This window comes from Microbispora sp. ATCC PTA-5024 (assembly GCF_000511135.2).
Lineage (GTDB): Bacteria > Actinomycetota > Actinomycetes > Streptosporangiales > Streptosporangiaceae > Microbispora > Microbispora corallina.
The window spans coordinates 1,151,852-1,209,522 of the sequence record NZ_KI866523.1; the positions used below are offsets into that span (position 1 = coordinate 1,151,852).

Consider the following 57,671-nt stretch of genomic DNA (forward strand, 5'->3'; position numbering starts at 1 on the left):
ATCAACACCTTTCGCACCTTCGGGCGGAGCACTGGGAATCGCCTCGACGGCCAGAACGTCGAGTTGCAGAAGGTCCCGTCGCAGAAGGATGGCGGCTTGGGCGACCTCTTCCGGCAACCCCCACGGCCCTAGACCGATCTCAACCCGAAGTGAAACAGACCCGTTGGAGCGAGCCCCACGTTCTTCCACCGAGCAAGACTCCTCAACAGGGATGTCCTAAATAGCAAATAACTTCGTCTGCGAGCATATCCGTCGGCATGCCCGAGTGCCAGACGGTGACGAGCGATGTCGGCTTTCCTTACATAACCAGGTGGATGTGACCGGTGCTGTTCGCGACTAGAGACTGCCTGGTGAGCTGCTGAGTGCGGAACCTCCAGCAGCGTGGTCAGGCTAATGTGCAGGAGGCAGGCCAGTCGGCGTGCGGGACAGGTCGACGGATTGCTTGCGAAGGCGGGGCGGATAGCGTCGAAGACGGTCAGGCCGTTTCAGGGGGAGTAATAATCACGTCGAGCCGGGCGGTCTATCAGCGCGGATCGGAGGGCAGCATCGGAATCATTCCCAGTAACGAATCCCGTATCAGCGTCAACACCCACAACACACCTGCGGTCAGTGCAATGCTCACCACGAGTGTCACCACGACCAGCGTCACCAAAGTTCGCCCAGAGAGCCGGGGCCGACGCTGAATCATGCCACCAGCAAAGCAAGCGGACGGCAGGTGTACCAGCCTTGGTGGCGTTCGCTGCGAATTCGGTACAAGCCGTCAACCGGCATAGTCATCGAGTAACGCGGAAGGCCGGCTCCGAAGATCGGAACCGGCCTCTCAGCTGGTACTACATGGTCGGGGTGGCGGGATTTGAACCCACGGCCTCTTCGTCCCGAACGGGGATGACACGTTCATTCGAGCCCCTGGTCAGATCGCTTTCGGCGCGTAAAATCCCAGGTAGAAGCCACTTTTGCAGTACCCAGTGGTGACCACGAGTGCCCATGGATGACGGAGGGTCTCACGGTCAAATGACGGTCAAACGATCAAGGAGGTGATCGACAGGTTGGGATACTCCCGGAAGCGGGTCGGCGGGGACGGCAAGCCCCGGTACACGGCCTACTACATGGACCTCAAGGGGATGGAGAAGTCCGCCGGTACGTTCTCCAGCAAGAAAGAGGCCGACAGGGCGTGGCGGGACGCCGAGAGCCTGGTCGCGCAGGGGCGAGTGGGCGACCCACGGCGGGGCCGGCAGACCTTCGAGCGGTACGTGCTGGATACCTGGTTGCCGAACCACGAGATCGAGGCCACCACACGGCAGAGCTACACCTACACGATCCACCGGCATCTGATTCCCGAATTTGGCGCGATGCGGATGATCGACATCCTTCCCGAGCACGTCCGCGCCTGGGTCGCGAGCATGAAGAAGAACGGCGTCAGCCCGGCGACCATCAAGTACGCCAAGGTCCTGCTGAGCGCGATTTTCACGACCGCCCTCAACGACCAGGTGACCTATCTGCATCCCTGCCGCGGGGTGAAGACGCCCACCGTTCCGCGGAAGCCGCGCACGATCATCACGCCGGAGCAGTTCGACGTGCTCTATCGGGCGCTTCCCGATGCCGATTCGCAGCTGCTCGTGGAGACGGCGATCGAGACCGGCCTGAGGTGGGGAGAACTGACCGAGTTGCGGGTCAAGGATCTGGCGCCGAGGTCGAGAATCCTGACCGTTTCCCGTGCGGTCGTCGAGGTGAACCCCAAGTTCCACCCCGACGGTGAGCGGTTCATCGTGAAGGAGTATCCGAAGGACGGGGAGTTCCGGCGCTTCAAGCTCACGGCACAGATCGCGGCGAAGATCGAGGCGCACATCGAGGCAGAGAAGCTCGGGTCGAACGACCTCTTCTTCGTCTGGCGGCACGAACCCAAGGGCAAGCCGAAGCTCCGGCTCGCTCCCGATCCTGTCGAACTGGGCCTCACCGAGCCGAACGAGAAGGGGCGAAGCTACCGGCACGGGACGCTCAGCGCCTACACCGCCGGCAAGTGTCGCTGCGAGCACTGCCGCGCCGCGTTCGCCATCTACCGCGCCGGTCGGCGCTCCTCAGGTAAGGACAGCCCCCGCGAGTCGCGGCAGCGGGAGACCGACGGCCACATCCCAGCTGACTGGTTTCGGCGCCAGGTCTGGAAGCCCGCACTGAGGGAAGCCGACCTAGGGATCCACGTGCGCATTCACGACATGCGGCACGCACACGCCTCATGGTTGCTGGCCGGCGGCGCGGACCTCCAGATCGTGAAGGAACGACTCGGCCACGCCTCCATCGCCACCACCGAGAAGTACCTGCACACCCTCGATGACGCGGACGAGACGGCTCTGGACGCCTTCTCGAAGATCCGGAATCGATCCGCACGGTGAGCAGGTCTGTTTGAGGACGCGTGCTTGGCCTACCCCAACTCGGCCCATTGAAAGGAGAGCCCGATCAGAAGGAGAACAGCAAGCGAGATCTGGACGAAAGGATGGGCGCTCGCCCAGCTACCGGACCGCGACCAGCGTCACGCCGTGTTCTTTGTCGGTTCGCTGTTCCTGCGAGTCAGTGCTGGGCTGTGGACTTCCCGTTCCGGTGCCCATGGGGGTTCATGACTGTGGGGGGACTTGAAGCAAATCACTATGCGCGGACCGCTGCTGCTGACCTCCTCTTGGACGAGGAGGTCTGAGTAGCGATGGTCGGCGACCTGGTTACTGTGCGCCGAATCCAGGGGACGACGATCACTAGTGTGTTTCTGCTGGCGCTGATCGCGGCGGTGGTCTCGTTCAGGCACATGCACGAGCTGTGTCTGCGTCACGGTGAGGACCGCTTGGCGGCGGTGCTCATCCCGCTCGCCGTCGACGGCCTGATCGTCGTCGCCTCGATGTCCATCTTCCTGGCCAACCGAAACGGCTCCCGCGGCGGTTTCCTGGCGTGGACCCTGCTCGTAGTCGGCAGCCTCGCCAGCCTCGGGGCGAACGTCGCCGTCGCCGAGCCCAGCCTAATCGGCCGAATCATCGCCGCCTGGCCGTCCTTGGCCTTGATCGGCAGCTATGAACTCCTGATGTCTCAGATCCGGCGTTTCTCGGGAGGACGAGCAGCGGCTCAAGAGCCGCCTGGTCTCAGACCTGATTCTGACGCCGACACGGAAACTGACCCTGTCGAGCAACAAGATGACCAGGAGGAAGTCGCCGACTTGTCCGCTAAGCCCGAGAACATTCGGCTGCTGCAGCGAGAGGCATGGCGGTGGGCACAGCGGAACCGTCAGGAAGACGGAAACCTACCCACCGGTGTCGCTATCGCTGGGGCCTTCGCCCGCAGCCCCCGCTGGGGCCGCCTGGTAAAGAAGGCCGGCCTCGCTGGCGAGTTGGGCTGAGCCCATATGCATGGTGGCCAAGGCCGCCGCAAAGGATGATCGCAGGTGGGATGCTGTGAGTGCTGAGACATGAGGGATGTCAGTGTCATCCTGTAGAACATGTGAGCGAGAGGTCCTTGCCAGGGCCTCGACCGGAACTGAGTCGGTCAGTTGCGTGAGCTAGGAGAGGGTGTCATATGGTCACTGCCGTGACTCTTGCGCCGGAGCGTGCGGTCCAACCGCAGCCAATCACCGATCTTGAACCCACCGTGGCCGAGTTCTTCGCTGGGATCGGCCTGGTCAGGATGGGGTTAGAGCGCGCCGGGTTCCGGTGCGTCTGGGCGAACGACTTCGATCCTAACAAGAAGGAGATGTACCAGACCCACTTCGAAGATCTTGAAGATCACTATTTCCCGGGCGATATCGCAAATGTGAACATCGCCAAAATGCCTCAGCGTATCTCACTTGCGTGGGCGTCCTTCCCCTGCATTGATGTTTCGCTCGCCGGGTGGCGCCGAGGTCTCAACGGAGAGCACACAGGAACGTTCTGGCACTTCATCCGAGTGATGCAGGACCTCAAGGAGCAACACAGGTTGCCAGCGGTTGTGGCCCTTGAGAATGTGAGCGGACTCGCCACGAGTCATGGCGGGAAAGATCTGGTAGATGCAATCACAGCGCTCAATAAGCTTGGCTACTCCGTCGACGTTCTAGCCCTGGACGCCAGGCATTTTGTGCCCCAGTCGCGGCCCAGGCTCTTTTTGGTTGGAGCCATCACCAAGCCGGAAGAGACACACGAAGATGACATGGTCCTTCGGCCTGCCAGACTTCAGGTAGTATTCGACAACCCGTCTCTTGTTACGCATAAGGCAGTGCTCCCACGACTCCCGGCGCCTCTCACCGCTGGCCTGGCTAGCGTTGTGGAGCCCCTACCTGAGCATGATGAGCGCTGGTGGGACTCTAAGCGAACAACCGCCTTCCTGGAATCACTGTCACCGATACAGAAGAAGCGGTTGGAACAGCTAATGGCCTCTAACCGGCTGGCCTACCGGACTGCCTATCGGCGGACTAGAGGTGGGAAACCGATGTGGGAGATGCGCGCCGATGAGATCGCTGGATGTCTCCGCACAGCACGCGGTGGATCTTCGAAGCAAGCTCTTGTCCAAGTGAACGGCGATCAAGTCAACGTCCGCTGGATGACTGAACGTGAGTACGCCAAGCTGATGGGTGCCGGGAAATACAAGCTCGATGGGCTTCGCCGGAACCAAGCCTTGTTTGGCTTCGGCGACGCAGTCTGTGTCGATGTGGTTGAGTGGCTTGCCAAGCACTACCTGCGTCCCCTCGTCGATGTGGCCGAGTTGAAGAGGGCGAGCTCTGGGGCTCAGATGCCCAGTGAGCATCGCGTCTGCTCTGCCGGGTGAGGATGTTGTCTAGACTCTGAAGATCCACCAGAGTCGATGATCTCACCCGAGGAGGTCGGCGGGTGCTCAGCGGGCAGGGTAAGGCTGGCAAGGGTAAGAAACCGTCACGGCGGGGCCTTCCCGCGCCGATCGTGCGAGATTTTCGTAAATCGCTCGATTATGCGCTGTCGAGGACTGATGAAGCAGGACGAGCCTGGGGCAAGGCGCAGTGGGGCGTCTATGCCTTCTATGACTATGATGGTGAGCCGATCTATATTGGCCAGACCAATGAGAAGCTCAGGGTTCGTGTACGGCGCCATCTGACGAACCAGCGAACCGATGCAGTCGCGATGCGCATCCTCGACGTTTTCGAGGTTGCGGAGATCGAAATCTGGCCGCTTTGGGACCTGGAAGGCACAAAGAAGACGGACAAGAGCGCTCGTCGTCTCCTCGACTCTGTTGAATACTCCGCCTACCTTCAGGCAATCGAACGATCGCGGTTCGGTGCCATTCTTAACGAGAAGATTCCCCCTGTAAGCGCCCGTGTGCCTTTACCTGAGTCGATGCGGGTCGATCTCATTGGGGTCGAAGCGCGTCAGGAACGAGGCCATGCGGACACACGGATCGCTCGACGTGCGGAAACGCTTGCCAGGCTTGCGGCTGTGGCTCATGAGCGAGGAGAAGTGTCGCCTGGCCTCCGGCGAGTGATCGTGATCCAGGCTGTTCGTCTCGCATACCTTGCCGCTACCCGTCTAGCCTTCGTCGAAGGTCGGCCCGAGCCTGATCCGAATGCGATCCATGTGGAGGCGCTCGTGGGTTCCCTGTTGTCCGAGCTGACTGACCCGACTGGTCCTACGGACACGGATCCTATGCTGCGCAGCGACGAGGACCTTGAGTCATAGGTAGCCAACGGACTTGTATGAGGCGCGTACGATCCTGTTGTGACCGACTCTTGGGCAAGCACGCCTGCAACCCGCAAATCGATGCAGGCTAATCGCAGTCGGGACACTGCGCCGGAGCTTGCTCTTCGTCGAGCCGTCCACGCTCTTGGTCTCCGATATCGGGTATGCGCGCGACCAATCCCACAAGTCAGGCGGACCGCCGACCTGGTCTTCACCCGGGCGAAGGTTTGTGTGGAGCTTCGGGGATGTTACTGGCACGGCTGTGAGCAGCATCATCGCTTACCCAAGGCGAATCGAGGCTATTGGCAGGAGAAGATTGAGAGGAACCGAAGACGCGACGCAGCTCTTGAGGACATACTTGCTGCCGCTGGCTGGACACTGATCGTCGTTTGGGAGCACGAGGATCCGCATGAGGCAGCTCTCCGTGTTGAGGAAGTCGTCCGCAGGAAGGGGGCGGGAGACGATAAGGGCCCGCGTGGGCTATGAGTACGGACGCACGTAACGTCGGGGGACAGCAGCGGGGAACCGGCTGAGCGTGTGAACGCGGCTCCGCAGGGAGCCGACCTCTAGCTGGCTGGCGGGTTCTGAGGCAGGGTGTGACTTCAGCCCGCCGCACTTCTGATTCCTGGGCACTTGAAATCGGGGTCCAGGACGAGTCCCGGTGAGCACCATGCAGTGTCCGGTGGGGACAGCAGCGCAGATCCCTCCCAGGCGAACTGCGGAGTGTCCGGCGGGACGACTTTCTGGAGAGTGCCGGCGGCGAGTTGGAAGACGCCCTCGACATGGGAGGTGTTTAGTTCGTCGGCCACGAATGCCGCGCTGCTGAACACGACCTGGACGAGACGCCACTGCTGGCCGTGCTGCAGGCTCTTCGCGTACTCGTTACGGGTGAGATGAAAGGTTCCTCGTGTCGTGGGGCCGGCCGCCTTCACCTCTATACGGTCAATGCTCGTTCCACGGACCTCGATGTCGTAGCCGTATGAGTCAGAGATCTGGGAGACTCGGGCTGGCCTGTGCCCCGCGCGCTGGAGTGCCGCAAGTACGACGAGCTCTGCGGCGTCTCCAACGCGCTTACGGATCTCTTCCTGGTCCTGCTGATCGAGTTGAGCGTAGGCGTCAAGAAGGATGCGATCTAACTCAGGTTCGAGCCACAGCAGAGCCCGGAGGTCTTCGGCGGGGATGTACGCGCGCGTGACACTGCCGGCGGAGACGGCAAGGCGGAGCCAGGGCGGCGGGGCGGCGGCCAGCAGGATGCGCGCGACGTCCTGCAGAGTCACCGTGTCTCCGAGGTCAGCGATTCCGGCGAGTTGGGGACCCAGCGAAATGGGATCCGTAAGACTGACGAGACCGCAATCGGCCAGAGATACGGCCGAGGCCTCAAGGTCAATGGCTGAGGCAAGGTAGGAGCCATGGCCACGGGCCGCGTCCGCCCACTCATCGATGCTCCTCCTGGGGGCCAGACTGGCTACCCGGACGAGCAGCAGGACGCTGTATGTCAGTCCGTGCCGTGGAAGCACGTCATCCGCCGCCTTGCAGGTGCGAGACCAGGGCCGCCACGTCGTCACTCGCGACGGGTCGATCAGAGGCGTCCTCATCTGGTTCTGGCAACGCGACCTGGACCAGGTCGGGGTCGTCCATCAGCTGGGACAGTGCAACGATCTTCTCGCGCAACCTTCCTTCGACGCTCTGATCGATCGTTCCTTCGCTGAGCAGGATCGTGAAGCGAGTGACCGTGCCCTCTTCCAGGCCAAGGCGGTGAATGCGATCTTGGCTCTGGAGGTAGTGCCCTGCGTTGAACGTGCGATCGAGGTAGACCGCGTGATGACACCAGTGGTGAAGGCTCACACCTTCACCGCAGGCCGCCGGATTGGCCAGAAGGACGCTGCAGTTGGGATCGTGACGGAACCTGTCGAGCTCGGCGTCCCGTGTCAGAACTCCAGGTGGAGCACCGTCCTCAGGCGGAACTCCGCCATGAACGATCGCCGGCTGGAACTCCTTGAGATGGCCGCTCAAGATCTTCAGGTTGCGCACGAAGGTTGACCAGACGAGCACCTTTTCGCGCCTCGCCGCAGCCTCGCGGACGATCTCCGCGACTCTCTGGTACTTCCAGGGCACCTCGTGTTCGCGATATCGCTGGAGCAGATCGGCAATCGCCTCGTTGCCGCGGAGTTCGAGGGGGGGATGTTCGAATCCCTCCTGGTCAGACTCATCGGATCCCGCTATCAACAGCATGGGGTTTGTGGCGGCCTCGAGCAGGTACATCATGATCCGCCCAAGCCGGTCGAACCGGCGTCGCTCGTCTCGATCGAGCCGGAACTCCCCTCGGTACCTCCCCAGAAGAGCCTCGTAGATCGCCTGCTGAATGGAGCCCATGGGGCGAGCGTCTACGACGAACTTCGTGGCGGGTAGATTTAGCCGCGACTTCGGTGTCCGCACGAAGTAGCGCGCGATTGCTTTACTCGTCGCGCCGAGTACTTCCGGGTTTCTTCCGTCCCGCTCGAAGTAGGCGCTGGCTGGAAGGATCTGCTGGTCCTGCCCCGGGTAGAGGAACCGGATCGGTGCAATGAGGTCATAGGCCCCTTGCGGTGCGGGAGTTCCGGTAAGCACGTCTCTGCGCTCCGCGGCGTAAGCGAGGTCGAGGACCGCCCTACCGTGAACCCCTTGCTCGCCCTTCTTGATCCGGTGCGCTTCGTCCAGCACGACCTGCGTCGGCCGGAGCGCCACGAACTGCCTGATCCGGTCGTAGTCGGCAGCGACCCGGTTGTAGTTGGTGAGGAGGATGTCGACATCCTCGGGAATCAGCGATCCTGGCCCGGTGTGGATGACGACCGACGGTGCCGGGCTCAGGCACGCAGCAGAGTCCTCCTTCCAAGCTTGGAAGGCCGCGATCGGGCCGATGACCAGCAACTGTTCGACCCTGCCGCGCACCCGATTGAGAGTGAAGTTGGCCAATGCGACGGTCGTCTTGCCGGCGCCGGGCACGGAGAAGTCCGCCCCGTGCGGCAGGCGCATGATCGTAGCCAAGTTTTCAAGCTGGAACGGCTTGAGGCTCCTGCGAAACCCGGCTCTGTCGAGTTCTGCCTCAAGATCCTCCAGCGGGACCTCTGCGGGTCCCGAGACCGCGGTCTCGCGGGCCTTGCGGTCGCGGGCCAGCGATCTCAGCTGCTCTGTGAGCGTCGGCCCGAAGCCGAAGGTCTGGCCGAAGAGCGAACGGACCTCTCTGACTGCGCCCAGCTCTGCAAGGAAGACGTCCGCTCGTATATCCGCGCGCTTGGCCGAGCCGCCAATCACACCGCGAGACATCGCCTCCTGAAGCCGCGCCCAGGCTCCGTCATTGGAGCCGTCCCGGCGTTCGAGGATGACGACGGGACGGCCGCCGCGATAGAGCTCAGCGAAGATCAACGATCCCCCTTGATCTTCGCGAGGAGCTTCTCCATCTGGCTGACCTTTTCCAACAGGCTCGCCTCATCCCACTCGTCAAAGGCACGGGCCTTGGGGAGGGTGGACAGCACGCGCTTCAACTCCTCGATAGCCCTGCCGGCCCTGACCAGTGGGGCACTGACCGCACTCTGGTCGCGCTGCTCCTCGGCTGCCTCCTCTGCTGCTGCGGTGATGGCGCTTTTCAGGCTCGTGAGCAGATCCTGCACCGCTACCTTGTCTCCGCTGGAGAGCGTGACGTTCGCCTCCGGGCGCTTGGTCGCGACGAAGCTGAGCAAGTTGTGAAGCGGAGACTGTGGCTCGCTTTCGCCCAGCACGTCATCGAGCAAGTCGTCCTCGGCTTCCCCAGGAGCGGATGCCTCGGTAATGTCGAGCACCGGCTTGAGCGCAGGGTCGTCCTCGATGATCCGCCGTACCAGCTCCGCAGCGTCAGCTCGCCTCAGATGGCGAAGATTCCGGTACTCGGTTCCGGCAAGTGTGCCGAGGAAGTACACGGCTTTGACCGCGGCGGCCTCCTGGGCGGGCTTGTTCTTGATGTGCCTGGCCAGTTCGTCGAAGGCTGATTCGTTTTCGGTGAAGTCAACATGGAGACGAGCGCCCTGCGACAGCTCAACCAGCTGATGAACCTGCTGCAGCTTGTCGTAGAGATCACGAACATCGCTAACCTTGCGGTGCATTCGCGCGGCCACTTGCTTCCAATCCTTGTCCGCGCGGTTAAACAGATCCTCGATCAGCATCGCCTCGTTGACCCAGGAGTAGTCCTGCTTGAAGTCGCGGGCGACCTGGAGCTCGGCCTCGAGGTAGATCAGCTCCTCGACTGTCGCGTCCTTCGGCAGGACAAGGCACTTGACGTACTGGAATCTGAGATTGTGGTCCTCCTCATAGAGCGACCGCATCGCCGCACAGCGCCGGTTGCCGTTGATCAGGACCCCCTCGGCAGTCAGGATCGCCGGCTCCTGCTGACCTCTTTCTTCGAGATCGGCCTTCAGAGCTTCGAAGCCCTCCTGACCGCGAAGGATGTCGTACTGAGCTTGCTGCGCCTCCGGGCCCAGCGGGTCTGTCTTGAAGAGATCCTCACGGCCGGTCCGGTGGATCTCCCGAAGCTGCTCGGCCTTGGTCCGATGGTTCAGCGTCGAGAACCGGACCCAGGTGACGTCGACTTCGACCTGAGGAAGATCATTGTTGCTCCGGGGCCAGGCGGGCACCGTGACCGGAGACTTCTTCTCCCGGGCATCAAGAAAGGCGGTACGGTCTGGATCGAGGTTGGGGATGGGCATTATCAGTTCCTAAAGGTGACAACGCGGCCAGGACCGAAGCGAGAGGTGATGGTGGTGCGAACAGCGCCCGGCCGCTTCTGGAACCCGATGTAGCCGGTGAAGGAGGGGGCCTGCTCTAGTGAGATGCCGAACGCGCTGAGCAGGACTGCTGGAAAGAAGCGCTGTTGGCCGCCGTCCCAGTTCCATTCGGTCGCGTTATCCGCGCGGTCCGGCATCACATATACGCAGGGTGGGGGGACGTCGATATCGCCGATGCGCACCGCATTGCCGATCTTGGGGCAGGGCCGCTGTCCCGTTCCGCAGAGATGATTGTGGAAGATCACGCCGTCAAGCGTGTCCGGGTAGTCGTCGAAGAATCTCTGGCGGAGACGGTTGATGCCCTTCGAGAGGTGCTCGCCGGGTTGATAACGCATGCTGTCGCACAGCCACCACAGGTAAGTTTCCCGCGCCCACGAGGGCGCGGACCACTGCACACTGCTGTGCTTGCCGTCCGGACAACCCTTCTGGATGACGGCTATGTCTCCGAAGCCGCCGAGCGTGAGGCGGTAGACCGTGTTGTCACCGTAGTTAGGCTTCTCAAGATCATTGATCAGGCCCTTAGCCAGCATGTCCTGAAAGAGGTTGGCGAGAAAGGCCTTCCGGTCCGCGACGCTGGCGCTCATGCTGCCCCGAAGGCCTTCGATGGCAGCGGGCAGGGCTGTTGTGTACTCCTGCGTCGTCAACCCGTACCGGTTGAGAAGCGTGCTCTCAGCCCCCAAGTCCCTGATGAGAGCGGAGACCGAATCGATGATCGCTTGCGGAGGTGCGCCGGCATGCCTGCACGGCATCGAGTCCTCAGCGTCCACGTTCAATCTCCTCATCTACACCTGCGGGTAGCGCCCTGGAGGGGGCTGCCCGGATCCGCGTCTTCGTTGTTCCTTGCACCGGCCTTGCCCAAGAATATGCACTGTCCGCGTTCTGTCCGTAGATTCTTGGCCTCCCAACGTACAGGTCATGGGGGACAAAACCGGCCGGACGAGAGGGCTTCCGTGGAGTGCCGAGTAGTGGTGATGTGATCCACCTACTAAGACCTCGGGTCGCGCTTGGTAGTACTTGCGTGCAAGCGTGCTGCCTCTTGTGGTAGCGGGAAACTGTCGACCCAGGCTGAACTGGCAGGTGTAGCAGTCAGTCCGCTTCCTCGCGCGATGGAGCAGACGGCCGACGTGTGGAACTGGGGGTGCGCAGTGGGTCATCGGCCGTCGCCCTTCTTCTCCTGCTCTGCCAGCTGGAATTTGAGCAGGCCAATGAGATCACCGCTGGGCAGTCGGGGGAGAAGCCGTGGCGAGTAGCGCATGGTGAGCTCTTCGCCCCGCCGCGACAGCAGGCGTCCTTAGCGGGTGCCACCCCCTGCATCTTGACGCAGACCCGCAGATCATGGCCGACCACGCCACCAGGCGGTCGCCGTCGTGGTCCATGGCCGGCGGCCGGGTTAGGCCCGCTTGCAACGGCATGGCGATCGGCCCGTCCGCGGTCAGTTGCTCCCGTCGGGTTAGCAAGATGTCGCATGCCCCGACGGTGGCGATGATCAGGTCGTGCGGTGCGAACTCCGGCCCCGGTCTCGGTGTCGGCCAGCAAGACGTTCAGACCCGTGAGCATCCGGCCGCTGACAGGGCCGGACGGCCCGATCGGTGACGTCAGGGTCGACGCCCACGGTGGTGACTGGCCTGTTGAGTACGATCAGCTTACTGATCAGGCTGACGTTGAAGCCCCGGAGCCGATCTCTAGCACCCGCGTAACCGAGGAGACGGCCGCCTGATCCAGCATGAACACCCCTCAATTTCTGGTGGCGACACCGTGCCGATCAGGGTAGCCGTGTTGGTTCCGTTCGACGACCATTCTGGGCGTACGTGTCCTCCGCCGCGGAGGTGAACATATGCCACGAAGCCGTACGAAACGCCGCCTCGACCTCGACGGAGGTGATGTGCCCGGTGGTAACGGGCTCATTCACGAGCCGACCACGCAGTTTGACGGTGCGCGGGGCGTCAGCGGCATCGTTTGTTTGTCTGGATCAGCCTAGGAAGACCTTGGTGCGATGCCACGCGTAGTGCTTCTCCCGGGCCTCGTTCCACCAGGAGGTTCGGCGTCCGACCAATCGCATGCGAAGGAACTCCGTCATTGGGTCCGGGAGACCGAGGGCTTCGGAGCTGACCAGAAGCGCTCCTCCGTGGGCGACACCAATGTAGCCGTGCTCGTAGAGAGCGTCGCAGCCGAGTAGGCATGCCGCCATGCAGATTTCGGAAAGCTGGCGACGTTCGTAGTCGGAACACTCGCTTCGGCGCTTGATGTGCGCGGCCACGAGCAAGCGGCGGGGAAGCTCCATCCCACACAGGGCACACAGGCCGACCTGTGCCTTGGGGGGTAGGAGGTAGTTCCTCAGGTCCTCCTGCTCGCCACGATGGAGGTCACTCCCGCGGCGATTCAAAGTTCCCTCAAACAGATCGCCTACATTGTCCGAAGGCCCAATCTGTGCTTCGTCAGTTGCTGACGCGTCGCAGGGCTGGGCGAGCAGATCCTCGAGGCGCTGTCCGTCCTTAGGCCCGAAACCGGGCACTTCGAGCACCAGGCGAATGCGCTTTCTCCGGTTGCCGTCTGCCGACTTGCCGACCTTGCTCTGATTCCTGGTCATCTCGTCCGCAAGTGTGGCTACGTCCGCGAGGTTCCCGAGACGGACAGCTTCCGAGAGTAACTTCCTGTCGGCCTCAGGGAAGTCTTGCAGCGCCGTCTTGGAGAACACCTGTGCATCCACGATCGTGGCTCCGAGCGAGCGGAGTCTGCCAAGCAGCAGGACGAGTACGGGTTCGTAGTCTGAGTTCCTGGGAAGATCTTGCCGTGGCTGGCTGAGCGGTGGCTGGCCTCCAGCGCTTTCCAGGAACAAGGCAAGCCCGGATCCCGAGCGCTCTACGGAGAACACGGCATTCAGCTGGATGCCGTCATCGTCATTCGGACGCACGTGTCAAATGTTCCATAAGGTTCGACCCTTAGCGAATCGATTCAGTGGGACCGGGTTGAGCTGCGATATTCAGGCTCCTCTCGCTGCTGGGGTAGCCATATCGTGATCGGTGGAGGCGGTCGCGATGGGCTCGTTGCGGGAGAAGCTGCCTCTGCGGAGTCGACGGCCCGGGACGTCATCGCCGAGAGACTGCGGCAAGCGAGGTCATGCTCCGGCAATGGGGAGAGCGTCGCCACGTATACGTGAACCGCGTGGCCGGAGTCGGGGGTACGTCCCGGGGGTGGACGATTCTCCGGCCACGCGGCGGTCTATGCGCCGCTCTGCTCCAGGGCGGCGATTCGGCGCGCGAGGTCGTGCGCGGACGAAGCGGAGATCAGAAGCGGCTTGGCCATCCGGGGCATGGCCCACCACTGACGTGTCTGGTTGCCGAACCAGCAGACCCAGGCGCCGAACTTGGTGCCCAGTTCAACGAGTGCGCGGGAGGGCTCGACCTCCGGTGACGTCCGAGCGACGGACTGCTGCTCTGGCCAGCGGAACTCGGCCCAGACGGTCCGGCCTCGCGCGTCCCCGTCGACACCCATCTGCTCGCTGAGAGCCGCCACGATCGCGAGGCCTCGGCCGCCTTCGAGAAGGTTCTCGGTCTGGGCGACCCGGATGGCCGGCTGCGTCGCGGCTCCTGCGTCCGCAACAGCGATGCGCAGCTCGTTGGTGCTGCGCTGCACGTGGACGACGAAGGTGCCGCCGTTTCCGGAGCGGGTGTGCATGATGGCGTTCGAGGCGAGCTCGGCCACACAGGTGATGACGGCGTCGCGATCGGGGCAGTCTGCCACCAGGTCGCCGACATACCGGCGTACCTCCTGGAGTTGGCGCGCCTCGCCGCGAAAGGCGCGCTGGCACCAGCCAGGGGTCATTGCTGTCTCCTCGGAATGAAGGGCCAACCGCAGTCCCACTCGGTTGCCGAGGCCCCAGAAAATCTCATCCGCAGCGCCCTGACCAGGCGTTTCGCGTCCGCTGCAGGTTCAGGAAGTTCGCCATGTTCATCGGTGAACATGACAGTGATGGGACGATTGCAGAATGTTATCCTGCGGGCCCCGTTGTCCTCCTCCTGACGAAGGAAAGGACGAAATGATCGGACTCGCGCGCCTATACGCGGAGGCCGGCTTCGGCAAGCACGAAAGCTTCGCTGCGGCGGTCAACGCCCACCCGCTCGCCCGGGAATCCGGCGTGAGCGTGAGCCGAGTGAGCATCGGGCGCTACCTGTCCGGGACGACAGTGCCAGACCTGGCGGTGGCCCGCGTCATCGTCGCCGTGCTCGCGGCCCGCCTCGGCCGACCGCTCACGCTGAACGACGTATGGCCAGTGACCTTCGCCCCGGCGGTCTCCGATCTCGCCCTGCGGTACGAGCGATCCCTGCCCGTCACCGTCGAATGCGTCGCCGAACTGCTGGCATGCGAGGTGGACCATGCACGCGCCCGGGCCTTGGCCGCGTTGGACTTCGCCCCTCCCGCTGTTTCCGAGGCCATCACGGGCTGGCGGTACGGGTTGGTCGACTCGGCGACCGGCAGGCAGACGGAAGGCCGGGATGTGACACACCGCCAGGTCGCCCAGATTCGGGAGACCTGCGCGTGGTTCTCCGGGCTCGACCATGCCCGAGGCGGCGGGCTGGTACGCAGCGCGGTGACGACCTACCTGCACGATCACGTTGCCCCTCTGCTGCGCGGCAGCTACACCGATGCCGTGGGCCGCAGCCTGTTCGCTGTAGCGGCCGAGATGCTGCAGCTTGCGGGATGGATGGCCTACGACCTCGAACGGCACGGCCTGGCCCAGCGCTACTACATCCAGGCGTTGCGTCTGGCCAAGGCTTCCGGCACCGCGTCCCGCGGCTTCGACGCCTTCGTGCTGGTACGGCTCAGCCAGCAGGCGCTCAACCGCGACCATGCCGACGAGGCCCTCTACCTCGCGCGTGCCGCCCACGACGACGTCGCCCTGTCCGCCACCACACCGGCCGTACGCGCACTCGCCCACGCCGCAGAGGCTCGCGCGTGCGCCCGGCTGTACGAGAAAGGCGACGCTCACGCGGCCACGGCCTGCCGCCAGGCCCTCCTCGCCGCCGAACGTGAACTCGATGCCGGCGATCCCGGCGGTGAGCCTGCCTGGATCGGCTACTTCGACCCGCCCGAACTCGCTGCGGAGGTAGCGCACTCGCTCGTGGTGATCGGCGACACCACCGCCGCGCTGCCCCACCTCGACGCAGCACTCATTGGCAAGAGCAGCGACCGCGCTCGCGACAGGCTGTTCTGCCAGCTCAACCTGGCTGCAGCCCATCTCAAGACGGGCGACCTCGACGCCGCCCTGGCCGTCGCGGAGCAGGCTCTCCCCACCGCCGGAACCATTGCCTCCACCCGGGTCCGCAGCCGGTTTCGGAGCTTCCGCCGGGCGCTGCCGGCCAAGGAGCCTCGCGTTGTCGCGTTCAATGAACGCGTGCATGATGAATTGGCCGGAGTTGCGTAGAGCTCCGGGGATCAGACGACAAAGTGCCGTCTGGTGAGCCCGGCAACACGGGGAGCGCCAACTCTCACGATGAGTACGCAGCCGGTCGACGCCCCCTACAGGACAGCCCTGGTAGACGCCTGTCGACAGGCCGGGCTCGACTGTGACGGTGCTCGGCTGCTGCGCGTTCACGCCAACGCGATCTACTACTTGCCCCGGGAGAACGCCGTCGCGCGCGTCCGCAACGCCTCGGCATTGGAACGCATGCGCATCGCCGTTCAGACCGCCGCCTGGCTCGCCGAGCAGGGCTTTCCCACGCTAAGGCCGCTCGACGTGACCCAGCCCGTGGTCGTCGGCGCCCACCTGGCGACCTTCTGGGAGTATCTGCCGCCCCTCGACGGACGGTCGGCCGACATCACCCACCTCGCCGGCCTGCTGCGCGTGCTGCACCGTCATCCGCTGCCTCCTCTACCGCTTCCCTCTATTCGCCCGGTGGGGAGCACCGCAGCCGAGGCGAGGGCGTCCACCGTCCTGTCGGAGAGCGAGCGGGACTGGCTGGTCGAGCGTTGCGTGGAGTTGGAGGAGGGCTTCGCGCGGCTCGCGGCCACGCTGCCGTGGGGAATCGTGCACGGCGACGCCCACACCAACAACCTTCTCCCTCATCACGAAGGCGGCTGGGTGCTCATCGACTGGGACTCCGTCGGCGTCGGCCCGCCCGCCTATGACTTCATGCCCATCTACCTGCGCCCCCGCCGCTTCGGCTACCCGCACTCCCTATGGCACGACTTCTGTACGGCTTACGGAATCGAACCAGTGAAGGACGGCGACCTGAACCTGCTGGCACAGATCCGTGAGGTTCGCAGCCTCAGCGCCTTCATCCGCGGCGCTGAACACAACCCCGCCGCCCGCACGGAGCTGCTCAACCGGCTGTCCTCCCTCATGACAGAAGACAGCACGCGCAGGTGGCACGCCCTCTGACCCAGCGCGACCGACAGCGAGCTCTAAGATGGCGGCTATCTGGTCAGCAACCTTTCACCCTCCATCGCGAACCTATCCACCACTAGGAATGCCTTGCCTAGCTCGTTGAGCGTCAGCTCAAGCCGGTAGAAGTCGACCTCGCCGCCACCATTGCGGTACGGCCGGATCCGGTCTGTATCCAGACCCCGCTTCCACTCCTCGAACGGCACTTCCGCGAAGGGCTCGTACTCATCGTCCCAAATACAGCAGTCTGCTCTGTACTGGTCATATTCCGTCCCGTCGTACGTCTCCGGGTGCACTTGGGCGTCGGCCCACGCGAACAGCTTCGGCACCGCCTCGGCGTAGCTGGCGAGGCCAAGGAATACGCCCCAACTGGCCAGCTTCTCGGGCTTCTCGCCGTCCTCGTTATCTACGCCTAGACGAATGTCACCTCGCCCTGAGGTCTTGTTGACCCACTCCTCCATGTCCACCACCAGCCGCTTGCCGCTGGCCAGCAGCTCCATCCACGGCTTGGCAAGCCGCAGCTCGCGCAGGCGCAGCTCGTAGGGATCGCCCTCGGCCGCTTTCCGCAGCGGCTCCCGGGCGCTCGCATCCAGCACCTGGCTCTCAGGTACCAGGAGCTTCCAGCCGCCGGTCGACATCTTGACCAGCGTCTCCCGGTTGACCAGCTGCCAGTGGCAGCGTTTCGTCTCCGGGTGGTACAGCACCACGGCCACCGGCAGGGAGTGGTTCGTCCAGTACTGCACATGCTGCTCGTCGGGCCGGAACCACCAGCCGCCTGGCCCGGTTTCCTCGAACCAGCTCGTGCCGCTCTTGATCTGCAGCGCCAGCAGCCGTCCGCGCACGTCCTCGCCGTCGACGACCTCGGTCTGCGCGTCGATGCCGTAGTCCTCGGTCGGCTGGTCGCGAAACACCCAGTCCAGCTCGTCTTGTATGGCCTGCCGGGTGTGGGTAACACCCTCTTCGGCTACTTTCGCGGAGGCTTTGCGGCGCGTCACGGGGACATCTTCTCGCTTCTTCACGCGAAACGCGGAGGAGTCTGCTCACCTCGTTCGCTGACCAGGCGGGCAGACATGTGGACAAACCAACCGGCGGCGCCAGGTCGCCCATGTCGTCTCGTCCGCTGATCTTGGCTACATGGGGTGCCGGGCAGGAAAGCGACAGCCCCGCGTCTCGTCAGCCAGGCCCTCCAAACCGAAACCACCGACGTCGGTCGGTGGTTGTTCCTGCTCCCGTGTCGACGCTTGGCCCTTTATCGTCCGTACGGATTCGACCCGTAGCCCCCTCCAGAGGGTGGTGCCCTCTCCGCTTGCAGCAGTGCCGCCATTAAGCCCGTGGAGACTGAAGGCTGATCGGCCGCTCTGAAGCCGAGTTCATCCGGTCCAGAAGGGCTTGGGTTTCGGAGGAACACGTAACCCCGAGGGCATCGAGGCGGGCCTTCAGATGGCGAGCGCGCATGCGGGCTTCGTCAGTGCGGCCGAGGTCGATCAGGAGCCGGATGGCCGACCTGGCTGCGCTCTCCATGTCCGGGTCGAGAGCGCACGCCTGGTCGTAAACCTCCAGCGCACGCTCGTTCCGCCCTGAGCGTTCGTGGAGCACTCCGAGCTGAAGGAGGGCCTTCACGCTGGCCACGGTCAGCGGCCAGCGGTGGTCCTGATCGAGCCAGTCGTACTTGAGGCCCTGGCACAGGCGTCCCCGGCACAGGCTCTCTACCGCTTCCAGCGCGGCTTTCCTGGCCTCGTCAGTCCCGGCGGTACGCGCGTCGGCGAGCGCGCGGTGGAAGGCCCACAGGTCCACGTCGACGCGCTGCGCCTCGATGCGGTAGGTTTTACCGCTTCGTTCGATGAAGCTGGCTTCCTTCTCGCCCAGGCCGGAGGCTCCGCGCAGCGCGGCGCGCAGGTCCTTGAGGGCGGCGTGGAAGCGGTACCCGGCCAGCGTCTCCTCCAGATCCGGCCAGAGATGCTCGCAGATTTCCTCGCGATCCAGGCCCTTGGGGTGGACGGCCAGGAGGACGAACAGCTCCAGAGCTTTGGCGCGGCCGGAGATGTCCAGCGGCGTGCCGTTCACCTCGATGACCGGTGCGCCGAGGATGGCGAACCGGACCGGCTGGGGTGCGGTGCTGGGTGGCGGGACCTCGAGTTCTGTCGGCTTCTCGGTTAGCTCGGCCGGCATGCCGTTCCCCAGGGCGAGTGTGTGGAGCACTGTCGCCGCCGCATCGGTCGGCATATGGAACAGCGTGACATCGCGGAGTTCCTTCGCCAGAGGGCCGATCGTCTCGGCCACTCGGTGGTCCTGGTCGATCTCACAGGTGGTTCCGGACGACGATCGCCCTATCAGGACGGACCCGACGCCGAAGGTGGACCCCAAGCTCATGAGGGTGTCCAGGTACGCGTGGCCGTCCGCAGCGCAGGCGGTCAGCAGCAGCGCGGGCAGCGGCTCGCCAGGCTCCGCCTCGCGGAGCTGGGGGATGTCGTCAGTGTCGTGGTCGCGGAGTATGCGGCGGCGGGCGACGAACTGTTCCTCCAGGTGGTCGATGGCCTCGTCCAGGGTGGCGACCAGCCGGAGGCCCGGCAGGTGGCCGGTCAGGGCGGTGATGGTTTCGCCGAACCACCGTACGGCGTCCTGGGAGGGGATGACGATCTCGGCGCGGTGCTGGTCGGCCTGAGTGAGGAGGTCGAGCACGATCGCTCGTGCGCAGTCTTCGGCTCCTGGGCCGGTCAACGCCAGATTCAGCCCGGACAGCTCCAGGGAGACGGGCTCCTCGCCGCGGATCCCGGCTTTGAGCATGAGCGGCGGGTCGATGGAGAACGCGGAGGTGACCAGCTCGAAATCGTCCGGCGGACCATCTTCCGATTCGGCGAAGCTGCGCCGGTGTGACTGCTCCAGCGCTCGTACGGCGGTCGGTTGCGGTTCGGGTGCAGGCACGCTGAGCGGCTCGTTGACGGCCGGGACGGGTAGGCGTCGCCGATGGCGGAGCCGGACGGAGGCGAGCGCGACGGCCACGCCGGCGGCCAAGGAGATCGCCATAATCCCGCCTTCGGGCAGCACAACCACGCTGGAGCAGACGGCCGATCTCCTTGGCTGCGGCGAGAAGTCCGCCGCGGGACGTGGCGAGACGTCTTCGTGGTGACCGGGTTGCCGCGTTGCCGATGTAGCCGTGGGAAGAGGCGAAGGGGCTCGATGGCGGGTCGGATCGGCCTTCCTGGTCTCCTGCTCGCGTTCGGGTAGGACGAGGTGCCAGCCGGATTCCAGCACGTCAGGATCGGTCAGTCGGGCGCCGCCCGGCTGCGGCCGATCCTTGTTCAGCCTGAAGATCTCTTTGAATCGCTTGCCGTCTCCGAGGCGCTGTTCGGCGATCTCCCACAGACTCTCGCCCGGCCTGACAGTATGGGTGCGTTGGGATGAGCGAGGTTCCTTCCTGGCGGCGTCACCGGGCAGACGTAGGGTCCATCCGGGCCTCAGCCAGTCTCCTCGGGTGAAGGTCTGCCCGTCGTCCATGGTGCGTCCCTGGTTCAGCGCGACGATCTCCCGGTAGCGCATCGGGTCTCCGAGCTGCTTGTCGGCGATCGTCCAGAGGGTGTCTCTCGGCTGGACCACGTAGGTCGCGTACGGCTTGGCCGGCTCAGAGGTCTTCGGCCCGGCCGCCATGAGGTGGTGCGAGGGCAAGGCCACTGGTGCGACTGCCACCGCTGCTGCTGGGATGGTTCCGCGGGATGCGGCAACCGGAGCTGTGGTCGCCACGGTGATCGTGGTGATCAGGTAAGCCGCCAGTCGCTGGAACGGCATACGCACCCTTCCACGCCGGGCGCGGGCCGTTGCCACCAACTCGACGATCACCGCCCCGGCGAACAGGGCCCAGCACGTCCATACGGTCGCGAGCATGAGCGTCTTGATCACAACGGGTTCGGCGGGCGTGGCCAGGTCGTCGAGAGTGGGTAGGTCCACCGGCCAGAAGAAGGTCAGCAGGATGGCTGGGATTCCGGCGAGTAGCCCAGTAAGCACCGCGATCGCCGCCGCCTTGGCGAGGATGGGGTGACGCAGCCCGTACATCGTCATGATCGTCCTTGCTCGATGCCCTGGAACATGCGCGCTGAGGCGCTGGCTGTGGCGGTCACGCTGCCGATCCCGATCAGAGAAATCAGCACGGTCGGCCGGGACACCGTGACGGTCACCTGGACCGTGCGGTTGCCGGATAGGGAGGCGTTGCCCGAGTGCCCGCTGGAGGACAGGTAGGCCCGAGCGGCGGCCAACGCCCTGGAAGCGTCGATTTCGAATCGGCCGCCGGCGTAGGCATGGTCGATGTCCACCTGTCCAGCTCCGGCGCGGGCGGCCTCCTCGGCCACGGCGTACGCCTCTCGGTATGCCTGGATCTTGGCTCCGCCGTCCACGACGAGTCCGGCGCAGATCAGCAGCGCCAGGCCGAGCACCGCGGTGAACGCGGTGACGGAGCCTCGCTCCTCGGTCCGGGTCACGGCTGTCCGCTCCTTGCGCGGTGCGGGTCGATCGGGCTGCTGAAGCTGCTGGTCAGGCGCTTGGATCCGGGAACTCCGGGCACGGCGAGGTCGGCCAGGTCCACGTCACAAGTGACACGAGCGACCACGACGGCAGGCCTCCCCAGCGGAGTGGAGAACCCTGTCGTGTCGACGGTCACCGACGGCGAGCACGCCAGTCCTTCACGGTCGAGCGCCGCCCGCGCGCTGGACAGGGCGGCAGATCGTGCCGCGGCTGGATCGCGGGCGATGGAAGCCTGGCGGGCCGCGTCCCGCGCCGCGGCGTCGATGGCGCCATGGGCGAGTGTGACGCGGCCCAGCCCGACCACCATCAGCAGCACAGCAACCAGAGCAGGCGCGATGAGCGCCGTCTCCAAGGCCATCGAGCCGCGCTCACGCAGGTCCGTCATTCGGATGTCCACTTCTCCACCGGGGCCCGGGCGACCTGCTCGACATCGAGGGGCAGCAGCGGAATCAGGCTGATCGCCTGCCCGCTGACCGCCACGCTGAGGCTGTCTGCGGTGCGCTCGACGCTGACCTTGCCGGAGGTGAGGAACGACCCGCCGACCTGCCGGATGAAGCGTTCGGCTGTCGCCTGCCCGGCGGAAGGGCTGGAGCCGTACGCGCGCCCGGCTCGCAGTCCTTCCTGAGCCGCCGCCAACGCGAGGTTCCGGGCGTGGAACCACAACGCGGCGTTGATTGCGAGCAGGACCAGCAGGAGGAGCGCGGGATAGACCAGCGCGGCCTCCAGCGTCGCCGATCCTCGCTCACGCCGATTCATTTGATCTTGGCGAGCTGTTCGTTGACGACGGAGGTGATCTTCGCGCCCACGGCGATGGCCAGCAGGAACACCACGGCTGCGATGATCACCCATTCGACCGTCGAACCACCGCGTTCAGAGTTCGCGCCGCGCCGCTGTGCGTACCGATTGACAACCAGCGACATCCGCTCCAGCTGTACGGCCAGAGCGAGCATGGCTCTGTAGATCATCGGTGGGTACCTCCGAAAGGGTCAGCCGCCGGTCATCCGCGCGAAGGCGGGATAGCCGAGCAGCAGCAGGAACCCGAGGACCGACAGGGCCATCGGGACGGTCATGGTCTCGGTACGGGACTTGGCCTTGGACACCTCGGCCGACAGTTCGACCTCGCGCAGGGATTGGGCCTTGGCCATGAGGGTGTCGAGGATGCCGGCGCCGTGGGTTCCGGCGAGCCGGGCGATGGCGGCCAGGTCGGCGAGCTCAGGAACGCGGATCTCCTCGGACAGCCGGATGAGCTCATCCCATGCGCTCGCGGTGGCCCGCCGTGCGGGGTCCAGCGCGAGGCACAACCGCTGGAAGGTCCACCCTCCACCGACCTTGGCGGGCGACTCCAGTGCCTCAGCCGGCCCCGATCCGGCTGCACGTGCGAGCGCCACCAGATCCAGGTACGCCACGATGGCCTGCCGGAACGCCGCCCGCGCCTCAGCGGCGTGGCCGCGTATCGAGGCGTCGGGGGCGAAGAACGCGGCGACGGCGAAGGCCAGGCATGCTCCCCATGAGACCGGCCAGGGAAGGGCGACGCCGAGCAGTGCGCACCACGCCCAGAAGACGACCGGACCAGCCGCCCCGAGCCCGATCACCACGCCCTTCTGGGTGAGGTAGTCATCGGCCGTCCTGCCGAGCACCGCCAAATCCGCCTGCGGGATACGCGCGCCGATTACTGTTCCGGACAGTTTCCGCGCCATGCGCGACCGCCAGTCCCCATCCGGCTCGCTGCGGCTCCCACCCGGCCTGAGCCGTTCCATAGCCGGTGCGAGCGCGGGCGGAGCGGGGAAGACCGCCAGGATGGCGAGGGCTCCGCCGAGGCCGATCAATGCCCCGCAGGTCAGAACCAGCGCTATCACGATGGATCACCTGCGGGGTTGAGGAAGCGATGTCCCTTCGGTGCCCTGGTCAGGCGGTGCAGCCACATGAAGGCACCCGCGTACAACGCGATCACGATGCCGAGAACAAGCTGGCCGCCCACCGTTCCGAACGGGGCGACATAGGCCCGGTTGACCAGCGCGAAGGTGGTGTATCCGAGCAGCGCGCCGATGACCCATCGGGCGGTCGTGCGATGGGTCGCGCGCTCGGCGTCGATCTCCCGCCGTGCGGCCACGTCCTTGGCCACCGTACGGGCAAGGCCCTGGAGTACCTCTCGCAGTCCCTTGCCGCGGGCGCGGCAGGCCAGGATCAGCGCTGCGGCGATCACATCCCCGGTCGGGTCGTTCAGGTCATCGGCGAACGCTCGCAAGGCCTGCTCGGTCGGGGTGCGATAGGCGAGCCGCCGCGCGAGCGCCCGCACCTCGGCTGCGATCGCCGGCGGCGGGTTGTCCGCGCTGGACTGCAACGCCTCCTCAATGCCCGCACTGCCGCCCAGGACGTCGGCCAGATGGCGGGTCCACGTCTGAAGCGCCTCCAGGCGCTCGATCCGCCGCCCGCTGTCGCGGGCGCTGAGCATCCGCGGCAGCGTCACAGCACCCACCGCAGCCCCGAGGGCGGCGACCGGCCAGCCCGTAAGCCACCACGTCAGCACGAGAACTCCCGCAGCCACGGTCGTAGGAACCGCCGGTATCCGCGGCAGCCGCCGTGCCGGGTGCGGAGGCCGTACCAGGGCTCGGCGCATTCCCGTGATGGCGAGCAGAGGTCCCGCGATGAGCGCCGCGCCGGCCAGCGCGGCGAGCCAGCCGGTCATGCGTACCCTCGATCCCAGCCCCGAGGCGCGAACAGGTCCGGGTCGAACCCCGCCACCACCAGTTCCTCCATGCACTGCGGGATCGTGTTCGGTACGGCCCGCCCGTCCGGCCCCGGGACATAGACATGGTTGACCGCCGGTTCCAGCCCGTCTCCCGGAGGCAGCACCTCGTTCACCTCCGCGACGTAGCGGCGGTTGACCAAGCCGTCGATGTCGTGGCGGAGTTCGTGCCGCAGGTGGACGACGAAGTCCACGGCCATGCCGATCGTGCGGAACAGCGTGTCCGGCGCGATGGAAAGGCCGCCCGATCCGGCGAGGATCAGCATCCGGGCGAACACCTGGTCGGCCGAGTCGGCGTGCATGGTGCAGATGGAGCCGGAGCCGCCGGTGTTCATCGCCTCCAGCATCGGCACCAGCTCGTCGCCGCGGACCTCGCCGACGATGATCCGGCGTGCGTTGAACCGAAGCGCGTCCTCGATGAGCTGGCGCATCGTGATCGCGCCCAAGCCTTCGGTGTTGCCCTCCCGGGCCTCCATCGCGAGCACGTCACGGTGCCGGTCGGTCTGCAGGTGAAGGAAGAGCTCGTACTCCTTCTCCACGGTGGCGATCCGCTCGTCCGGGTCGATTTCGGCGGCCAGTGCCCGGGCGAATGTGGTCTTGCCGTCGCCCATCCCACCCGTGATCACGATGTCCTTGTGGGCGCGTACGGCGGCGGCGAGGAACGCGCGGAGCCCCTTGTCCACGGTGCCGTTCACCATCAGGTCGTCCAGGTCGGCCTCGAGCAAACCGTGTCTGCGGATGGACAGGCACGGCCGTGGCGTGACTCCCATCAGCGCGGCGATGCGGGTCCGGTGCCCGACCGACAGATGAAGACGCGGCCGAGCGATCGAGAAATCCCGGGCGGTCTGTCCCTGATAGGCGGCCCACCGGCGGACGTTGCCCACCAGCTCCTCATCACTGTCGGCGATCGGTGGTCCGAGCGCCTTGTGGCCGTCCCGGTAGGTGATCCACACCTGGTCACAGCCGTTGACGTCGATGTTCTCCACCTCGGGGTCGTCGACGAACGGCTGCAGACGCCCCAGCGCGAAGATCTCGTTGTAGACCGCTTCCGCGAGCCGGCGCTCCTCCTGCAGCGTCGGCGCATCCCTGCCGGCTAGCGCCCTGCTGTCCACGTGCTCGCGGACCAAGTCGGTGATGACGGCTCTCGCGTACTCGCGCACGGCCTCGTCCCCGGTGACCGCTGCGGCGTCAAGCGCTTGCGTGACCGTGGGTAGGACCTCGCGCACCGCCTGCTGGACGTCGAAGCTCACGAGACTGTCACCTCGGTACGTGCTGGCTCCTCGCAGAGGTGATCGGCCAGCGAACGAGCGGCCCGAATCAGTGGAGAACGGGGGACGTATCGCTCGTTGCCGATGCCATGCGACAGCACCGCCGCGGCCCGAGGATCGTGGGGAAGGTGGTCGACCACCTCCACACCGAGCGTCTTCGCCACCTCCCTGCGGCCGTACGGCCCGGCTCCGATCAGCAGAACCCGCGGACCGGACCGACGACCGCGCATGGCTCGGATTTCAGTGAGGCGAGGAGCCAGCGCGGACAGATCCACGAGTGTGGGACGCACGACGGCGAGCACCTGATCCGCATCGGTCAGCAGCGGAGTAGGCATGTCCCAGCCGCCGACGCGTCCGACGTCGGCGATCACATCCCCGGGCGTCGCGGTGAAGGTCTTGGTGATGTCCACCCAGAGCTGCCGGACCGAGGCCATCTGAGCAGGGTCGGCGAGGCCTGGCAGGATCCGGCGGGACCCGGCACCGGCCAGATGCAGGACCTGCTCGTCAAGCGTGGTGGCGGGGTCGGCGCCGCGGCGGAGTTGGACCGCCCACTCGCCCAGGCCGCGTTCCTGCGGCTGGCCGACGAGGTATCCGGACAGGACGCTGCCACCGGCGGGATCGCACTCGGCGAACAGAACCTCACGCGGCCAGGCCAGCGTGAGAGCGAGTCCGGTCGTCGTGACGCCCGGACTGTGGCCGCCCGAGCACAAGACGGTCAGCATCTATGTTCACCTCGCCCGCGACTGGAGGATGAGCGCGATCTTCCCGTCCGCGGCCTGACGTGCCAGCGCACTGCCCTCGCCGGCCGGGACGACGAGGTCGACCACGATGAGCCCGTCAGTGTCTGGCTCGCCGACGCGGTCGACCCGAGCCTGGTGATCGGCCGGGGCGCCCTGCCCGTTCGAGATGGCGGGCGCCACGGCGGCGGCCACGACGCGATCACCGGGCTGGATTCCCCTGGCCGGTAGTTGGCTCGGCTTGAGCGCCACCGGCACGACGACCTGCCCCGGTGCCGGAACGAGTGTCCCGGTCAGGTGCGCGGGTGCCAACAGGGTGCCGACCTTCAGGTCCACAGCGGCGCGTCTGCCGATGACCGCGCTCTTGTCCGTGGCCTCCACGGCCCGTACTCCTGAGTCCAGGCCGAGCGCGACCGTCCGAAGGTCCTGTGCTTGCAACTGCTGGCCGATGGGAACGTCGCGCGCCATGACGAGAACCGGCGTTCGGTGCCCGGCGATGCCGTACACCTGCCAGGCGATCAGTGCGCCGAGAGCGGTCAGTGCGACGCTCACCGCAAGCATCACCGGACTGCGCCTGCTCGGTAGCGGGCGCACGTGTGTATTGACCCGGCCCGCTTCCCTGCTCAGCATGAAGCTCTGGGGCATATGGCTATCCCTTCGTGACGAGCGCCTGGGCTTCGATGACGCGGATCGGGAAGGTGACCGACTTCGTGATGGTCGGCAGCGTGCCGCCGGTGCCACCCGAGCCGCGCCAGGTGCCGCTCCAGGTCACTGACACGGTCACCCGATAGGCGCTTGCCGGATGCTGATACGCGTGCGAACAGGTGGAGCTCTGCTGGTCGGCGGGCCGAGTGGTGTCGTACGCGGCTCCGGGCCCGTCGCAGGTGAGCGTCTGGCCGTCGCCGGTACTGATGGTCATCCGCTCGGGAGTGGCGGTGGCCGCGGCCCAAACGGTGCCCATGTGCAGCCTCTTTGACTTGGGCGCCCACTGCCCGTCGGCTAGGAAGAACCACTGCGGGAGCCCGACCAGCCCGTTCTGTCCGCGTGGCGGAGCAGTGAGCACTGTCGGCGGCGCGATCGGGATCAGTTTGTACGCTCGACGAGCGAGTTGCTCAGGGGTTACCGCATCACGCCGTTTCTTGATCCAGACGACGTCTCGGTAGCCATCGGAGCACTCGACCAGGTAGTAGGCGCCCTTGCCGGTCGGCTCGCTGCTCAGGTTGCTGCCGGGATCGACGAACTCCAGACCACCGTTTTCCCGCCCGTCAGCGAACCACGGCTGGTAAGTACATCTGACCTTCGATCCCTTGCCCGTCGGAGTCGCTGACCCGGGACGGGGCAGGCGCTTGGCCGAAATGATGTAGCCCGTGTAGTCACTCGACACGCCGACGCCATCTCCGTCCCCGTCTCCGAGTGGGGCAATGGCAAGTCCGGCGACAAGGACATAAGTCATGCCGTAGGCGAACAAGGCTCTTCCACCTGCTCTACCTTCGACACTCGCCAGGCGCCATCCGTCCCCTTCGCGAGGGTGGCGACAAGATGAATCCGACTCGTTCCATGCGTGAGGCGCTTGCCTGTCCGATCGTCTGCCTGACCGCCTTTCCGGGCGTCTTGGCAGTCGTGGAGGGTGGCGCGATCTCTCTCGATCCGTACGTCGAACGGGTGATGTTCGGGATTTCCCCATGTCACCCGATGAGTGGCGCGGAGCGCGGCGATTCCTCGCAACATCCGGCTCAGGAGAGGCTGGGTGGCCACCTGTTCAAGGATCGCCTTGCGCTCTGCTGGGTAAGCCCGCTCGGCGCGTTGGCCGGCGGGGTAGAGGTCGCGGTATACGGAAAGGACGGCATCCTCGCTCGTGGTGGCCGTCGGCGTGGGCGAGGGCGGCGTCATGGTGAGGGTTGGTTCCGGAGCGGTGCCGCTGGACTGGCAGGCAGTCACAGCGCTTGCCGTGACGACGAACATCGCCACCAAGGGCAAGGCCCGTTTTGGGCACCGCAAAACAACCCTCACCGGCCAGCACCTTCACCATAGAAATTGATCCACTACAAGCAGTCGTCAGATTAGAGTAGTGGCCCAACCGTGGCGCCTAACGGTCTGGTCATTCAATCATTACCCGCGATTTATCAAACGGCTAAGCCCTTATGGTGGCTGCCCTCTTGTGGTGTGAGAGGTGGAGCCCAAATCGCCAAAATTAAGTGATTCTCCGCCTGATGGACGCTTGTTTCTAGAGCGCCCTAAATGTGCTCAGGAGTTCCGTGAACGTCTCGAACCGCAGCCTTGAAGGCGGCAAGGTATAAACCGCCAATGACGGCGGTTACCTGCTCGCCAACAGTCCGGCCATCGCTGTCCGTAGCGGCTACTTACTGCGCCCGCTGGCCCACGAGGTACTGGCTGTGGCGCTTGCCGACCGCGACGGCGGCGCTAACCTACGAGCCCGCGCATGGATCCGGCTACGGGAGCAGGCGGATGAGGCCGTCCTCCAGGTAAGCAGTCTGGCCGGCGTCTGCCGCCAAGATCGCCGCGGTCATTCTCCTCGCCAGGCCTGGCGGCAAGAGCTTGTCCAAGTCCGCGGGAGGAGCGAATACGTATTCGTCGAGCTCCTCGGGCTGCAGGCGGAGCGCCGCAATTTGGGAGTCAGTGAGCACGCCTGCGTTGAAGACGAACATCAGCCCGGCGTCCCACGGCGGTGCCGGGGGCACCCAGTCGACACATGCGAGCTGACCCACCGGCGGCGCGATGCCCAACTCCTCCTGCAGTTCACGGAGCAGAGCACTGACGGGGGACTCCCCTGCCTCGACGATCCCGCCAGGGACGTCCCATTCGTCCTTGTAGACCGGGTGCACGACAAGCACCCGCCCTTGGTCGTCTCGCAGCAATGCGCCTGCCGCGGCACGAAGGCGGGGTACGGAGGCGACGTAGGCCAGGTATGGCGCGGAGTCGCTCATGACGGCTCCGACACTATGAGCCGCGGACGGCCTGGCGCCGGGGTATTTCCAAACCTCACGCGGAAGCAGCTCGTACACCACTGGGCGGGACGTCACCGGCCGGCAGGGAAAGACGGCGTGTCGCCCACGGACTGTTCATACCCTGAGCGGTGCGTATCGGCTCTCTCGACACCCGTTTGATCGTTCTCCGCGGGAACTCCGGCTCTGGGAAGACGAGCGTCGCCCGGGCCGTGCGGGCGGCCTATGGCCGTGGCCTGGCTCTGGTCGGCCAGGACGTCGTACGGCGGGAACTGCTGCGGGAGCGGGACGTACATGGCGGTGTGAACATCGGCCTCATCGACACGATCGTTCGGTACTCCCTCGATCACGGGTATCACGTCCTGCTCGAAGGCATCCTTACCGCCAGCCGGTACGGGGCGATGCTGCAGTCCCTACGCCGTGACCACGCCGGGACCAGCGCCTTCTTCTACCTGGACGTGTCCCTTCCGGAGACACTCCGGCGGCATGACAGCCGCCCCCAGCGGTCGGAGTTCACCCGAGACCAGATGCGGGAGTGGTACCGCGAGCGCGACCTGCTCCCGGACGGGTACGAGACGGCCATCGGCGAGGACAGTCCGCTGGAAGCGTCGGTGCGGCAGGTGCTGCGCCAAGCTCGTCGCCGACACCGATCCGGCCGTGGCATGGCCCGTCCTCCTACGGACGATGATCGAGATCGGTGTCAGCAAACTCACCCTCGCGCCCCCTGGTGGCCGACCGAACGAGTTCTCGCCGACACCGTCGCCGCTTCGAACCGACTGAAGGCCGCGGTCAGCGAGGTCCCGCGTCGGGCTACCCGACAGATCATCGGGCCATGAAGACCTTCTTGGCTTCGGGGGAGTCGGGGGTCGAGACGTAAGCTTGGCCGACGGACAGTTTTTCCAAGGCCTGGGCCATGTCCTGGCCGGCTCGGCCGCGCAGGAAACCGGCGACTGTCTTGCTTTGCGGGTAGTTGCAGCGGAACGCCACCTTAGTGCCGGCGTTGCCGAGTACGTCCTTGTGGAAGTCGTCCACTCCCTGACTGGCCACCACCACGGCGACGCCGTATTTGCGGCCTTCCTTCATGATCTTCGGCAGAGTGACGTCCTTGGCCAGCCGGTGCGCCTCGTCCAGCACCACGGCCAGGCGCAGCTCACTCGTCTTTCCCCAGTGGAACATCTCCCGATAGACCTTGCGCAGCACGAACGCGGCGGCGGCCAGCTGTACCTGTTCCATCAGCGTATGCACGTCGAGCACCACACCACCGGTGAGCAATTCGCCGAACCGACCCTCGCCCGCGTTGTCCCGGAACAGGCCGAACTCGCTCAGCGGGCGAGTTCGCGCCGCGACGTTGCGGCCGTGCCCGGCACTTTCCTTCTGTTCCAGGAGCTTGGCGAACTCAGCCATAGTCGGCAGCCCCGTCGGGCCGTTGGCCGAACCGAAACCGTGTCGCTGGTACAGCTCGCGGAGAACCTCGTAGACCACGTTCCGTTGGATCTCCCCCAGCGCGCTCACATAGCCGACGACCTCGGCCAGCTCCCACGCCGTCTGATTATATTTCTCGTGGCTGACGTCGGTCCGGAGCTCGAATGGGGAGAAGTCCAGCCCGTCGCCCGCGTCGACGACCGTTGCGTCGGTCGCGGGGTCGGCCGCCATGTCGCCGTGGAAATCGATGACCAGCGCTGGCAAACCTTGTTCGGCGAACGAGTTGAGAATACGCCGGGTGGTCACCGACTTGCCCTGCCCAGGAATGCCGAGAACGAACATATGCGGACTGCCCGACGTGCTGATCCGCCACGTTAGATCGGCGGAGTTCGCGTCCTTCCCGAGCACTACCCGCACCTCATCGGGCCGTTTCTTAACCGACTGTGTCGCCGGTGTTTCCGTGGTGGATGCTGGCTCTGATTGCGGGGTAGCCAGGACCGGCTCGGACGGCGTGTCCACGGCCAGCTGGGCAACGGGTTCCGTAAGGTCCACGGTGGACGCCGGGGCCCGGCTCGGTGTCAACGTGGCGATGCCTGCTGTGCGCAGTTTCGGAGCGGTCAATGCCTCGATCGATATCCCGCGATGCTCGCTCGGCAGGTCCGGCTCGCCGGCCAGGCTGACCACGTACCCCTGTTTGGAGATCTCTGGGCGGGTGCCGTCCTCGATCCGGGCGAACTGGCGTTCTGCTGCGGCCAGCCGCTCGGCACTGAGCAGATCCGCTTCGAAGGCCCGGTTCGCGTGGTAGCGCAGGATTCCCGCCAGCCGGGCCCGCTGCAGGTCGGCATCCAGACGGGGTTGGTCGTTGCCGAGGAAACCGTCCTCCAACATGGTCACCGTGGCATTGAGGCTGTCGACGATGTTCTCGGCGAGTTGATCTGGCGACGTGTCTTCCTTCAGCGGCTTGACCTCGACGCACTCGAACCTGATCGCCTGCCGGGTGGCGCGGACCAGAATCAGGTCGCAGAACCGTACCTTTTCCTCCGGCGACTCCTTCTCCTGCGATTTCTTGCGCGTGATGCCGAACATTTCCTGGTGCATGTCGACCGGTACGAGGATCGTGTCCTTCAGATCGCCCCGGCTCTCCAACCAGGACACCAACGCCGCGAGGCTCACCGCCTCGGCGGCCAGGTCCGACTGACCGATGAGACGCAGCGCCAACCGCCCGGACACGAGTTGCATGGCCCGCAGGGTGCCGCGCACCGACTGGGTGTCGTCGGCGAATCCCAGGCCGCGCATCGCGGTGGCAAGCAGGCGTTCGATCTCGGCCTGGTGTTTCGTGGTAACGGTTAGCCGAGGCCCGATTCCTTCCAGGAAATCGGGCGCGTAGTCCAAGATGTACGGCTGGTTTTTCTTCGGGCTCGACGAATACAGTTCCGGTCCGAGGTTGCGGTCGATCGTCATGACCCAGTCGGCCCGATCATGCGCCGCGGTCAGCGCCCGGCGTTCCGGCTCGCCGAGCGAGACGCGTAACGCAATGCCGTTTTCCGTCGCCAGTCCATGAGCCGCAGCGAGTGCGGCCTGGTGTGCCCGGTGCGCGTCGACCGCGTCCGCCGCACCGTCCCGCCGCTTTTCGCCCCGGTATTCCCGGAGTTGTACCGCTGGCATGGTTTCCCAATGCGGGCCGTCCGGGGTGTCTACCGTCCGGTTGCTGGTCGGGGTCAGCAGGTTGCGGAACGACGTGGTGCCCGCCGGGGTGGTCGAGCCGCCACCTGCCTCGACCACGGCCAGGTCGTTGACCACGCTTATATGCGCGGGCGTGTCGTCCTTGGCCAGTCGGCCGAACGGCCGCACGCTCAGCCCGAGCGGCGGCTTCAAGTACGATCGTCCGCTCCCTACCCGGTATCCGCCGACGGCCCGCTGCAGGTCGGTCAGCGCGGGCAGCGGATCGGTATTGCCAGGCCGGGTGCTGTAGGCGGTGACTTCTGCGCGTCCGGCTAGTCTGGTGGCGTCGAAGTCCGCGGCCCGGTCGGTCAGTACCGCTTGGCGCAGCGCCTGGGCCAGCAGTTCGCCGGAGCCGGGGTTGATCGCCAGAAGCCGGACCGCGTCCGGCTTCGAGTGGGTCTCCCGGTAGTGCTCAATGCGCTCGGCGACCATCGCGGGCGGCACGTCCGTGGCGACGTCCCGCCAGTCCATGCCAAGCACGTCGAACACCGCCTGGATGGCGATGCCCGGTTCCTGCTCGTCGGGGGCAAGGTAGATCCCGGTGCCGACCGTTGCCTCCCTGCGGTGCACGAAGATGTCACCGGAGGTCGAGTGGGGTACGGCGAACGGCAGGTTGGCCGGGGTCACCCGGCGTACCAGGTCGGCATCCACCATTGCGCGCCGTTTCGCCTTGTTCGGTTCGATCTCGGCCAGTTCTTTTGCCCAGCCGGTGATCGCCTTGTCATATTCGGCCAGCCAGGTCAGCCGGAGCGGATGGAACGGCAGCACGACGACCGCCCGGATCGGCCGGCCGCCGGCGATCGTAATGTCCAGTGTCAGCGTGTCCATCGCCAGCAACGCGCCCCGATACGTCGCGTCAGTCGCCGCGCGGTCGAGCGCGTTCTTGTAGCTCTGGCAGTAGGACCGGACCTTGTCCCGGAGCTCCTCGGTCCAGTCGAGCGACTCCACGAGCCAACGGGCTTGATGCGCGCCGAGTAGTGCGTGGATCTCTTTGCGTTGTTTTGACAGTGCTGTCGGCAACGGGTCTTCGACGGGCTCCGTGTCTTCGGCCTGTAGCACCACACCCATGCGTCCGTTGGCGCGAAACGCGGTGGCTGTGCTGCCGTCCTTGAACAACTGGTGTTGCAGATTGACCAGCACCGGGCTGACGCCGAGCAGTACCGTGCGCCGGCCACCGAGGCGTAGCGACACCGCGGTATGCGTGTCGTCCAGGCTGTAGGCGTCCTCGGTCAGGTCGTTCTGTCCAGCGAGAACCGCGTCCAGCCTGCCGAGCGCGAGCGCCCACGCCGAGGCACGCCGGGTCTCCCCGGTGATCAGGTCGGCCTCCCAGCGTACGGTGAACTGCTGGCTCTCGTCCTGAGCGAGCTCACCCTCCCTTCCCTGCAGCAACACCGGCTGGCCTGCCGTGTCTAGCCCGGTCACGCGCACCACGAACAGTGAGCCCTGTTCGAGGTCGGACTCGTTGAGCTTGATCTCGACGGTGGCAGTACGCCGGGAACCGGCAACGGTCACCTTGGCCTTCGGCCCGGTGTCGTCGCCGTCGCGCAGGTCCTCCGGTGGAAGCACCTCGACCAGCCACCGGTAGATCGCGTCGCTCTTGGCCGGGACGGTCTTCCACGTCACTCGCACCACGGCAGGAGACTCTTCGCCTGCCTCGGTATAGGGCAGATCGCCAGGGTTGTCTTGCTTGAGCCGCGAGCTTTTCACCACCGCGCCGTTCTCCCGGAGGAACGGGTCGACCCGAACCTGATCCACCGCAACGGTTTCCGGTTCGGTCAGCGGCCATTGACTGAAGTCGAGACCGGGCACGGCGGCCAGCTCTGCGGTCCACTCGGCGGGATTGGACAGATCTCGGTACGAGCCGGACAGGAACGTGGCAAGGTCAACGCGTACCGGACCATCCTTCAGCCGGGCATTGTTGAGCCGGTCGGACACCGAGGACACCGCTCTGGCCGGCCGGGAGATGGCCTTGACGCACTCACTATTGCGGGCGAGCCGGTCTACGAGGTCCGGGCCGCCGAGATCCGGGATGAGGCCGACCATCGGCAACGATGCGCCAACGGTGTGCCAGGTCGGTTCGGCTGTGACTGCGGCAACGTAGCGGGCCCAGGCCTCGGCCGGCCGGTTCCTGCCGAGTACGCTGGCGACCTTGTCCACTCCGACCCGAATATCGTTGTCTGGCAGTTCGCCAACCATCGTGGCACTGGCTGTACGCAGCAGCTCGACCACATCCTGGCGCTCGAAGCTGTTGTCCAGCGAACTGGCCGCAACGCCGGCGCCCACTGGGACCATCAGTACCAGTTGACGCTCCTTGCGGTTGCGTAGTTCGACCGCGCGCTCGGTCGGGATCAGCAACTCATCGTCAGCCTGGGCGCGGGCATCGACCAGGACGTGTATGTCAGCCTTGCCGGGCGCGAGGGCTCGACGCACCGCGTCGGCAAGGCGCTCGGCGTCGGCGTGGCGTAGGTTGTCCACCCGGACACAGTGGCCGGGTTCGTGGCGACCGATCCGCTTGGTCAGTGTGGTTGCGATCCGGTCGATGACCAGATCCGGCAGCGTGGTGTCGGTCGGCTCAGGCATCACGATCCCCCAGTGGGTGGCGAACGATCTGTTCGGAAAAGTCGTCGGACAAGCTGTCGAAACATCCGAGCAGTTGCAGCCTGCGCTTGAATGCCGCCAGGTTGGCCGCCGCGGCGGCGCGTGCCTCCGCGCCGTCCAGAAACGCCGGAGGCGAGTCAACGAGAATGCCAAATCGGTCGCGAAGCTCCCGCAACAGGTCCTTGAGCGATATGGTCGGCCGGACCGACATATCGGGCCGGACGAACACCGTCATCAGCAGAATCTGCAGTAGTTCGTCTGTCGGCGCGTATCGCCACGACCGGCGGCTATTGGACGACCCGGTGAGAATTCCGTACGGCTTACGCAGCCCGCCGACCGATCTGAACCAGCCTACCGCGTTTGCCGTTGCGCGATCTTGGTTGACAAACTCAAGAATGTCTAGCAGTTTGTTGAGTTCGCTTTTATCGGAGTGTTGTGTTCTGTCTAGGAAGTCGGCTTCATCTTCCGTGATGTGTTCAGCGCTGCGCTGGTTGATTGCCGCGATGTCGTAGAGCTGGCTCATCGCAAACATTTTTATGACATCGTGTTCGCGTAGTTCCGCAAGTTGGGCCAACTTATCTGGGTCGGAAAGCGCTTCACGTCGCTCTCGCTCGTCCGGGATCCGCTGGATCGCCAACTCGACGATCATGAGAGTCATGCGGTCGCGGAAAGTGAGCCTAATCTGATTGAGATCGCGCTCCACGCACAACCGGGACAGCCTGTCCGAATCGTCGTTTATTCCGCCAGTGAAGTCGCAGTACAGTTCGATCGGCGATTTCGGGCGGTCCTCGACCATGTCCGCTGGTGGGGTACCGGTGCGCAACAGTTCTCGTCCCGCCGCGTTAACCCGAAGTGTGAGAGTGAAGACACCGAGGGCGAGCAGCCCGGCAAAGGTGGACATTAACGCAGCTGTCGGCAACCGGTTGGCATAGGCAAGGAGGTGTGCGAGAAGCATTTCCCCCAGACGCTCCGTTACGCCGGGAAGCGGGTTCGGCACTTGCGATTCTTGCTTAAATTCCCGCGCATCGCCCATCTCGAATCCTTCGAGGAAACGAAACTCGAGGAGTGCGCTGATGTCCAGCTTGCTCGGGTCGATCAGTTCGGGTTGCCATTTCGGCTCGTGTCCGATCCCCAGACCATGGCCAATATGCTCCGCGATGAGCCTGCGGAGTTCACCGGTCGGGTTGCCCGCTGTTCGGCGGGCTACCTGGGTGCGCAGAAGTTGATAGGCGAAGTCGTCGATATAGCGGTGCCGGGTTCGTGTCCGGGGTACGCCCGCCCGATAGGCCGCCAGGGTGAGGGGAGCAACCGACAGCATCTGTTCGTCATTGTGCGCCTTGCCGACAGTGCCCATGTCGACGATACAGGAGCGCAGCCAGCCGTCCATCAGCTCCCGGGCGTCCGGTGAATTGAAGCCAGTCATGTGCTCGCTGTTGAGCAGCCGGTCCCGATATCCGGCGTAGTCCCGTTCGTTGGTCAAGAACCTGGCCGATCGGCCGCCCTTGACACACGCCTCGAACAGATGGGGCAGCACGCGGTCCACATCCGTGTCCAGTGTGCTGAAAATCGTCAGCGGCCGGTACAGATAGGTGCTCATCGCCTTGGTCAGTTTGATGGTCATGGCGCGTCCTCCCGCACGATCTGGCCGCCGATGGCCTTTGCCCGCAGCGAACGGCCGGAGCCGTCGATGATCCGTACCGCGTGTGCTGGTTCCCGACGCAGCCGGTTGCCGAACGCAGTGACCTCCTGGCGGATCGCCTCCGAAGCCAGGTCACCGAGGATCTCCCCGTCGGCGGCGCGCAGCAGCAACTCCGCGGTGTCCAAGGTGATCCGGAGTTCCGCGCCGGAGGAATGTCGCAGCACCAACAGGTCGGGGAACGACTCGATGTAGCGGGAGCGTGCTCCGCTTGCGGCCAGCGCGAACTCAGTCGGATCCAATTCCTTAATTACCACGATGGCGCGTACCGCGGGCGCGTCGTACATTTGGTCCCGCAATGCGAGGCGGACGCCGTCGTAGCCGACGAAGCCCAGCACTCTGGACAGTCCGGCGAGGAACCGTGGCAGCGCTTGCTCTGGCGTGTCCATGGCGCTGAGGTATTCATCGAGATGCCGGTAACTACGCACCTCCAACCGTCCGGATACAGTGCCCCACTGGCCGAGGAACAATGCCCGCTTGAGTCGACGTATATCCGCGTCGAGGATAGTGTGCAGGTCGGGGATGAGGTCTTCTCTGGCTCTCGCGGCTCGGATGGCGCCGGGCGCTGGGAGTCCGGCCGGGTCGAGTTCGGCCCATTCCTGGAGCAGGTTGTCGCTGCTGGCGCCGGCGAAGGTCAGACCAGGCAGTAACCGGGCGTCGGTGGCCGGGTTTTCGTCCGCCTCGTGTTCCGAGTGGACTTCGTCGCAGGACAGGTCGCCAGTGATCAGCCAGGCGAATGCGGACCGGACGTCCCGCACGGTCGCCCGCCGACGGCGGCGCAGGTGGCTGGTGAGTACGAGCTCCATAACCGCCGCCTTGGTGGCCGGTGCTCGCAGGTCCGTGGCGTTGCGGAGAATCGGGCAGACGTCTCGAGACACGCAGTCGGCGCAGTCCGACCAGCGGAAGTCGGTGGTGAACAGATCGAGAATAGCTGCCGCAAGATCAGGCGCTTCGCCGTTTGCGTCGGCCTTTTTCGGCATCGCCAACGCCCGTTGCTTGAGGTCGACGAGTACCACCCGGGAGTCCGGGGATGCGTCGCCTCGGCGTTGCTTGGACAGTTCCGCAGCGACGTCCGGGTACAGGTCGTAGTTGTCAATGAAGAACTGGGTGACTCGGCCATCGTTCGCGGCGATCAGCACCGTGCACCGGCTCCGGTCCTCGCCGTCGGCTAAGCCGAGCGCCCGATGCAGCATCTCGTCGGAGGACAGCGCGCCGTTGGACTCCGAGGCGTCGTAGACCGCGACGAACGTGTGGCCGTCGAGCCGTTTGACCCAGCCAGCCTTGTCTTCGTGCACCTTTTCCGCCTGCCGAGCGTCCAGTGCGTCACCCACCTTGACAAGGAACGAGGTCTTGCCGTCACCGGGATTACCGCTCAGCACCACGACGTCGAGCTTCTTGTTGAGAATTGCTGGCAGCAGTTCGGTGTCCAGCCGGGTTTTCGCGTAAGTGTCGTGCGCGAAAACGTCGTCTAGGCCGCGATTTCCGGCGTTGCCGATGCCGCTTTCCCGGTACAGCCCACGCAGCGCGGCCACCGTGGGATTCACCTTGCGTTTGTCCGTAGTGGACGGAGTGCTCGGCTCGGTGAGCAGTCGCGCGAAATCTGCGGCGCTCTGCGGTCGGTCAGCCGGGTCGTACGACACGCCCTGGTAGAGCGCGTCCAAAAAGGCGCCGCCGAACCGTAGCCGGTCCTCATCGGACGGCGGCACCAACGTCCTGCGGCCTGACAGATCGGTACTGGCATAGGGGTAGCGGCCGAGCATTGCGTGCAGGATCGACGCGGCGGCGGCATACAGGTCGGCGGCGGGGGACCAAGCGCGGCGCTCCCACACCTCCGGCGCGGTGAATGGTGGCGAGCCGACCGCGGAATGGGCGTCGTCGACGTGTGCGGCCAGCCCGAAGTCGATCAGCCGGGCGGCGCCATCGTCCCGCACGATGATGTTGGCGGGGCTGACGTCCCTGTGGTACAGGCCCTGCTGGTGCGCGTCGCCGAGGCCAGCAAGCACGTCCAGCGCGATACGCCGGAACTCGTCCCCGGTCGGGGTTTCGCGCGTGACGAGTTCTTTGAGCGTAGTGCCCGGTACGTATTCCTGGACCAGCACGCCCGGTTCCGGTTCGGGGCGCAGGTCGTACACCCGGGCGCAGAACCGGCTGCGTAGCGTGTCGGTGTTTTGATATTCGTCGAATGCCTGTGCCCATGATACGCGATCCGGTTTCAGGTATTTGAGCGTGCGCAGCTCGCCCTGTAGCTGTTCGTCGGTGGCGAGCCAGGTGACGGCCCATGCGCCCTCGCCGAGTTGGTGCTTCAGCCGGTATCTGTCGGCTACCAGCTGGCCTGCTATCGGTGTCGACGCGTCCTCGATGATCGCTAATGCCGTCGCCTTGTCCGGCGCGGTCGCTGAGGCCACTTCCGCGGCTTCCGGTCGGTCGTTGTAGTCCGGCGCGAGACAGCGGACCATCAGTTCACCTATCTCCGGATAGGCCGCCGCGCGTTCCCTGGCCTGGTCGTGGTCCGGCGTCTCGTCCTGGTCGCCGTGTATCCACAGCACCAGGGACAGCGCCAGGCTGTAGACGTCATCTTTGGTGCCGAAGAATTCCATGGTGGCGCCCGGGGCGCGAAACGGCGTCGACGGATGGTCGTCGAACAAGCTGGGGGCGATGGTTTCCACGCTGGGGATCCGCGCCCGGCTGAAGTCGCGGAAGCGGACCCGGTCGTCGCCGGTGATCTCGATGTACCGGGGCCGGAGGGCTCGATGCATGATCTCCTTGGCGTGCACCGAGGTCAACGCCGCGAACGCGTCGTGCACGACGGGTTTGGCGATTTCCGGCGGAATCCGGTTTTCCTGATCGGTCGGTGTCGGACGGTCACCGCTGAGCTTCCACAGACTGATGCCACTCAGGTCAGGCACGATCGGGGTGACCCGGTATCCCTCCCAGTCGAACCAGTCGCGTACATGCCAGGTACGATCTTCCTTGGCCAACAAGGTAAGCGCGTCATGCTCGCGTTTGGCGAGCAGTTCCGCAGCGGGCCGGTCAGTGGCGTTGGCCACTGAAACGCAGTGCAGGAACACCAGTTCGCCCGCCGGGTTGCTACCGGCGTAGACCCGGGCGTTGCCATCGGTCCCAAGTAGTCCGGCGACTTTGTACTGCATTATCTGCTTCGGGGCCTCGGTCGGGTTTCGCGGACCGAGACCGAGCAGGTAGCTCATCGCTTTCGGACGCAGTGCGGACATTGTGTCCGGCAGGGCGGCGTCCCGGGCGGTCAGCATGGCAGCCGCAGCGTCCAGCGTGACCACCTTGTCCTCGCCGAGATCTCCGGTCCCGGATAGGTCGATCGACGAGTGAGACATGACCACATGGCCGGTGACCGGGCGAACCCCGCGGGGCAAGTTGGCCTGCGCCGCAGCCCACCCGCCGACCTTCGCGCGCAGTCGGCCGGCCAGCACCCGGGCCGCGTGCGCCACCTGGCCGACGGGATCGGACCGTTGCTCGCCGTTGACGTACCAGGCTACTTCGCCCGCGACCACGTGTGGGCCCCAGGATTTCTCCTCGCAAACGTAGATGCCGTTGACGCCGACCACGATCAGGTCCAAATCGACCGGGTCGGTGTGCGTCGGGATCTGGCGGCCGGCGATGACGTCCCAGTCGTCCGGTAGCTCGGCCGCGAGCAGGCGGGCCGTCTTTTCTTCGCCTGGGCCGTGCCAGTCGCTGAGCACGTGCAGCCGCGCCACGTCACTTCACCTCTTTGCGATTGTTTATCTTGTAGTCATCCGGCCAGGTCCAGCGCCGGACGTCGGGGCTCAGGGCCGCCAGTCGGTCGACGTGGGCCGTGGACTTCGTGTAAGTGATAAGCAACTGGTCCGCGGCGCGGGTGGCGCCGACGAACCCGACACGTTCGCGTTGCCTGGTCGGCTCGTCGATCCCCGCCGGTAAGGTTTCCAGCCCGACCAGGAACACTATCGGGAACTCGTACCCCTTCCCGGAATGCACGGTGATTACCTTCACCGTCGACGTGTTGGAGTCGAATCCGGACGGGTCGTTCCGGTCGAACACTTGGAACGGAATATCGGCCGAGGTCAACGCGGCACGCAATTTTGTGAGGCCGCGCCATTGGGTGAGCAGGACGGCGATCTCGCCTGGCTGCCGCTGTCCGTCGGCGAGCAGAGCGGCGATTTCCCAAACGACGCAGTCGAGTTGCGCGTTCTTTGAGTCCGCCCAAATCAGATCGACCGGTTGCCCGTCCGGCGCACCGTCGATCCCGGCCACATGTTGCCCGGTCAGTACGCTTGCGGCGCGCAGCACTTGTTTCGTGCTGCGGTACGGCCGAGCCAGCGTGTGGCGGACGACTTCGCGTCCAGTTAGCGCCGAGGGCAGATCGACGTCTCGGTACAGCCCCTGCGCCTGGTCACCGACGAGCAACGCGCCCCCACGGCCGGGCCGGACGGTGTCGAGCGCGAACTGTAGCCAAGCCGGGTCGAAATCCTGTAACTCGTCGACAAGCAATGCGTCGAAGGCCTGCGGAATCCCGCGTGCCCTGGCCTTGGTCAGATCCTTGGAAGCACCGTCGCCGCCATTGAGATCCATCCGGAAACCAAGCCGGTGGGCGAACTTGCCGACTGTGGTCACCAGCACCGACGGGTCGTTCACCAGTCGCGTCACATACGGCACCAGCGCACGGTTGTACACCAGCACGGCGATCTCCCAGTCCGGATGAACCCGGCGCAGTTCCCGTGCCCGGGCGGCGAGCAGCAACGTTTTCCCGCTGCCCGGCGGCCCAGTCGTCACGGCCACGTCGAAGATCGGCGCCAGCGCGGTCACGGCCTGCGAGGTGTCCAGTTGGAACCGGGCTGCGGCTCGGTCCGCCGCCCCCGGGTCGGTGGCGCCGGTGCGCCCGGACTTGCTGAACACCACAGACGGCGCGAGGCGGTCGACGATGGCGGTGAATTCGGCGTCCGGGATCGGCCGCCGAGGCAGGTGATCCGGCCAGGCCGGATCAGTGAGGTCCTGGCGGGACAACACGATCCGCTTGGCATGCGGCTGGTCCGGGTCGAGTAGCCGTCCTGCCGCAGCGCCGAGTACCACCGCCGCGCCGACCGCGGGTGGGCCGAGACCGGTGAGCGACTCGCGTAACTCGGCGCGTTTCCGGTTGATCGAGACCCAGGGCTGCCGGTCATCCGGCGACGTCCCGTTCGGGTCGAGGTCGATGGCGTACAGCCCGGCCATGCGATCGATGAGCAGCAGATCGGGTCGGTCAGGTCCGTCCGCGACCAGCAGCACGGTGCCCTCGCGACCGGACACCGCGGCCGCAGCCTCCGTGAACGCCGGATCGATCCTGAACATCAAGAAGCCTTCCCATGTCGCTACCTACTGATCGGTTCGTCCGAAAAGCCGCTGCTCCTCGTCCAAAGTGGACAGAACGGCGGCGGCAGCGTCCCGCTCCGCGCGGTCCTTGGGCGCGAGTTGGTCCAGTTCGTCCTGAATGGCCTCGCGGGCGGTCGCCGGGTCGATGCGGTGGTCCAGGCCAGGCACCCCAATGCCCAGCTTGACTATCAGATCGGAAATCCGGGCCCGTTGCTGTTCGCGACTCGACCGCAACACTTCGGTGCTGGCCGCCCGCAACCCGGCCAGCCTGTCGAGCAGCACTAGTAGCACTCGGAGCACGTCGACCCGGGCGGACCGGGTGCCGTGGATCCGCAACCACGCGGGCCAGGACGACAACGCCAGATAACCGCGCGCCGGCATGAGCTGGGTGGTGAGGGCTGGAACCACCCACATCGACCGGGTGCTGCTTTTCGCCCGATAGGCGCGCAGCTCGTCCCGACGAATACTGGCCAATGCCCGCGGCGCAAGTTCGGAGCCGAAGTATGCGCGGCAGAACTCGGCGATCAGCGCGGGATTCGCCGGTACCCCCAACTCGCTTAATGCGTCCACCGCCTGCTGGCGCGCCGGTGTGGCGGCAGAGCTCGCCGTGCCGGTCGTGGCTCGGCGCACGGACTGAGCGGCCGCGTCGAGTGCTGCGCCCACCCGCTCGGCGGCCTGCTGGTCAAGGGCGGGTGTCTTGGTCAACGCGGCCAGCTGACGTAGCAGCTCGTCAATGTCCAACGGCCGTGGCGCTTCCTGCATATTCCAGACTTTACCAGACTTTCCCAGACTTCGGCGAGGAGAGCCGAGTGCTGCTGGTGTTGGTGATTGCATGCACCGTGCCACCACGGGGATCGCGTTATCCTGCCGAGTCGTTACACTGAAGGCGCGCGTTGGTTGACCGCCGTTTGCGCCGCCGACCGCGACTGGTCAAGGCCACGTCCGGGGAGGTGGCCTTGAGAAGGCCACCCGTAATCCGGTGGACTATTGAGAAGCAATCGCCTCAATGTTCACTTTAGTACCGTTTGTCCCGTTCTCTGAGTCGGTCTTCTTACGACACTCAGCCAGGATCTCCAAGCCCGTAGCGGCGCTGCTCGGTCCATTCGTCGTTCTACTCGGCCAGCACCGCACCGACCAGCCGGATGATCGCCTCCCGGTTGGGGAAGATGCCGACCACGTCGGTCCGCCTTCTGAGGCCGGTCTGTTCGAGATCGCGGCCAAGCGTTGCGGCATGACCCTCTCCGAGGGCGGATGGGTGATCGGTGACAACCCCACCGCCGACATAGCCGGCGGGCGCGCCGCGGGTCTCCGTACGATCTGGATCGACCGAGGCACGTCACTCGGTGTCGACCACCAGGCCGACCACGTAGTCGGCGATGTGCTGCAGGCCATTGAGGGAGATGCGGGAGGACGCTTCGGCACCCTGCTGAAAGCAGATGATTTCGACGCGCTTGCTGAATCACACTGTTCATGTGGACGAGTTCGTTGTACTGCGCAGGGACCCCGTTACCAATGGCATGTGCTACGGGGTCGATGACGAGGGTTCTCCGAGACGTATTAATCAAACTGTGCTACAGGACGTGATAGCTACTTGGCCGGTGGCGCCAACCACACCGGACAACATCCTCAGCCTTCTCCAGAAGAGTCGCATCGCCGTACTATGCAGCCTGGCTGGCCGTGAGCTGCTGATGGATGGTGTCCTCTCAGCACTTCATGCGGTAGAAGCGGCCCTACGGCAACGAATCGAGGCAAGCGGCGAGTCCGTCTCCAATAGGCACGGCAAGCCTCTGGCATGGGGAGACCTCTTTCAGCGTGCTGTCTCGTTGGGGTTGCTGGAACGTGAACCGGACGATCTGCTTGATTATGGCCGAAATCTGAGGAACCGCCTGTCGCATCCTTCTCAAGTCATGTACTTGCCTTATGCGGCAGCCCTACCATTAATCGAGACCTCTCATCGTCTTGTGGCTCGTCTCTACGCGACGGGTGACAATCTCACCGCCGCCACTACCCGGTAGCTGACGGATGCGCCGCAGGTCTTCAGGCAATCTGGATCGCTCGAGGCACTCGGGCCCGGTGCTGGCCACGTGGTCACGGACGTAATCCAGGCAAGCGAGATCTTGCAGGAGAGCGACGAGAGCGGCGCGGCGGCTCGCAATGACAGCAGCGGTGACAGCAACGTAGGCCACCGTGGGCAGCCGGCGGCAGCCGTCCACCGCCCTCTGACCTCGGTCTCCCGTGGGGGAGCAGGGTGATTGTTCCGCCTGAAAGCGGATGGTCATGCTGGCGCGGAGCTTTCAACACTCGATCTCGGTCGGTGCCTTTACGCCGATGAGGGGAGCCACCCGGGATCGGGTCGGAACCTCAGCGGACGCCGCGTGAGACCTGGTCTTCTGCTCGTTGTCGCAGAGCGGTTGGAATCCATCGTCGTCAGCGGTGTTGTCCGCCCACATCTGGCCTCTCGCCGGGCCGCTGACCACTAAAGCCTCCCGCAGTGCGCAGCCGAGATGACACAGGTACAGCAGCCCGGTCGAATGCTGGGGGTGGTAGACGACTGCGTCGTGCTGCTCTCAGTAGGCATCCTCGGCCTCGGTGAACTCCTCGGTGGAATCGAAATCCGCTTCGTCAGGCGGCGCGGGCAGAGCATCAGCCGGGCTACTGATCTTTAATTCGTGATGTCGACTCCCGTTCTCATGGTCAGGCCGGTAGGTGGGAGGCATCCGTCGATGAGGTGGGGCCTGTACTGGATCTTCTTCAGCGCGCGCTTGATGACGCGGACGAGCTGGGGCAGGTCGGCGGCGGCGAGGTTGGCTGGGGCACCGCGTTTGAGCAGGGACCAGATGCCCTCGGTGGGGTTGAGGTCGGGGGCGTAGGCGGGGAGCTGGACGACGGTGAGCCAGTCGGCGTGCTCGGCGGCGAAGGTCTTCATCCCGGGCACCAGGTGCAGGTTGAGGTTGTCCCAGATCAGCACGATCGGAGCGCCGAGCTGGGCGTGGGCGGACAGGATCAGATCCCGGTAGTCCATCCAGCCGAAGGTCTTGGACTCGCCCTTGCGGCCGGAGTAGAGGTGCAGGCGGTAGATCAGTCGGGAGCGTTCGCCGGGTTTGTAGCAGACCAGGGCGGCGATGTTCACCCGTCCGGTCCCGCGCCCGCGAACATGGATCACTGGGGTGTGCTCGCGCCGGCCCCAGGTACGTGCGCGAGGCGGCCTCAGCCCTTGACCGGCTTCGTCTTCGAAGCAGATCCAGGCGCCTGTGGCCGCCGCGGATCTTCCACCTGCGGCCAGACCTCCTTCCACACCTCGATCGCGGCCTCGTCACGCTCGATCGCCCGCCGGGCGGGGCGCTGGCACGACCAGCCGTTACGCCGCAGCAGGTACCACACCCCCTGGACGGTATAGCCGATATGGAACCTGACTCCAACGCAGACCAACCAGTGACAACGCCGCACCATACGGCCGCCTCGATCCGCGATGATCCCGATGATCGGGGTCAGTGAGATGGTCGTGGTTGAACGTATCGAGGACAGCGCGGACGAGTAGGTCGTCATCGGACGCCTGTAGGCGCTTCCTTCGTCGTCGGTCCGGTCCCCGCGTTCCTTGTGTTCCTCCCGTGAGGTGCTCTTCGGTCAGTAGCCTATGCCGGTGATTCTGGCTGACCCTGACCAGCACACACTGCGTGCGGCTGTGACTGACACGTACCGCGCGGAGGCGGAGTTCGACGACGCGCGGGCCTGGCTGGAAGAGCTGCTGGGCAGCCGCAGCGCTATCGAGCCGATCGCGGCTGAGGTCTGGGCGTTCGACGAGGCCTTTAAGCGTGTTCTGCTCGTCAAGCACCGCTGGAGAGGCTGGGTGGCGCCCGGCGGGAAGGTCGAGCAGGGAGAAGCCCCACGGGACGCCGCACGCCGTGAGCTGCATGAGGAAACCGGCATCGTCGGCGACCTGTCGGACGTCCCTGCGGCGGTTTTCGTGCGGTCCTATCGTTCTGATTGGGCGCCCACGCTCGGCCTCGCGTATGCCGCAGTGCTCAACGGGTCGCTCCCGCTGAGCGGTGAGAGTCACCAGCCGGCCGCCTGGGTCCCGTTGCACCACGACTGGGAGGGCGCCTTTCCCGAGGACAGACCACGGATCCGCGAGTACGCCAGGCATCTGGCCCGTACCCGAGAAGGTACGGGCCGCTGACCAGAGCGGCTCTGGCTGGAGGCCGCTCCGCCTTTGCATTTCTGGCGCGAGCGGGTCACAGAAGCCCGCGGAGTGTCACCTCGGCCGTGTCCACAGCTGTGGTGAGAGCCTGCATGTGGCCAGGTGAGAGCTTCCCGACACCGAGCCCTGACGCGGTCAGTACGTCGTGGAGTTTCTGTCTCTGCTCACTGGCCAGGCGGGAGCAGACCGGGTGGTGGTTCAGGACGTCGCGGGCGGCGTAGGCGTCGAGAATGGCCACGTCCACAACGGCGTCCCGCAGAAGGGCGGGGCAGGGGCTGGTCCGGTCGTGGGCCAGGTCGAGTGCGGTCAGTCCGACTCGGGCCTGGAACGTCGCGGTCGCGGGGTCGGGCGGGGCGACCAGAGCGAGTGCCTCCTGCAGGGCATGCTCCAACTCCGGCTGCGGCGCTGGTGACGTCGCTGGGCGGCAGCAGATGCGCAGGAGGGCCGCTATGGCGTTCTCCCACGGTTCCGCGGGGATGGTGGATTCGATCGTGGCGCGAGCCTGCTCGTCGAGGCCGCGTTCCATCAGTGACATGATCATGATTTGACGGCCGTCGAGGAGGCGATTGCCGACGCCGCGATGCGCGGCCATGGCTTCGGCGGCCTCGGTCCAGCGGCCGATCCGCGCCAAGGCCCTGGCGCCGTCGATGAGCACGGTGACCCACAGCTCCTCGCAGACCTTTCGGTGGTCCGCCTCTGTGTCGATCAGCACCGACAGATCCACGTTGTGGTTGCGGATCTCGGCTGTGCCGCGCCGCTGAGCAGCGCGGTACAGCCGCGTGAGCAGGTCGTAGGCGCCTTCGCCGTCACCTTCGCGGATCAGCAGCCGGGCGATGTTCACCAGTGGCATGAGTGCCATCACGGCAATGTCCCCGGTGAGGTTGCCCGCTTTGGCGAAGACCTGGTGCTGCCTCCAACACAGCTGCGCAGCCAGGTCCGGCATCCCGACGTCGGAGGCGATCAGCGCGGCGTAGTTGAGGACCCCGCTGGCGCGGGCCACCAGATCGCGGTGGCTCGCATTGGCGGGCTCGACGGTCAGCTCGGTGAGGTGGCTGATGCGTTCGGCGAGGGGTAACCCGGCCGCCTTGGGACGGCGGACCAGCGGGATCCGGCTGGCTATTGCGGGGATCATCGGCTCAGCTCCTGCGCGGCCAGTCGACGACGAGACGGCTGTAGGTCTTGTCGATGACGAAGCGCGGTTCAGCGGCCGTCAGCTGGTCGCGGGCATCACCTACGGCCATGCGGAAGCCGGGTTCCGGGGCGTTGTTACCCCAGCCGCGGTCCCATTCGCCGATCTCGGTGGCGACCTGGTTGGCGAGCTCAGCGGCGCGCGGGCCGTGGCCGATGACGCCGATCTCCCAGAACCTGCCCTGCTCGTCCTCGCCTTCGCGCACGGTCAGGTAGGCCAAGGTGCCGCCGTCGAGCGCGGCCATGGAGCCCCAGCCGAAGTGCGGGGTGAAGGCAGGGCGGGACCCGGGCATGCGCGACAGGCCGTTGGGCAGCACGCACGCCAGGTACAGATACAGCCACTGCCAGGGGTCGCCCTGGCGGAACTTCACACCGGAGTAGACCTTGGCCTGCGGCTGGTCCAGCACGGTGCGTATTGCCTCGTGGTCCACGTCCTGCTCGCTGAAGGTCTCCAGGCGTACGTTCCCCTCACCGGCCATATGCACGAGGGTGTAGATGTCGTCGCAGACGCCTTTGCGTAGGGGCACGAACGTCGCCATCTCGCACGAGACGGCCTTCCAGGTCTGGCCGTCGCGTTCGAAAGCGAAGGATCGCGAGATGCTGCCGCGGATCCGCATCGGGATGACCAGGCGTCCGTTCGGGGCGAGCTGGTCGAGGATCCTCAGGGGGATGTCGCCGGCGCCGACGGTGAACTGGATGCGGTCGAAGGGGGCGTGTTCGGGAAGGCCGGCGGCGCCGTCGGCCAGCACGACGGTCACGTCCGGAGCCCCGGCCTGCGCGAGGTTCTTCTGGGCGCTGTCAACGAGGTCCTGGTCGACGTCCACGGTCCACACGTGACCTCCGGGGGTGACGAGCTGGCCGAGCAGGTGTGCGTTGTAACCGGTGGCGGCCCCGGCTTCCAGGATCCTGTGGCCAGGCTTGGCGCCCAGCTGCTCCAGCTGGGTGGCGATGATCGAGGGTGCGGAGATGCAGGAGATCATCTCGCCCGTCTCGTCGTGCTTGATGGGCACGGCGTCGTCGACGTACGCGGTCTGAAGGTCGACGCCGGGGAGGAACAGGTGCCGTTCGGTGTTCCGGAAGGCGGCGATGACCTCGAGGGTGCGCAGGTGGCCGCTGTCCATGAGGCGGGTCACGAGCGCTTCGCGCAGCTCGGCGGGGTCGGTTACAGGCGTCACGGTGGTCTCCATTCGGGTGAGGTTAGAGTCCGGTGAGGTGGAAGTGCGGGAAGACACGTCAGCTGCCTCCTCGTCGGCGAAGGCGACGTGTCGGCCCAGCCATGCGGTTGCGGCCTGCTCGTCGGCGGACACTCCGGCGCGGTTGAAGGCGAAGATTGCGTGATGGGCGAGTACCGCGCGCAGACCCCGCGTCAGCCGCCCATCCGCGGCCAGCCGCCTCAGCCGGTATCCGGCCTCCTCGAACGCGGCGACGCGCTCGGCCCAGCCGGGCTCGGCGTCCGGCCGCCGAGCAGCGTCGGCGTTCATGAGGCGCCGCATGGCCGCTACCGCCTGGTCACGCGAGGCGATGGCAGGCGGGGTGACGGATGGCCGCAGGGAGCCGAGCTTCGCCCAGACGTCGCCGATCTCGAAAGGGTCCAAGCCGGCCGCCCGGTTCATGGCCGAGATCAGCAGGATGCAGCGTTCCCGGGCACCCGCCCTGCCCGTCTCGGCCAGGGCTGCGCGGCTGTCCGCGCAGAAAACCTCATGGGCGACATCCATGCCTTCGGGGCCCCCGAACGCCTCGCTCTCCGGCTCGTAGACACCGCCGACCCAGCCGCTGGCCACTTGGTGGGTGACGAGCTGGTCCAGCAGGTCCGCAGCCGAGCGCTCGGTGCGCAGCCGCAGCCCGCCGTCCTTGCGCAGGAAGTGGAACCGCTGGTCGTGCAGCGCGGACGCCAGCGCCTGGGCAGCCTCCAGGCTCACGGAACCGCCTGGGAACGACACACTGGCATGCCACCAGCCCTGCTCGGGCGTGATCGGCAGGTCCTTATCGTTCACGTCCATGGTCGTGGGCGCTCCTTCTCAGTGAGGGCTGGGATCGAATGACGGGCGGGGTCAGGTGATCAGCAGGGCCCTGGCCCAGCCGGTCGTGTTCGTGCCGTCAAGGGCCAGTTGCGCGCCGGCACGGCCTTCCATGAATCCGGGCTTGGACAGCCGGCCAAGGTCAGCGGCCAGGCGATTTGTCAGGTCCTCGATCTGCGGCGTGTACCGGTCCGGGTCGGGGCTGTCGTCGGCGACGGCACGGACGACGGTCAGCAGGCCGGCCCAGCCGTGGCACAGCGAGGCATCGGTAATCCGGCTGAGGCGGGCCGGGTCGGCGAGAACGCGCACGACGGTGTCCTCAGCCGCGAGCCGGCGGGCCGGGTCGTTCAGGGCGATCGCAGCCAGCTGCCGGGTGCGGGCGATGCCGATTTCTCCGTAGCACCACGACGGGCGCGCGACCTGCGGCTTAGGCGGCTCGGGATCGGACAGCTGGTCGCACGTGATCCAGTAGCAGCAGCCGTACCTGTCCAGCCAGCGCGCGACCACCTCGATGGCATCGTGCTGTCCCGGCACCTGGACGCCGCGCCGGGCGGCGAGGGACAGCACCGCCAGGGGGCCGGCGATGCCGTGTGCGACACCGTTGTTGCCGTGTCCGCCGGGCATCTCCTCATCGGCGGGCCCGGCATCCGACCACCAGCCCGGCAGCTCCCGGCCCTGGATGCGGACCGGCCGGCACAGGGAAACCAGGTAGTCCAGCACCTCTTCCAGCAGTGGCGAGGCGCCGTCGCGGGTCAGCAGCAACGCGCCCAGCCCGGTCAAGCCCCGGATGAGGTCAAGCTCCGCGAGATGTGGCAGCGCCCCGCAGGCATGCCGCCGCCGCGCTGCGGCCAGTCGGACGGCCACGACGTGGTCGACGGCGTCCTGGACGTCGCGGTCGGCGCATCCGGCGCGGCTGAGCACGAACTCCAGTGCCGGGGCGCCGTGGAACAACGACGCGTTGCCTCCGGCACTGACACCGCCCGCGACCGCCTGCGCCAAGGTCTTTCGAGCGGATGCGAGGTCACCACGCTCGATATGCAGCAGCGTTACCCCGAGCGCGCCCTCGGACAGGTCCTGCGTCCGCGGAAGAGCCGCCGTCGCGGTCATGAGCGTGCCCTGAGCGGGACAACGAGGCTGTGGGCCCGCCCGCCGATCCAGCCGTCGGCATCCGCTGGAGGCGCCTCGTACAGGACCGCGACACCGGTCGGACTGGAGGCAAGGTGGGTGCGCAGCAGGTCCAGGTGCATGTCCTGGCGCAGATCAAGCGGAAGGTGCTGGTCGTCCTCGGCCAGGAGCACGCGGTCCGGCAGGCCGAACCGGCCCATCCAGGTGTGCAGGTGCTCGGCCCATTCATCCAGCGTCGCGGTGCGACCGGGCAACTCATGAGTCTGCAGCTTCCATCGTGCGGGCACCAGGATCGAACGCCGGTAGTGCAACGCCGGGGTGAACGGAAGGGTCCAGGCCGCGCCCCAGTCGAACCACGTCACCTGGGGAGCGGTGGCCCGGCTGATCTCGGCCAGGAAACGAGCCAGGGGAGGGGTGTAGTTGTTCCACAGGAAGTTGATCGCGGTCGGTGCGAGCACTTCCACGTGTGCCCCGGTGGCGGCCTCGGTCAGATAGAGGCGGCCGTCGCGGAGACCGACAGCCAGATCGGACGGGAACAGCACACCCTTCCCAGGGTGCCGGAACTCCCCGACGCTGACCAGCCGGGGCAGCACCTGCGGGGCACGGGTGAGCAGATCGGCCGGGACGCGGCCGGCGTGGAAGGACAGCTGGACCAGCTCAGCGCCCGGCTCGACCGTGGGCAGACGGGCGTACGTCGCGCCGGTCTGCGGGAACAGATGCCAGAACCGACCCGTCATCGAGCCGGCCGCCCGAGAGACGGTGGACACCCGAAGACGGAAGTCTCCGGCGTCGAGAGCCTGCGTCGAGGCCGCCTGCAGCTGCACACACAGTTCGAGGTGTAGCGGGGTGACCGTACGCTTGCCCGCGGCGTCCTCCAAGCGCTCGATCACCGCACCGGGCAGGACCACCGAGCGACTGCCTGTGACGGCCGCGGTGCCAGCCAGTTCCAGGAGCAGCCGGTCCCGGCGGGTCATCGGGCGGGGCGGCTCGGACACCTGGCCGAATCCCTCGGGGAAGCCCAAGCCCGCCTCGGGATCCGTCACCAGCTCCAGCGGCACCTCGATGCCCTCTCCGTAGCGGTCGGCGAACTGCTCGATGCAACGGCGCCATGCCGGAGTCCCCGTCGGATACATGGCGAGCCGTGTCAGGACCGTCGCGGTGGTCTCCGCCTCCGTCACGACCGTCGTCGGCAGCCACACCGTCGCGTCCAGCCGCAGATCCGGTGCCGCCACTCGGTTCCGGGTATCCCGCAGGGCGGCCGGCAGGGCATCGGCCGGGTGGACGACGGTGGCGGGTGCACGCAGCGACGACCGCAGCAGCCGTACCCGCAGGAGCTCCGCGAGCAGCCCCGTCCGATGGCGTTCGTCCGTGCCAGGGAACTCGGCGGCGAGCTTGTCCGTCAGGGTCGAGTACCGGATCGGCACCCGGGCCGCATCCAGTACCAGCGCGACCGCGGGCGTCAGCGCGAGGGAGAACTCCGAGGCGCCATCGGACGGAACGTAGACGCGCCCGGCCCGCTGACGTGCCAGATTGTTGACGCACACGTCGACGTCAGCCATCCGTTCGCCGTCCGCCTCCCAGTCGCTGATCGCCGCGTCCAGCGCCACCGGCTCCGGCCGGGCAACAGCGTGGTGCGACTCCCCGAAGCGGACCTCGGCCACGTCGCCGAACTCCACCAGGGCGACGCCCGCGAACAGGCCGAACGGTGTCGAGCGGCGCGCGTACCTGATCGCGTACCGGGCGGTGGCCAGTGCCGCCCGGCGCGCCCGGCGTACCTTCACCGAGAGCCCGCCGAGGACCGCCTGGACCTGGCGGTCCAGATCCGGGCTGGCGCTGGACGCAGCCTGCCGAAAGGCGTCGTCGGCCCACACTGCCGCCAGCCACGAACGCCAGCGCTCGAGGGGCGCTGTGGGACCCGGCCAGGGCGGCAGGTCCGGCCCGGTGAGGTGCACCGCAGCGCGCAGCATCCCCTCACCGGCAACCCGGTACAGGCTGTTTCGTAAGCGCGTCATCACCCACACTCCGTTCTTGAACAGGAAGGGAGCGGGCCGGAGGGAGCCGTCCGTCCGGCCCGCGCCGCTGGGCTGGACCTGGGCTACGAGGTGGTGCAGGCGCTCGGGCAGGAGCTCCCGCAGTTGTCGCCGGTGCTGCACAACAGCACCGTCTCGGTCGCCGGCGTGTTCTCGATGAAGGTGATGTCGAGCTGGAACGGGTCGTCGGCGTCGTCGCCGACGTGCTGGCGCGGTTCGGCGCTCCGCGCGATGGTCTGCGTGCTCATACTTTGCTCCTGATCCTTGGTGGAGGGACCCTCGGTGACCGCCCGATGGCCCGGCTCTGGGCAGCCGGACCCCGTGCGACCGCGTCCTCCCCGGTGGCTCCCCGAACCGCACCGGTCCGGGGTCGTGCTCGTGGCCGGCGTCCTGGAAGACGACTCCGCCACCACCGCCCCTTGCCGCAGCTACAGCGGCAGGGACGGAGCCTGAGCGTTCGTAGCCAACTGCTCGGTGTCGAATTCGCCGGCCTTCACCCCGTTGATGAATGCGTCCCATTCGGCGGGGGTGAACACCAGGACGGGGCCGTCCTGGTTCTTGCTGTCGCGCACGCCGACTTCGCCGCTCGGCAAGACGGCCACTTCAACGCAGGCGCAGTTGTTGGCGCTCCGGCTGCTCTTCTGCCAGGAAACGCCGGACAGCTCGAAGCAGGGTTGCGGCATGGACTATCTCCGATCTTCGTGTCTGTGGGGATGGGACAGATTCCGGCCCGGCGGCGCCGTGGTGCGCCCGGGCCGGGCGGAGTGCTCGGCGATGCAGCCCGGACAGGGGCGCTCAACTACACGGCCGAGCGGGTTCAACGGCATCGCCACCCAGGGCGCCCTTTCCCGAGGTGACCAGGGCAGTTGGTTCATCCGGGTGTCGCGGAGTCGCATGAACGGCGACCGAGCGCCGGAACGGCAAACCAGACACCCTTGCCCACCTGCGCGCTGTGATGCAGCCGGGCCGGGCGCACGCCGCAGTGCCCTTTGGTCAGGGCGGCGACGATGCTCAGGCCGAAACCGCCCTCGTCAAGGTGGGCGATATCGGGGTCGTCGGCCACCGCCGTGGGCAACAGGGCTTCGGCGAGCCGTTTGGCGACGATGTCCTCCCGGTCGCCGACGTCAGCGATCTCACAGACGATGGGGACTCCCGCGTACTGGACCAGCCGCAGCTCGCATAGCCCGTCGGTGTGCACGAACGCGTTGGTCGCCAGCTCACTAACCACGACGTCCGCCTCATCGAGCGCGGGGCCGTCCACGTGCTCGGCGACATGCGAACGCAGCAGACGCCGAGCCTGCTGTGGGCCGCCTTCGCGGCTCAACCGCCAGGCAGTGACCCGGATCAGGCAGTTCTCAGCGGGGATCTGCACTGGTTGTTCGGGTGTTGGTGGTGGCGTCTGGGTCGGGGCAAGGAGTACATCCATACAAGGTCTCCTGAGCAGGCGTCTTCCGGGAGAACGCCGCCCCGTCGTGGTGACCGTGAGCGACGAGAGGGTCTCTCATGGGATTGCTCCTGCGAGCGTGCCCTCTGCCGTTGAGAGAGCCAACGCCGTTGTGTCCCAGCCAGGCCGTCGCGGTTAGGCCAGATTGGCCTACGAGCAAGGTGAGCTGGAGATACGCTCTGCCCGATCCAACGGCGACGCGGACACCATCAAGACGACGCATACCCTGGCTGGCGGAGGGCCCCAATGGACCCGAGTGCGAACGGCGACCGCGTCTGCCCGGCATGCCGCTTCGCCAAGCTCAGCCGGTACAACCCGGACCCGCTCTGTGGCCCCTGCCTCATCTCGGCCCGGGAGTCGACCGGCGTCACCCCCACCTGGGTCTGGGACTCCCTGCCTCTGCGGCAGGCGCTCGCCCGGCTCGACATGGGGGCCGCGCTGGCGATCCTGCGGGGAGCGTCAGGGCTGAGCCAGCTCGACTTCGGCAACCTGCTCGGCTGGTCCCAATCCATGGTGACCAAAGTCGAACGACGCCAGCGGTACACCTTCCATGACGTACGGGAGATTCTCCGCGTCTGCGACGAACTCGGGATGCCTCGAACGGCATTGCTGCCGCTCATCCTGGGGCGGGAGGATGCCAGTCTGGAAAGCGACGATGAGGCCGGTTTTTGGGGAGTCGACGTGGACCTCGACCGTCGGGAGTTCGGTGCCGTGACCTCGGGATTAGTCGTGGCCGCGCTGCTGCCCCCTCCCGAGCGGGTCGATCGCGCGCACGTCCGCTATCTGCAGGCCGTCCTGTCGCGGCTGCGCAACCAGGACCGCACCATCGGCGGCGCCGGCCTGCTGCGCCAGGCCATGAAGACCTTCACCCGGGCACGGGCGATGCTGGACGAGTCCGATTACACCGATCAGGTCGGCAGGCAGCTGCTGGTCACGACCGCCGACCTTGGCATCGTCACTGCCTGGCTCGCCTACGACTCCGGCAACCAGCCCCTTGCCCGCACTTTGTACGGTCAGGCCGCGCTGCTGGCTGGCAGCTCTGGGGACACCGAGCTGATCGTGCACGTGTATGTGAACATGGCCCAGCAGGCGACCCATCTGGCCAGGATCACCGGCCGCCGGGGCACTGCACGTGAGGCGCTGCGGTTCGCCGACCGCGCGGCCGACGCCGCCCGGCACGCCCGTTCCGCCACCCTGCACGCGCTGATCGCGCTTCGCCAGGCACTCGCCCACGCCCAGCTCGACGACGAGGTCGCCTTCCGTGCCGCGATCTGCCGGGCCCGCAACGAACTCGACCGCGGCACCTTCGACACCGACCACCCCTGGAGCACCTTCGTCACCCAGTCCGAGATCACCGGCTACGAGGCCATGGGCAGGATCGCACTCGGCGACCCCGAGCGCGCCGCCCGCCTGTATCGGTCGGTTCTCGGGGACCCGGCCCGCTCGCCCCGTGACCGCGCTTACTATCGCGCCCGGCTCGCTGCGGCCACCTCCGCAGCCGGGGACCACCGGACCGCCGTCGAGGAGGGCATGCGGCTCCTTCCGGATCTGGGAGAACGGCTGACCTCCGTCCGGGTGCTCAACGAACTGCGGCCCGTCCGGCACGAGGCGGAGGGCTTCGACGAGGAGTTCTGCGAACGCTTCGACCAGGCCGCCCGTGCGCTGGCCCCCGTCTGATCTGAGAACCCGGAGGAACAGCATGACCGAACCTGTGATCTTCAAGCGGTTCGACGCCGCCGGCGCCCGCGAGCAGCGTGAGGTCGTGTCGCTGATTCACCGCGACGCCTACGGCGAGCGGATCGCCACCGGTGACGCATTCGCCAGTGACCAGGCCTTCATGACCCGCTTCGACGCCTACACCAGCCGGGACGGCTTCGACCTCGTCATGGCGTACGCGGGTGACGAGCCCCTTGGCCAGGCCTGGGGATGGCCTCTGCCTCCTGACACACACTGGTGGAACGGCCTGGAGACGGAACCCGAGCCGGGCTTCATCGTCGAGGACGGCACTCGTACCTTCGCCCTTTCAGAGATCATGGTGCGACGGGCGTGGACCGGCCAGGGCATCGCGCATGCCCTGCACAATGAGCTCCTGGCCGGCCGCGGCGAACGACGCGCCACGCTGCTGGTGCGCCCGGACAACAGCACGGCTTACGCCGCCTACGTCCGATGGGGTTGGCAGCCTGTCGCCTGTCTGCGCCCCGGCTGGCCCGACGCACCCCTGATGGACGTGCTGGTCCTTCCGCTGCCCCTGGCACAGTGACCTCGACGCGCCTACCGGAGTCACCATGGCTCGGGGTTTCCAGGACCAGCCTGCTGCCTTAGGAGTCGCTCCGCCCTTGATAGTCGATCAAGCACCTCCTGAAGCGAGAGTGGGTAGGAGAAGCGTCCCGAATTGCGGCGCCAACTTAGGAGACCGATTGCAGACCGCTGGCGCACCTGCTGCGAACTGCGGAAACGCGCACGACCGCGCGTAGTTGTGGGGAGACCATCCTGCATATGCCCCGCACTCGAGAGCCTTCGGTAAGAGCGGTGTCCAGTAGCGAGGTGACCCGGAGCGCCGCTGCCAGGTCTGATAACCGGAGCGGCGCAGCATCGCTGGTGGTCTTACGACACGCGACTCAATAAGCCGCACGGCTCCGGAAATGGGTACGGCAGATTGAATCATGCTGACAGTCGGCAAGTCGCTCTTACATATGAACACAACCTGAATCACTGGCCGAGCGGTGTGCCTCGGACTTCACTCGGTGTCAATTTCGGTGTCGCCTACCGTTGCAGGAGGGATTGAGGCACCCATTGCCTGGATGAAATGCCGCTCGAGGCGGGCCAGTTCCGCTGCGCGGAGGCTGATGAAAGCTTCTTCATCCCCGAGCCGAAATCGGTGGAGCACATCTCGTGTGATGCCGAGACTGCCTTCTTCCTCGGCCCGAGTCAGGCAGCGGAACATGTAGCTTTTGGTCGACAGTCCGGGGTTGGCGTCAAGAATCAGGCGGTTGGCAGGACTGGGGCCGTTTTGCAGGCCGGACGTGTTCCAAATCCGCTGGAAGGCAGCCGTGTCCAGTTTGCGGATAGCATCCACAGCCTCATACCTCTTACCATTGAGCGCGTAACGGTCGGGGAACTGGCGGAGCTCCCACAGCAGGTAGGCGCGGACCCGGGCGCTGCGCAGATCGAACCGGTCGGGGAAGGGACGGGGACGCTGCTCGGCGAAGTCAAACATGCCCTGGCCGCCCGCGAAGTCAGCGAGCGTCCTGGTGCGTATTGCGAAGTCGCGCATGTCCTGAATCGACTGACGGCTTGTGGTGGAGTTCACGCTGGCAAACTGTCCTGACCACGAGGTGATCCAAAACCAGCGAATCAGCACTTTGACCTGCTCCTCAGACGGTTCCGGGCACAGGTGAAAGAACAATGCCAGGAGCATCAGCTGATTGTTGTAAGGGATCAATCGGGCTAGCGGTACCCCGATCTCATCCTTAAGAAAGGCCACAGCACGTTCCAGAGCTTTATCGGTGTCGAATGTCGCCTGCGCAAGCCTGCCCTCGACTCTGCGTGCGAGCACATCCCAGCGTGCTCCTGTTACCTCCTCCTCGCCGGCCACAGCGAGCACGGAGCGGAATGCGGTTGTCTCGTTGATTTGTCCGAAGCCCTGCGCGGCAATGCCCTCCAGGATCGCTTCGATGCGGTTGGCGAGGCTCTCCTCACCTCGTTTGTAGGTTAGCGCTGAGACCATCTGATCTGGACTCATCGGCTGGCCCTTGCTGTTGACTCGGGAGAAGACCTCGACGGCCTGCGTCAGGCTCCCGCCAACAAGTGTCACGACCGA

48 protein-coding genes and 1 pseudogene (1 of these 49 cut by a window edge) are annotated in these 57,671 nt (G+C 66.0%); 14 read left to right on the top strand and 35 right to left on the bottom strand.

Annotated elements, in window-relative coordinates:
- Positions 1-1,034: 1,034 nt before the first annotated feature.
- From MPTA5024_RS44295 to MPTA5024_RS39725, 5 genes are all read left to right on the top strand, one after another.
- On the top strand, positions 1,035-2,387 hold the full coding sequence (locus MPTA5024_RS44295) for a tyrosine-type recombinase/integrase (RefSeq protein WP_442922053.1): 1,353 nt from the start codon (positions 1,035-1,037) through the stop codon (positions 2,385-2,387).
- 305 nt (positions 2,388-2,692) lie between these two features.
- Positions 2,693-3,373, top strand: coding sequence for a DUF2637 domain-containing protein (locus MPTA5024_RS17895; RefSeq protein ID WP_051458297.1), 681 nt, complete (start codon positions 2,693-2,695; stop codon positions 3,371-3,373).
- A gap of 188 nt (positions 3,374-3,561) precedes the next feature.
- Entirely contained in the window at positions 3,562-4,770 is a 1,209-nt protein-coding gene (locus tag MPTA5024_RS17900; protein WP_232326516.1) for a DNA cytosine methyltransferase, read from the top strand.
- A 62-nt stretch (positions 4,771-4,832) separates the two neighbouring features.
- Positions 4,833-5,651 carry a GIY-YIG nuclease family protein gene (locus tag MPTA5024_RS17905; protein WP_036325194.1) on the top strand — a complete coding sequence of 273 codons (819 nt, stop codon included), beginning with the start codon at positions 4,833-4,835 and terminating at the stop codon, positions 5,649-5,651.
- A 39-nt stretch (positions 5,652-5,690) separates the two neighbouring features.
- Positions 5,691-6,137, top strand: a complete 447-nt coding sequence (locus tag MPTA5024_RS39725) for a very short patch repair endonuclease (RefSeq protein ID WP_084369770.1) — start codon at positions 5,691-5,693, stop codon at positions 6,135-6,137.
- Between the two features lie 116 nt (positions 6,138-6,253).
- On the opposite strand, the gene MPTA5024_RS17910 is transcribed toward MPTA5024_RS39725, so the two are convergent.
- From MPTA5024_RS17910 to MPTA5024_RS17940, 6 genes are all read right to left on the bottom strand, one after another.
- A complete protein-coding gene (locus MPTA5024_RS17910; protein WP_198167214.1) occupies positions 6,254-6,928 on the bottom strand; it encodes a DUF3883 domain-containing protein in 675 nt (224 codons plus the stop codon).
- A 241-nt stretch (positions 6,929-7,169) separates the two neighbouring features.
- Complete coding sequence (locus MPTA5024_RS17915) at positions 7,170-9,053, bottom strand: DEAD/DEAH box helicase (protein ID WP_051458298.1); 1,884 nt, start codon at positions 9,051-9,053, stop codon at positions 7,170-7,172.
- The gene (locus MPTA5024_RS17920) at positions 9,050-10,366 is read right to left on the bottom strand and encodes a hypothetical protein (RefSeq protein ID WP_036325196.1); all 1,317 of its coding nucleotides are present in this window, start codon (positions 10,364-10,366) and stop codon (positions 9,050-9,052) included. The genes MPTA5024_RS17915 and MPTA5024_RS17920 overlap by 4 nt, the downstream gene beginning before the upstream one ends.
- Positions 10,367-10,368: 2 nt before the next feature.
- Entirely contained in the window at positions 10,369-11,211 is an 843-nt protein-coding gene (locus MPTA5024_RS17925) for a hypothetical protein (RefSeq protein WP_036325197.1), read from the bottom strand.
- Between the two features lie 1,202 nt (positions 11,212-12,413).
- Positions 12,414-13,355, bottom strand: a complete 942-nt coding sequence (locus MPTA5024_RS17935; RefSeq protein WP_157099524.1) for a hypothetical protein — start codon at positions 13,353-13,355, stop codon at positions 12,414-12,416.
- A gap of 308 nt (positions 13,356-13,663) precedes the next feature.
- Positions 13,664-14,266, bottom strand: a complete 603-nt coding sequence (locus MPTA5024_RS17940; RefSeq protein WP_051458300.1) for an ATP-binding protein — start codon at positions 14,264-14,266, stop codon at positions 13,664-13,666.
- Positions 14,267-14,480: 214 nt separating this feature from the next.
- Between MPTA5024_RS17940 and MPTA5024_RS17945 the strand changes: the two genes are divergently transcribed.
- Both MPTA5024_RS17945 and MPTA5024_RS17950 read left to right on the top strand, forming a co-directional pair.
- Positions 14,481-15,866, top strand: a complete 1,386-nt coding sequence (locus MPTA5024_RS17945) for a hypothetical protein (protein WP_051458301.1) — start codon at positions 14,481-14,483, stop codon at positions 15,864-15,866.
- Between the two features lie 69 nt (positions 15,867-15,935).
- Entirely contained in the window at positions 15,936-16,823 is an 888-nt protein-coding gene (locus tag MPTA5024_RS17950; protein WP_051458302.1) for an aminoglycoside phosphotransferase family protein, read from the top strand.
- Between the two features lie 35 nt (positions 16,824-16,858).
- On the opposite strand, the gene MPTA5024_RS17955 is transcribed toward MPTA5024_RS17950, so the two are convergent.
- From MPTA5024_RS17955 to MPTA5024_RS18010, 12 genes are all read right to left on the bottom strand, one after another.
- Positions 16,859-17,845, bottom strand: coding sequence for a DUF4365 domain-containing protein (locus MPTA5024_RS17955; protein ID WP_198167215.1), 987 nt, complete (start codon positions 17,843-17,845; stop codon positions 16,859-16,861).
- Between the two features lie 304 nt (positions 17,846-18,149).
- Entirely contained in the window at positions 18,150-20,879 is a 2,730-nt protein-coding gene (locus MPTA5024_RS17960; protein ID WP_036325200.1) for a LysM peptidoglycan-binding domain-containing protein, read from the bottom strand.
- Positions 20,876-21,295 carry a pilus assembly protein TadG-related protein gene (locus MPTA5024_RS17965; RefSeq protein WP_036325201.1) on the bottom strand — a complete coding sequence of 140 codons (420 nt, stop codon included), beginning with the start codon at positions 21,293-21,295 and terminating at the stop codon, positions 20,876-20,878. Before MPTA5024_RS17965 ends, MPTA5024_RS17960 begins: the two co-directional genes overlap by 4 nt.
- A complete protein-coding gene (locus tag MPTA5024_RS17970; RefSeq protein WP_036325202.1) occupies positions 21,292-21,723 on the bottom strand; it encodes a TadE/TadG family type IV pilus assembly protein in 432 nt (143 codons plus the stop codon). Before MPTA5024_RS17970 ends, MPTA5024_RS17965 begins: the two co-directional genes overlap by 4 nt.
- Positions 21,720-22,094 carry a TadE/TadG family type IV pilus assembly protein gene (locus MPTA5024_RS17975; RefSeq protein WP_036325203.1) on the bottom strand — a complete coding sequence of 125 codons (375 nt, stop codon included), beginning with the start codon at positions 22,092-22,094 and terminating at the stop codon, positions 21,720-21,722. Before MPTA5024_RS17975 ends, MPTA5024_RS17970 begins: the two co-directional genes overlap by 4 nt.
- On the bottom strand, positions 22,091-22,303 hold the full coding sequence (locus MPTA5024_RS42315) for a hypothetical protein (RefSeq protein ID WP_036325204.1): 213 nt from the start codon (positions 22,301-22,303) through the stop codon (positions 22,091-22,093). The genes MPTA5024_RS17975 and MPTA5024_RS42315 overlap by 4 nt, the downstream gene beginning before the upstream one ends.
- 21 nt (positions 22,304-22,324) lie before the next feature.
- Positions 22,325-23,194, bottom strand: a complete 870-nt coding sequence (locus MPTA5024_RS17985; protein WP_157099526.1) for a type II secretion system F family protein — start codon at positions 23,192-23,194, stop codon at positions 22,325-22,327.
- A complete protein-coding gene (locus MPTA5024_RS17990) occupies positions 23,191-24,024 on the bottom strand; it encodes a type II secretion system F family protein (protein ID WP_063794707.1) in 834 nt (277 codons plus the stop codon). Before MPTA5024_RS17990 ends, MPTA5024_RS17985 begins: the two co-directional genes overlap by 4 nt.
- Positions 24,021-25,334: a CpaF family protein gene (locus tag MPTA5024_RS17995; RefSeq protein ID WP_036325206.1), complete on the bottom strand. Its 1,314-nt coding sequence runs from the start codon at positions 25,332-25,334 to the stop codon at positions 24,021-24,023. The genes MPTA5024_RS17990 and MPTA5024_RS17995 overlap by 4 nt, the downstream gene beginning before the upstream one ends.
- Positions 25,331-26,074 (bottom strand): hypothetical protein, encoded by a 744-nt coding sequence (locus tag MPTA5024_RS18000; RefSeq protein ID WP_051458305.1) that lies wholly within the window; start codon positions 26,072-26,074, stop codon positions 25,331-25,333. Before MPTA5024_RS18000 ends, MPTA5024_RS17995 begins: the two co-directional genes overlap by 4 nt.
- A 6-nt stretch (positions 26,075-26,080) precedes the next feature.
- The gene (locus MPTA5024_RS18005; protein WP_051458306.1) at positions 26,081-26,734 is read right to left on the bottom strand and encodes an SAF domain-containing protein; all 654 of its coding nucleotides are present in this window, start codon (positions 26,732-26,734) and stop codon (positions 26,081-26,083) included.
- Between the two features lie 4 nt (positions 26,735-26,738).
- Positions 26,739-27,557: a hypothetical protein gene (locus MPTA5024_RS18010; protein WP_051458307.1), complete on the bottom strand. Its 819-nt coding sequence runs from the start codon at positions 27,555-27,557 to the stop codon at positions 26,739-26,741.
- A gap of 390 nt (positions 27,558-27,947) precedes the next feature.
- Here MPTA5024_RS18010 and MPTA5024_RS40970 point away from each other — a divergent pair, with 390 nt between their 5' ends.
- Positions 27,948-28,127 carry a hypothetical protein gene (locus MPTA5024_RS40970; RefSeq protein WP_157099527.1) on the top strand — a complete coding sequence of 60 codons (180 nt, stop codon included), beginning with the start codon at positions 27,948-27,950 and terminating at the stop codon, positions 28,125-28,127.
- 412 nt (positions 28,128-28,539) lie between these two features.
- Here MPTA5024_RS40970 and MPTA5024_RS18015 read toward each other — a convergent pair whose 3' ends face one another.
- Entirely contained in the window at positions 28,540-29,034 is a 495-nt protein-coding gene (locus MPTA5024_RS18015) for an NUDIX domain-containing protein (protein WP_036325207.1), read from the bottom strand.
- Between the two features lie 149 nt (positions 29,035-29,183).
- Here MPTA5024_RS18015 and MPTA5024_RS18020 point away from each other — a divergent pair, with 149 nt between their 5' ends.
- A complete protein-coding gene (locus MPTA5024_RS18020) occupies positions 29,184-29,888 on the top strand; it encodes an AAA family ATPase (protein ID WP_063794709.1) in 705 nt (234 codons plus the stop codon).
- Here MPTA5024_RS18020 and MPTA5024_RS18025 read toward each other — a convergent pair.
- From MPTA5024_RS18025 to MPTA5024_RS43585, 6 genes and pseudogenes are all read right to left on the bottom strand, one after another.
- A complete protein-coding gene (locus MPTA5024_RS18025; RefSeq protein WP_036325208.1) occupies positions 29,875-34,776 on the bottom strand; it encodes a helicase HerA domain-containing protein in 4,902 nt (1,633 codons plus the stop codon). The genes MPTA5024_RS18020 and MPTA5024_RS18025 overlap by 14 nt on opposite strands.
- Positions 34,769-36,415, bottom strand: a complete 1,647-nt coding sequence (mads7, locus tag MPTA5024_RS18030) for a methylation-associated defense system protein MAD7 (protein ID WP_036325209.1) — start codon at positions 36,413-36,415, stop codon at positions 34,769-34,771. The genes MPTA5024_RS18025 and mads7 overlap by 8 nt, the downstream gene beginning before the upstream one ends.
- The gene (locus tag MPTA5024_RS18035) at positions 36,412-40,218 is read right to left on the bottom strand and encodes a protein kinase domain-containing protein (protein WP_036325210.1); all 3,807 of its coding nucleotides are present in this window, start codon (positions 40,216-40,218) and stop codon (positions 36,412-36,414) included. The genes mads7 and MPTA5024_RS18035 overlap by 4 nt, the downstream gene beginning before the upstream one ends.
- A 1-nt stretch (position 40,219) precedes the next feature.
- Positions 40,220-41,827 carry a 3'-5' exonuclease gene (locus tag MPTA5024_RS18040; RefSeq protein WP_055725775.1) on the bottom strand — a complete coding sequence of 536 codons (1,608 nt, stop codon included), beginning with the start codon at positions 41,825-41,827 and terminating at the stop codon, positions 40,220-40,222.
- A gap of 24 nt (positions 41,828-41,851) precedes the next feature.
- Positions 41,852-42,610: a hypothetical protein gene (locus tag MPTA5024_RS18045; protein WP_157099528.1), complete on the bottom strand. Its 759-nt coding sequence runs from the start codon at positions 42,608-42,610 to the stop codon at positions 41,852-41,854.
- A gap of 222 nt (positions 42,611-42,832) precedes the next feature.
- Positions 42,833-43,043: pseudogene (locus tag MPTA5024_RS43585) on the bottom strand (transposase); the annotation flags it as partial.
- Between the two features lie 36 nt (positions 43,044-43,079).
- On the opposite strand from MPTA5024_RS43585, the gene MPTA5024_RS40980 reads away from it, so the two are divergent.
- Entirely contained in the window at positions 43,080-43,385 is a 306-nt protein-coding gene (locus tag MPTA5024_RS40980; RefSeq protein ID WP_157099603.1) for an HAD hydrolase-like protein, read from the top strand.
- A complete protein-coding gene (locus tag MPTA5024_RS40985) occupies positions 43,321-43,863 on the top strand; it encodes a hypothetical protein (protein ID WP_157099529.1) in 543 nt (180 codons plus the stop codon). Before MPTA5024_RS40980 ends, MPTA5024_RS40985 begins: the two co-directional genes overlap by 65 nt.
- 647 nt (positions 43,864-44,510) lie before the next feature.
- Here MPTA5024_RS40985 and MPTA5024_RS18050 read toward each other — a convergent pair.
- Together MPTA5024_RS18050 and MPTA5024_RS18055 are read right to left on the bottom strand one after the other, a co-directional pair.
- Entirely contained in the window at positions 44,511-45,143 is a 633-nt protein-coding gene (locus tag MPTA5024_RS18050; RefSeq protein ID WP_198167217.1) for a transposase, read from the bottom strand.
- Positions 45,056-45,394 (bottom strand): helix-turn-helix domain-containing protein, encoded by a 339-nt coding sequence (locus MPTA5024_RS18055; RefSeq protein WP_084369775.1) that lies wholly within the window; start codon positions 45,392-45,394, stop codon positions 45,056-45,058. Before MPTA5024_RS18055 ends, MPTA5024_RS18050 begins: the two co-directional genes overlap by 88 nt.
- 94 nt (positions 45,395-45,488) lie before the next feature.
- Here MPTA5024_RS18055 and MPTA5024_RS18060 point away from each other — a divergent pair, with 94 nt between their 5' ends.
- The gene (locus MPTA5024_RS18060; RefSeq protein ID WP_269750599.1) at positions 45,489-46,025 is read left to right on the top strand and encodes an NUDIX hydrolase; all 537 of its coding nucleotides are present in this window, start codon (positions 45,489-45,491) and stop codon (positions 46,023-46,025) included.
- Positions 46,026-46,080: 55 nt separating this feature from the next.
- Here MPTA5024_RS18060 and MPTA5024_RS18065 read toward each other — a convergent pair whose 3' ends face one another.
- From MPTA5024_RS18065 to MPTA5024_RS18095, 7 genes are all read right to left on the bottom strand, one after another.
- Positions 46,081-47,178, bottom strand: coding sequence for a hypothetical protein (locus MPTA5024_RS18065; RefSeq protein WP_036325213.1), 1,098 nt, complete (start codon positions 47,176-47,178; stop codon positions 46,081-46,083).
- Positions 47,179-47,182: 4 nt separating this feature from the next.
- Positions 47,183-49,234: a methyltransferase, FxLD system gene (gene fxlM, locus MPTA5024_RS18070; RefSeq protein WP_036325214.1), complete on the bottom strand. Its 2,052-nt coding sequence runs from the start codon at positions 49,232-49,234 to the stop codon at positions 47,183-47,185.
- 51 nt (positions 49,235-49,285) lie between these two features.
- Positions 49,286-50,359, bottom strand: coding sequence for a lanthionine synthetase C family protein (locus MPTA5024_RS18075; protein ID WP_036325215.1), 1,074 nt, complete (start codon positions 50,357-50,359; stop codon positions 49,286-49,288).
- Positions 50,356-52,389: a lantibiotic dehydratase family protein gene (locus tag MPTA5024_RS18080; protein WP_232326569.1), complete on the bottom strand. Its 2,034-nt coding sequence runs from the start codon at positions 52,387-52,389 to the stop codon at positions 50,356-50,358. Before MPTA5024_RS18080 ends, MPTA5024_RS18075 begins: the two co-directional genes overlap by 4 nt.
- An 83-nt stretch (positions 52,390-52,472) precedes the next feature.
- Positions 52,473-52,655: an FxLD family lanthipeptide gene (locus tag MPTA5024_RS18085; RefSeq protein ID WP_036325216.1), complete on the bottom strand. Its 183-nt coding sequence runs from the start codon at positions 52,653-52,655 to the stop codon at positions 52,473-52,475.
- Between the two features lie 180 nt (positions 52,656-52,835).
- Positions 52,836-53,090: a DUF397 domain-containing protein gene (locus MPTA5024_RS18090; protein ID WP_036325217.1), complete on the bottom strand. Its 255-nt coding sequence runs from the start codon at positions 53,088-53,090 to the stop codon at positions 52,836-52,838.
- 188 nt (positions 53,091-53,278) lie between these two features.
- On the bottom strand, positions 53,279-53,833 hold the full coding sequence (locus MPTA5024_RS18095; protein ID WP_157099531.1) for an ATP-binding protein: 555 nt from the start codon (positions 53,831-53,833) through the stop codon (positions 53,279-53,281).
- Between the two features lie 264 nt (positions 53,834-54,097).
- On the opposite strand from MPTA5024_RS18095, the gene MPTA5024_RS18100 reads away from it, so the two are divergent.
- Together MPTA5024_RS18100 and MPTA5024_RS18105 are read left to right on the top strand one after the other, a co-directional pair.
- Entirely contained in the window at positions 54,098-55,528 is a 1,431-nt protein-coding gene (locus MPTA5024_RS18100) for a helix-turn-helix domain-containing protein (protein WP_036325219.1), read from the top strand.
- A gap of 22 nt (positions 55,529-55,550) precedes the next feature.
- Complete coding sequence (locus tag MPTA5024_RS18105; RefSeq protein ID WP_036325220.1) at positions 55,551-56,111, top strand: GNAT family N-acetyltransferase; 561 nt, start codon at positions 55,551-55,553, stop codon at positions 56,109-56,111.
- Positions 56,112-56,588: 477 nt separating this feature from the next.
- On the opposite strand, the gene MPTA5024_RS18110 is transcribed toward MPTA5024_RS18105, so the two are convergent.
- On the bottom strand, positions 56,589-57,671 hold the 3' portion of the coding sequence (locus MPTA5024_RS18110) for a DUF262 domain-containing protein (RefSeq protein WP_051458309.1). 636 nt of this gene lie beyond the right edge of the window; 1,083 of the gene's 1,719 nt are visible here — the last part of the coding sequence; its start codon lies off the right edge, out of view — the gene reads right to left on this strand; its stop codon occupies positions 56,589-56,591.

Coding starts and splice junctions, on each gene's coding strand:
- MPTA5024_RS17895 (WP_051458297.1), top strand. CDS start 2,693: ATGGTCGGCGACCTGGTTACTGTGCGCCGAATCCAGGGGACGACGATC.
- MPTA5024_RS17920 (WP_036325196.1), bottom strand. CDS start 10,366: ATGCCCATCCCCAACCTCGATCCAGACCGTACCGCCTTTCTTGATGCC.
- MPTA5024_RS17940 (WP_051458300.1), bottom strand. CDS start 14,266: ATGACCCCTGGCTGGTGCCAGCGCGCCTTTCGCGGCGAGGCGCGCCAA.
- MPTA5024_RS17945 (WP_051458301.1), top strand. CDS start 14,481: ATGATCGGACTCGCGCGCCTATACGCGGAGGCCGGCTTCGGCAAGCAC.
- MPTA5024_RS17950 (WP_051458302.1), top strand. CDS start 15,936: ATGAGTACGCAGCCGGTCGACGCCCCCTACAGGACAGCCCTGGTAGAC.
- MPTA5024_RS17960 (WP_036325200.1), bottom strand. CDS start 20,879: ATGACGATGTACGGGCTGCGTCACCCCATCCTCGCCAAGGCGGCGGCG.
- MPTA5024_RS17970 (WP_036325202.1), bottom strand. CDS start 21,723: ATGACGGACCTGCGTGAGCGCGGCTCGATGGCCTTGGAGACGGCGCTC.
- MPTA5024_RS17975 (WP_036325203.1), bottom strand. CDS start 22,094: ATGAATCGGCGTGAGCGAGGATCGGCGACGCTGGAGGCCGCGCTGGTC.
- MPTA5024_RS42315 (WP_036325204.1), bottom strand. CDS start 22,303: ATGATCTACAGAGCCATGCTCGCTCTGGCCGTACAGCTGGAGCGGATG.
- MPTA5024_RS17990 (WP_063794707.1), bottom strand. CDS start 24,024: ATGACCGGCTGGCTCGCCGCGCTGGCCGGCGCGGCGCTCATCGCGGGA.
- MPTA5024_RS18000 (WP_051458305.1), bottom strand. CDS start 26,074: ATGCTGACCGTCTTGTGCTCGGGCGGCCACAGTCCGGGCGTCACGACG.
- MPTA5024_RS18005 (WP_051458306.1), bottom strand. CDS start 26,734: ATGCCCCAGAGCTTCATGCTGAGCAGGGAAGCGGGCCGGGTCAATACA.
- MPTA5024_RS18015 (WP_036325207.1), bottom strand. CDS start 29,034: ATGAGCGACTCCGCGCCATACCTGGCCTACGTCGCCTCCGTACCCCGC.
- MPTA5024_RS18025 (WP_036325208.1), bottom strand. CDS start 34,776: ATGCCTGAGCCGACCGACACCACGCTGCCGGATCTGGTCATCGACCGG.
- mads7 (WP_036325209.1), bottom strand. CDS start 36,415: ATGACCATCAAACTGACCAAGGCGATGAGCACCTATCTGTACCGGCCG.
- MPTA5024_RS18040 (WP_055725775.1), bottom strand. CDS start 41,827: ATGTTCAGGATCGATCCGGCGTTCACGGAGGCTGCGGCCGCGGTGTCC.
- MPTA5024_RS18045 (WP_157099528.1), bottom strand. CDS start 42,610: ATGCAGGAAGCGCCACGGCCGTTGGACATTGACGAGCTGCTACGTCAG.
- MPTA5024_RS40980 (WP_157099603.1), top strand. CDS start 43,080: ATGACCCTCTCCGAGGGCGGATGGGTGATCGGTGACAACCCCACCGCC.
- MPTA5024_RS18055 (WP_084369775.1), bottom strand. CDS start 45,394: ATGACGACCTACTCGTCCGCGCTGTCCTCGATACGTTCAACCACGACC.
- MPTA5024_RS18065 (WP_036325213.1), bottom strand. CDS start 47,178: ATGATCCCCGCAATAGCCAGCCGGATCCCGCTGGTCCGCCGTCCCAAG.
- fxlM (WP_036325214.1), bottom strand. CDS start 49,234: ATGGACGTGAACGATAAGGACCTGCCGATCACGCCCGAGCAGGGCTGG.
- MPTA5024_RS18075 (WP_036325215.1), bottom strand. CDS start 50,359: ATGACCGCGACGGCGGCTCTTCCGCGGACGCAGGACCTGTCCGAGGGC.
- MPTA5024_RS18080 (WP_232326569.1), bottom strand. CDS start 52,389: ATGACGCGCTTACGAAACAGCCTGTACCGGGTTGCCGGTGAGGGGATG.
- MPTA5024_RS18085 (WP_036325216.1), bottom strand. CDS start 52,655: ATGAGCACGCAGACCATCGCGCGGAGCGCCGAACCGCGCCAGCACGTC.
- MPTA5024_RS18090 (WP_036325217.1), bottom strand. CDS start 53,090: ATGCCGCAACCCTGCTTCGAGCTGTCCGGCGTTTCCTGGCAGAAGAGC.
- MPTA5024_RS18095 (WP_157099531.1), bottom strand. CDS start 53,833: ATGGATGTACTCCTTGCCCCGACCCAGACGCCACCACCAACACCCGAA.
- MPTA5024_RS18100 (WP_036325219.1), top strand. CDS start 54,098: ATGGACCCGAGTGCGAACGGCGACCGCGTCTGCCCGGCATGCCGCTTC.
- MPTA5024_RS18105 (WP_036325220.1), top strand. CDS start 55,551: ATGACCGAACCTGTGATCTTCAAGCGGTTCGACGCCGCCGGCGCCCGC.